41 protein-coding genes, 1 rRNA gene and 1 other RNA gene (1 of these 43 running past the window's edge) are annotated in these 49,157 nt (G+C 41.2%); 38 read left to right on the top strand and 5 right to left on the bottom strand.

Translation table 11 applies throughout. The annotated features are described in order from the left end of the window. From G608_RS0103540 to G608_RS0103500, 9 genes are all read left to right on the top strand, one after another. Positions 1 to 221: ribosomal RNA gene (locus G608_RS0103540) — 23S ribosomal RNA — on the top strand; the annotation flags it as partial. Between the two features lie 229 nt (positions 222 to 450). Next, entirely contained in the window at positions 451 to 1,500 is a 1,050-nt protein-coding gene (locus tag G608_RS0103535) for an SGNH/GDSL hydrolase family protein (RefSeq protein ID WP_026494869.1), read from the top strand. Positions 1,501 to 1,727: 227 nt separating this feature from the next. Beyond that, positions 1,728 to 2,636 carry a chemotaxis protein gene (locus G608_RS0103530; RefSeq protein WP_026494868.1) on the top strand — a complete coding sequence of 303 codons (909 nt, stop codon included), beginning with the start codon at positions 1,728 to 1,730 and terminating at the stop codon, positions 2,634 to 2,636. Between the two features lie 97 nt (positions 2,637 to 2,733). Beyond that, a complete protein-coding gene (locus G608_RS19730) occupies positions 2,734 to 6,075 on the top strand; it encodes a hypothetical protein (protein ID WP_035794361.1) in 3,342 nt (1,113 codons plus the stop codon). 32 nt (positions 6,076 to 6,107) lie between these two features. Further along, complete coding sequence (gene hisH, locus G608_RS0103520; protein ID WP_026494867.1) at positions 6,108 to 6,713, top strand: imidazole glycerol phosphate synthase subunit HisH; 606 nt, start codon at positions 6,108 to 6,110, stop codon at positions 6,711 to 6,713. Positions 6,714 to 6,730: 17 nt separating this feature from the next. Beyond that, positions 6,731 to 7,489, top strand: a complete 759-nt coding sequence (hisF, locus tag G608_RS0103515) for an imidazole glycerol phosphate synthase subunit HisF (protein WP_026494866.1) — start codon at positions 6,731 to 6,733, stop codon at positions 7,487 to 7,489. 25 nt (positions 7,490 to 7,514) lie between these two features. Continuing rightward, positions 7,515 to 8,189: a uracil-DNA glycosylase gene (locus G608_RS0103510; protein ID WP_026494865.1), complete on the top strand. Its 675-nt coding sequence runs from the start codon at positions 7,515 to 7,517 to the stop codon at positions 8,187 to 8,189. Between the two features lie 78 nt (positions 8,190 to 8,267). Continuing rightward, complete coding sequence (locus G608_RS0103505; protein WP_026494864.1) at positions 8,268 to 9,560, top strand: diaminopimelate decarboxylase; 1,293 nt, start codon at positions 8,268 to 8,270, stop codon at positions 9,558 to 9,560. A 3-nt stretch (positions 9,561 to 9,563) separates the two neighbouring features. Then, the gene (locus G608_RS0103500; RefSeq protein ID WP_026494863.1) at positions 9,564 to 10,439 is read left to right on the top strand and encodes a tyrosine-type recombinase/integrase; all 876 of its coding nucleotides are present in this window, start codon (positions 9,564 to 9,566) and stop codon (positions 10,437 to 10,439) included. A 112-nt stretch (positions 10,440 to 10,551) separates the two neighbouring features. Here the strand turns inward: G608_RS0103500 and G608_RS0103495 are convergent, their stop codons facing one another. Further along, positions 10,552 to 11,604: a 3-deoxy-7-phosphoheptulonate synthase gene (locus tag G608_RS0103495; protein WP_255345312.1), complete on the bottom strand. Its 1,053-nt coding sequence runs from the start codon at positions 11,602 to 11,604 to the stop codon at positions 10,552 to 10,554. 241 nt (positions 11,605 to 11,845) lie between these two features. Between G608_RS0103495 and G608_RS0103490 the strand changes: the two genes are divergently transcribed. From G608_RS0103490 to G608_RS0103475, 4 genes are all read left to right on the top strand, one after another. Continuing rightward, a complete protein-coding gene (locus G608_RS0103490) occupies positions 11,846 to 13,912 on the top strand; it encodes a methyl-accepting chemotaxis protein (RefSeq protein ID WP_035794359.1) in 2,067 nt (688 codons plus the stop codon). A 156-nt stretch (positions 13,913 to 14,068) separates the two neighbouring features. Then, on the top strand, positions 14,069 to 15,910 hold the full coding sequence (locus G608_RS0103485) for a C1 family peptidase (protein ID WP_026494860.1): 1,842 nt from the start codon (positions 14,069 to 14,071) through the stop codon (positions 15,908 to 15,910). 333 nt (positions 15,911 to 16,243) lie between these two features. Beyond that, positions 16,244 to 17,353, top strand: coding sequence for a serpin family protein (locus G608_RS0103480; RefSeq protein WP_026494859.1), 1,110 nt, complete (start codon positions 16,244 to 16,246; stop codon positions 17,351 to 17,353). Positions 17,354 to 17,448: 95 nt separating this feature from the next. Next, complete coding sequence (locus G608_RS0103475; RefSeq protein WP_026494858.1) at positions 17,449 to 17,748, top strand: hypothetical protein; 300 nt, start codon at positions 17,449 to 17,451, stop codon at positions 17,746 to 17,748. 68 nt (positions 17,749 to 17,816) lie between these two features. Here G608_RS0103475 and G608_RS0103470 read toward each other — a convergent pair whose 3' ends face one another. Further along, entirely contained in the window at positions 17,817 to 18,491 is a 675-nt protein-coding gene (locus G608_RS0103470) for a PilZ domain-containing protein (protein WP_026494857.1), read from the bottom strand. A 100-nt stretch (positions 18,492 to 18,591) separates the two neighbouring features. Here G608_RS0103470 and G608_RS0103465 point away from each other — a divergent pair, with 100 nt between their 5' ends. The 6 genes from G608_RS0103465 to G608_RS0103440 all read left to right on the top strand — a co-directional run bounded on the left by G608_RS0103465 (position 18,592) and on the right by G608_RS0103440 (position 25,759). Next, the gene (locus tag G608_RS0103465) at positions 18,592 to 19,305 is read left to right on the top strand and encodes a hypothetical protein (protein ID WP_026494856.1); all 714 of its coding nucleotides are present in this window, start codon (positions 18,592 to 18,594) and stop codon (positions 19,303 to 19,305) included. A 1-nt stretch (position 19,306) separates the two neighbouring features. After that, positions 19,307 to 21,163 carry a heparinase II/III domain-containing protein gene (locus tag G608_RS19725; RefSeq protein WP_035794357.1) on the top strand — a complete coding sequence of 619 codons (1,857 nt, stop codon included), beginning with the start codon at positions 19,307 to 19,309 and terminating at the stop codon, positions 21,161 to 21,163. 61 nt (positions 21,164 to 21,224) lie between these two features. After that, the gene (locus tag G608_RS0103455; RefSeq protein ID WP_026494855.1) at positions 21,225 to 23,045 is read left to right on the top strand and encodes an ABC transporter ATP-binding protein; all 1,821 of its coding nucleotides are present in this window, start codon (positions 21,225 to 21,227) and stop codon (positions 23,043 to 23,045) included. After that, positions 23,038 to 24,864 carry an ABC transporter ATP-binding protein gene (locus G608_RS0103450; protein WP_330366863.1) on the top strand — a complete coding sequence of 609 codons (1,827 nt, stop codon included), beginning with the start codon at positions 23,038 to 23,040 and terminating at the stop codon, positions 24,862 to 24,864. The genes G608_RS0103455 and G608_RS0103450 overlap by 8 nt, the downstream gene beginning before the upstream one ends. Positions 24,865 to 24,977: 113 nt before the next feature. Continuing rightward, a complete protein-coding gene (locus tag G608_RS24100) occupies positions 24,978 to 25,100 on the top strand; it encodes a hypothetical protein (protein WP_255345310.1) in 123 nt (40 codons plus the stop codon). Then, complete coding sequence (locus G608_RS0103440) at positions 25,097 to 25,759, top strand: flagellin (protein ID WP_026494853.1); 663 nt, start codon at positions 25,097 to 25,099, stop codon at positions 25,757 to 25,759. Before G608_RS24100 ends, G608_RS0103440 begins: the two co-directional genes overlap by 4 nt. Positions 25,760 to 25,925: 166 nt before the next feature. On the opposite strand, the gene G608_RS0103435 is transcribed toward G608_RS0103440, so the two are convergent. Further along, positions 25,926 to 26,723, bottom strand: a complete 798-nt coding sequence (locus G608_RS0103435; RefSeq protein ID WP_026494852.1) for an AP2 domain-containing protein — start codon at positions 26,721 to 26,723, stop codon at positions 25,926 to 25,928. 197 nt (positions 26,724 to 26,920) lie between these two features. Between G608_RS0103435 and thrC the strand changes: the two genes are divergently transcribed. The 12 genes from thrC to mnmA all read left to right on the top strand — a co-directional run bounded on the left by thrC (position 26,921) and on the right by mnmA (position 41,287). Next, positions 26,921 to 28,405, top strand: coding sequence for a threonine synthase (gene thrC / locus G608_RS0103430; RefSeq protein WP_026494851.1), 1,485 nt, complete (start codon positions 26,921 to 26,923; stop codon positions 28,403 to 28,405). A 41-nt stretch (positions 28,406 to 28,446) separates the two neighbouring features. Continuing rightward, on the top strand, positions 28,447 to 29,823 hold the full coding sequence (locus tag G608_RS0103425; protein ID WP_035794353.1) for a citrate/2-methylcitrate synthase: 1,377 nt from the start codon (positions 28,447 to 28,449) through the stop codon (positions 29,821 to 29,823). Positions 29,824 to 29,865: 42 nt separating this feature from the next. Then, positions 29,866 to 31,683, top strand: coding sequence for an aminopeptidase P family protein (locus tag G608_RS0103420; RefSeq protein ID WP_035794352.1), 1,818 nt, complete (start codon positions 29,866 to 29,868; stop codon positions 31,681 to 31,683). A gap of 156 nt (positions 31,684 to 31,839) precedes the next feature. Then, positions 31,840 to 32,047: non-coding RNA, 6S RNA (gene ssrS, locus G608_RS22775), on the top strand. Between the two features lie 84 nt (positions 32,048 to 32,131). Then, positions 32,132 to 33,361 carry an EAL and HDOD domain-containing protein gene (locus G608_RS0103415; RefSeq protein ID WP_026494848.1) on the top strand — a complete coding sequence of 410 codons (1,230 nt, stop codon included), beginning with the start codon at positions 32,132 to 32,134 and terminating at the stop codon, positions 33,359 to 33,361. Positions 33,362 to 33,535: 174 nt separating this feature from the next. Continuing rightward, entirely contained in the window at positions 33,536 to 34,867 is a 1,332-nt protein-coding gene (locus G608_RS0103410) for an aminotransferase (RefSeq protein ID WP_051208767.1), read from the top strand. Between the two features lie 3 nt (positions 34,868 to 34,870). Continuing rightward, complete coding sequence (locus G608_RS0103405; protein WP_026494846.1) at positions 34,871 to 36,838, top strand: YgiQ family radical SAM protein; 1,968 nt, start codon at positions 34,871 to 34,873, stop codon at positions 36,836 to 36,838. A 401-nt stretch (positions 36,839 to 37,239) separates the two neighbouring features. Then, positions 37,240 to 38,244 (top strand): energy-coupling factor ABC transporter permease, encoded by a 1,005-nt coding sequence (locus tag G608_RS0103395; protein ID WP_026494845.1) that lies wholly within the window; start codon positions 37,240 to 37,242, stop codon positions 38,242 to 38,244. A 35-nt stretch (positions 38,245 to 38,279) separates the two neighbouring features. Then, entirely contained in the window at positions 38,280 to 39,056 is a 777-nt protein-coding gene (cbiQ, locus tag G608_RS0103390; RefSeq protein ID WP_026494844.1) for a cobalt ECF transporter T component CbiQ, read from the top strand. A gap of 16 nt (positions 39,057 to 39,072) precedes the next feature. Continuing rightward, positions 39,073 to 39,819 carry an energy-coupling factor ABC transporter ATP-binding protein gene (locus tag G608_RS0103385; RefSeq protein WP_035794349.1) on the top strand — a complete coding sequence of 249 codons (747 nt, stop codon included), beginning with the start codon at positions 39,073 to 39,075 and terminating at the stop codon, positions 39,817 to 39,819. Between the two features lie 25 nt (positions 39,820 to 39,844). Next, positions 39,845 to 40,180, top strand: a complete 336-nt coding sequence (locus G608_RS0103380) for a metal-sensing transcriptional repressor (protein WP_026494842.1) — start codon at positions 39,845 to 39,847, stop codon at positions 40,178 to 40,180. Between the two features lie 15 nt (positions 40,181 to 40,195). Further along, positions 40,196 to 41,287 carry a tRNA 2-thiouridine(34) synthase MnmA gene (gene mnmA, locus G608_RS0103375; protein ID WP_026494841.1) on the top strand — a complete coding sequence of 364 codons (1,092 nt, stop codon included), beginning with the start codon at positions 40,196 to 40,198 and terminating at the stop codon, positions 41,285 to 41,287. 85 nt (positions 41,288 to 41,372) lie between these two features. Here the strand turns inward: mnmA and G608_RS22155 are convergent, their stop codons facing one another. Then, positions 41,373 to 42,050 (bottom strand): NUDIX hydrolase, encoded by a 678-nt coding sequence (locus tag G608_RS22155; RefSeq protein WP_026494840.1) that lies wholly within the window; start codon positions 42,048 to 42,050, stop codon positions 41,373 to 41,375. A 302-nt stretch (positions 42,051 to 42,352) separates the two neighbouring features. On the opposite strand from G608_RS22155, the gene G608_RS0103365 reads away from it, so the two are divergent. The 7 genes from G608_RS0103365 (at position 42,353) to G608_RS0103340 (ending at position 49,042) form a co-directional block, all read left to right on the top strand. After that, positions 42,353 to 43,459 (top strand): cation diffusion facilitator family transporter, encoded by a 1,107-nt coding sequence (locus G608_RS0103365; RefSeq protein ID WP_026494839.1) that lies wholly within the window; start codon positions 42,353 to 42,355, stop codon positions 43,457 to 43,459. Positions 43,460 to 43,541: 82 nt separating this feature from the next. Next, on the top strand, positions 43,542 to 44,903 hold the full coding sequence (locus G608_RS0103360; RefSeq protein WP_026494838.1) for a sodium-dependent transporter: 1,362 nt from the start codon (positions 43,542 to 43,544) through the stop codon (positions 44,901 to 44,903). A gap of 193 nt (positions 44,904 to 45,096) precedes the next feature. After that, the gene (locus G608_RS0103355) at positions 45,097 to 47,010 is read left to right on the top strand and encodes an EAL domain-containing protein (protein WP_026494837.1); all 1,914 of its coding nucleotides are present in this window, start codon (positions 45,097 to 45,099) and stop codon (positions 47,008 to 47,010) included. A 134-nt stretch (positions 47,011 to 47,144) separates the two neighbouring features. Further along, the gene (locus G608_RS24400) at positions 47,145 to 47,315 is read left to right on the top strand and encodes a manganese efflux pump (RefSeq protein WP_081677283.1); all 171 of its coding nucleotides are present in this window, start codon (positions 47,145 to 47,147) and stop codon (positions 47,313 to 47,315) included. Positions 47,316 to 47,352: 37 nt separating this feature from the next. Further along, positions 47,353 to 47,961, top strand: coding sequence for an NUDIX hydrolase (locus G608_RS0103350; RefSeq protein ID WP_026494836.1), 609 nt, complete (start codon positions 47,353 to 47,355; stop codon positions 47,959 to 47,961). 12 nt (positions 47,962 to 47,973) lie between these two features. Then, positions 47,974 to 48,669, top strand: a complete 696-nt coding sequence (locus G608_RS0103345; protein ID WP_026494835.1) for a YggS family pyridoxal phosphate-dependent enzyme — start codon at positions 47,974 to 47,976, stop codon at positions 48,667 to 48,669. Between the two features lie 100 nt (positions 48,670 to 48,769). Beyond that, positions 48,770 to 49,042, top strand: coding sequence for a hypothetical protein (locus G608_RS0103340; RefSeq protein WP_026494834.1), 273 nt, complete (start codon positions 48,770 to 48,772; stop codon positions 49,040 to 49,042). A gap of 82 nt (positions 49,043 to 49,124) precedes the next feature. Here the strand turns inward: G608_RS0103340 and G608_RS22150 are convergent, their stop codons facing one another. Next, positions 49,125 to 49,157 carry the final stretch of a GGDEF domain-containing protein gene (locus tag G608_RS22150; RefSeq protein ID WP_051208765.1) on the bottom strand. It continues 1,116 nt past the right edge of the window, so the window shows 33 of its 1,149 coding nt (coding positions 1,117-1,149); the start codon falls outside the window, past its right edge; its stop codon occupies positions 49,125 to 49,127.

Here is a 49,157-nt window from a genome sequence, read left to right as displayed (position 1 = left end):
ACCGCTGGTGTATCAGCTGCATCGCCAGATGCATAAGGCTGGGTAGCCAAGTCCGGAAGGGATAAACGCTGAAGGCATCTAAGCGTGAAGCCCCCCTCAAGATGAGATATCCCTCCTTTGTGGAGTAAGACCCCTTAGAGACTATGAGGTAGATAGGCACAAGGTGTAAGCATGGTAACATGTTCAGCTGATGTGTACTAATAGGTCGAGGGCTTGTCCAAACTAGGAAAACTTGCTGAGGTATTTCCGAAGCTAGTTTGAGTGTTGTTCTGGCGAGGTCTGAAAGACCGAGAGCAGAACTTCCAAATATAGAACATGATATGGAATAAGATGAAATAATTCAGTGTTCGGTTTTGAAGGTACAAACCGTTTTAAACACTTAGGCTTATTGCTTAGGTGTTTTTTTGTTATAATAATTCAAGCTAATTGAATTACATGCGGAGGTTAAATATGAAATATAGTTTAAAGGAAATTGATAATAAAAAGCTTTGGGGAAGATGTTCATTTGAAGATAATGATCTGGTATTGTTCTGGACAGAGAGCGGTGTAGAGTTTAATGTAAAAGCCGGTTATATGGTTGCTGAGATAGAAGCTTCTTATAATATGCTTGAGCTTTGGCTGGATGTTTTTGTTGATGATGAGAGAATAATGAGATTTCCTCTTCAGCAAGGAAGACATAAATATCAGATTTTGAGAGGCTTTGATCCTAATCATCCAACCAGAGTAAGAATTGCGAGAAACACTCAGTCTATGCCGGATGATACCGTATCATTAATCAAGATTTGTTCTATTGATACGGATGCAGAATTCTTACCGGTGCCTGAGAGAAAGTTCAAGATTGAGTTTATAGGTGACAGTATTACATCAGGAGAAGGAAGTGCTGCTCTTACGAGAGAGGAATGGATACCAACAGTTTTCGATCCTGCGATAGGATATGCTGTTGAAACTGCGAAATTACTTGATGCTGAATATAATATGATAAGCCAGAGCGGATGGGGACTATATGCATCATGGGATGGAAATCTTGAATTTGCATTACCTGTTGTATATAAATATGTTTGCGGATCTCAGAAAACTGAAGCTGCAGTACATGCGGGATCAAGAGAAGAATGGGATTTTTCTTCTAATATAAAAGATGCAATCATTATTAATCTTGGAACTAATGATAGTGGTGCAATAAAACTTGATAAGTTTGATGATGATCAATTCATTAAAGACTTTACAGAGTGTGGTATAAAATTTCTTAAAGAAGTAAGAGATTACAACCCTGATTCTGTTATAGTATGGGTCTATGGTATGCTTGGGCATGAAATGAAAAACAATATAGAAGATATCGTAAAAACGTACAATAATAAATTTTCAGATAATGTCAGATTTGTACTCTTACCTGATTGCAATAATGGATATGTTGGAGCAAGAATGCATCCTAACCCTGAGGGACATAAACTCGCAGCAGCAGAAATATACAGGTGTTTAAAGGAGGAGTTAATAAACGAATAATCAACGATTATAATCATAAAATAATAAATGGTAGACAACTTCTTAAATTTATAAAATACTTATAAACAGTTTCTTAAAAGACAGTCAATTCGGCTGTCTTTTTCATTTTTTCTATTTATTTTCAAAATGTATATGCTATACTAAATTAGAATATTAAATAGATATTCAATCGGTTTTTAGTTTGTTTTGAAGCAAAAAGAATTTTTAATAAAGCGCGAGGTAAAAATATGGAATCTAAGATCTTGCTTGAAAACGGTACTAACGAGCTCGAGGTCCTTGAGTTCAAAATTGATGATCATTGCTATGGTATCAATGTAGCAAAGATCAAAGAAATCATCGTCTATGAGCCGGTGACGCCTGTTCCTAATGCACATCCTAGTATAGAAGGTATATTTATGCCACGTGATACTATGATTACTGCTATTGATCTTAGGAACTGCTTGCAGAGAGGCGCTTCTAAAGCAGGCGGACTCTTTATTATTACCAATTTCAATAAGTTGGATATTGCTTTCCATGTTGATGCGGTTGTAGGTATTCACAGAGTATCATGGGCCGACATTATTAAACCGAACGCGACTATTTCCAAGGCTGAAGAGAGTATCTCTACAGGTATTATCAAATTAGATTCCAGACTTATTATAATACTTGATTTTGAGAAGATCGTATCAGATATTAATCCTAATACAGGTCTTAATGTTTCACAGCTTACTGATATCGGACCCAGAACGAGGAACGAGATTCCGATTGTTCTTGCAGAGGACTCACAGCTGCTTAATAAGCTTATCGTTGATTCGCTTAAGAAGGCCGGCTACGATAATGTAAGACACTTTGAAAATGGTAAGCTTGCTTACGATTACATCAAGGGCTGCAAGGACAGAGGTCAGCTTGATAAGGTTAAATGTATCATTACCGATATTGAGATGCCTATCATGGATGGTCATCGTCTTACAAAGCTTGTTAAAGAGGATGACGAGACTAAGCAGATCCCGCTCATCATTTTCTCATCACTTGTTAATGAGGAGATGAGAAGAAAAGGAGAGTCGCTGGGAGCTGACAGACAGTTATCTAAGCCCGAGATTGGAAATTTGGTTTCTGTAATTGATGAACTTGTTCATGCTGATGGCGATGCCAAATAAAGAAAAGATTTAAAGAGAACTCCCTTTATTGCTTCAGTTATGAAGAATGACTGCTACAATGAAGGGAGTTTTATAATTTTTATGGGGAGCAGACTAAATGAAGTCTAAGAACGAAGAGTATTTGGATAGTCTTTTGAATTCATTGAAAAAAGATGCCAATTCCGGTATTGCCCAAATAACTAATGACTCAAAGAATACTTCTGACTTAAATGATGTTATTGGCAATTCATCAGGTAGTAATGACCTGAATGAAATCGGAGAAATGCTTGGAAAAGTCGATAGCGGACAATTATTGGATGAAGGAATGGTTGATGTCCTTGATTCTATTAGTGCGCCTATAGATAGTGATGCTCCTACATATAAAGTTGGCGATGAAGTATCTGATTCATACGAAAAGGATGATGATGAGATTACTCTTGATGAAGAAATAGCTCTTGCTGAAGCTGCGTTAGAGAATGCAGGGAATGCAGATGTATCAGAAAATGAAAATCCGGATGTAGCTATGAATAATCCCGGCGATGAGATTAATGTTGAAATTCCGGATATGCCAACGATTGAAGAGATTACTGCTGAGACAACGAATAGTTCTGCGCAAATTGGAGAAGCAGAGGAGGCAAATTCTTTTGATGATAGTCCTTCTTTGGATGCAACTACGGGGATGTCAGATGATGATCTAATGAATGAGGTTGCAATTGAGCTCCCTGCAGATGTACCGGATTCTTTGCTTGAAGTTGCGCCTGAAATACCAATAGATGATTTTTCTGATCAGAGCGAAGCTGGACAAATGAGCAGCGCAGATTCTGCGCTGGATGAAATGATGAGAGCAACTCCGGAAGAGGTTCTTGGAGCTGATTTTGGTGCGCAGACAACTTCTGATGAAAATTTACTTAACATCGATGAAATGCTTGATGCGGGTACAGGTAGCGAGGAAGCTATTATTAATGAGTCGCTAAGCCTTGATGGACTTGAAAATATTGGCGGTGCAACTGAGGATGGTTTGTCAGAATTATCGGTTAATGAAGGCCAAGGGGTAGATATACCGGATGATAATTTTTCTTTGGAAGGTTTACTTGATGGAGAACCTACTGTAGAAGATGCGGCCGGTGAGCAGGTTGGCGAGCCTTCTTCAGACGAGATAAATATTGATGACATTAGTATTGATGGAATATCAGCGGACGAACCATCTTTGGATGAAATTAACATAGATGGAATGATGGCGGATGCGCCTGAAGTACAGGAAGCTTCAGAAGCACCTGTAGCTGATATGCCCGAAGCTACAGCAGAGCCATCGTTAGATGAAATTAATATAGACCAAATGATGGCAGGTGAACCTGAAGTACAGGAAGCTTCAGAAGCACCTGTGGCTGATATGCCCGAAGTTGCGGAAGAGCCGTCATTGGATGAAATTAATATAGACCAAATGATGGCAGAAGCATCTGTAGCTGATATGCCTGAAGCTGCGGCAGAGCCATCAATGGATGAAATCAATATAGATGGAATGATGGCAGATGCTACGGCAGAGCCGTCGATTGATGAAATCAATATAGACGAGATGATGGCTGATGCACCAGAAGCACAAGACGCGTCAGACGCACCTGTAGCCGACATGGCCGAAGCTGTGGCAGAACCATCATTAGACGAAATCAACATAGATGAAATGCTGGCGGAAGAACCATCAGCAGATGAGGTGCCTATGGATGATGAGACATTGAAGGAAGAACCTTTGGCAGATGAAATATCACTTGTAAATATGCCTCTTGAGGAGAATGGAGTAGATGATTCTTCAATAGAAGAGGTAATGGGAGAAGAGGCTGCGTCCGGTGATGGAGCGCCAGCAGAGGAGGCGCCTGCTGAAGCTGCTCCTTCAGATGAAGTGGTTCCGGATGAGCTGTTGGAACTTGATCAGTTGCAGATTGATAAGATGTTATCCGGGGATGATCTTGATGAGAATTCGGCAGGAGCTGAGGGTGGATCAGATGAATTGGGATTGGATGATTTGTCCTTGGATGATCTTGATCTTTCTCTTGATAGCCCGGATGTGCCCGAGGAAGCCGGAGAAGGTGCTGATGGAGCGGGGGATGAAGTAAGCCTTGAATCCATGAGTGCTGAACTGGATAATCTTTTGGATGATGTAGGAGAAGATGCCGGCGGAGCTGAGGATTCTCTTGAGGGAGAAGCCATGAGCTCTGAATCAGAGCTTGACAGTATGCTTGCAGATCTTGGCGGAGAGGAAGGCGCAGATGGTGGCGAACCGGGCGATGTAGATATGCCTGATCTTGATGCCATAATGAACAGTCTTGCCAGCGATGATGTTGAGGACCTTGAAAATACTGCACATATAGATGAGCAGGAAGGTGCAAACGCAGGTGAGATAAGCCTGGATGATATCGGTATTGGTCCTGATGATAGCGGCGAAGAAGTAAATCCTGAGGATATCATGGAGGCTCTCGAAGGTGATGGCCTTGATGAAATAGGGCTTTCGGATGATATTCCTGATCCTGATGAGGTCAATGATAACGGCGGAGATTATGATGAGATTTCGCTGTTTGATGGACCTGATGAAGCTTCTGAGGATGAAGATGGTGGTAAAAAGAAAAAGAAGAAAAAACGCCCGAATCTTTTAATACTTATTATCGCTGCACTTTTCAAGGTGCTTACTCAGACTGATGAGGATCTTAATCCGAAATCGGAAGAGGATGGTCTTGCAAGTCTTACTGATGAAAACCAGCAGGTAATCGATGAGCTTGCTGCGGAGGATGGTAAGAAGGCCAAGAAGGAAAAGAAGAAAAAGGAAAAGAAGGAAAAGCCCAAGAAGGAGCCTAAGCCTAAGAAGGAGAAGAAACCGAAGCCTCCGAAGGAGCCAAAGCCTAAGAAGGAAAAGAAAAAGAAGGTTGATGATGGTGCTCCGGAGAAGGCTTTAGCACCTAAGAAGGTTGCTATTTCAATGATTTTTGCAACAAGCCTTGGACTACTATGCTGTTTGCCTTCATTTGTATTGCCGGGCAGGATTATTTTCACCCGTGCCCAGACTGCATTTGAAAATGGTGATTACAGCGAGGCTTATAAGCTTCTGTATGGTAAGGAATTAAATGAGGAGCAGGCACTTTTATATCACAAAGCAAGAGTAATGGCCTGTGCTAATCACTACATGGATTCATATAACAATTATCTTGCTATGAATATGAAGGATGAGGCAGTGGACAGCCTGCTTGTAGGAATGCGGACAAAGGATGCAATAATTAAGGAGGCAGAGGAGTTTCAGGTTGCAGGTGAGGTCGAAAGCGTGTATTCTAATATCGAATCGATACTTACCGGTGAATATGGGTTATCTGCTGCTGATATCGAGGAAGTCAATAAACTTACTGACAAAGCAGCTTATACCAAACGTATTATGGAAATTGCAGGAACTCTTGAGGACTTTATTCATCCAACCGGCTGAGCATCGATAATCTTTTTACAGGGATGGGGAATATGCTAGCGATTATTGATTATGATGCCGGAAATATTAAAAGTGTTGAGAATGCTTTTGATTATCTTGGACAGGATGTCTGTCTGACAAGAAACCCTGAAGAGATTTACAGGGCTGACCGCGTGGTTTTGCCGGGAGTAGGTGCTTTTGGCGATGCCATGAGAAAACTAAATGAATATGGTTTAACGGATGTCATAAAAACTGTGTGTAGCAGTGGGACTCCGTTTATAGGTATATGCCTGGGCCAACAGCTTCTTTTTGATTCAAGTGATGAGTCGGAAGGAGTAGCAGGTCTGGGCATTTTGCATGGAAAAATTAAGAAGATTCCGGAAAAGGAAGGTCTTAAGATTCCGCAGATTGGCTGGAATAATTTAAAATTCCCAAATAAAGGAAGACTTTTTGAAGGAATAACGGAAGATTCATACGTATATTTTGTTCATTCTTATTATCTGGATGCTGACGATAAGAGCATTGTCACAGCTACTACTGAGTATGGTGTTACTGTGGAAGCTTCCGTTGAGCAGGGCAATGTTTTTGCATGCCAGTTCCATCCTGAAAAGAGTGCGGATGTGGGAATGGAGATCCTGAAGAATTTCCTTAGAGTATAAAGAGAAGGACATAGATTATGCTGACTAAAAGAATTATTCCATGCCTTGATGTGCATGGCGGAAGAGTTGTTAAAGGTATAAATTTTGTACAGCTTCGTGATGCCGGTGATCCGGTGGAAGTAGGAAAAGCCTACTCGGAGGCTGGTGCTGATGAGCTGGTTTTTCTTGATATTACTGCGACTTCTGATGCGAGAGAAACCGTGGTTGATCTTGTGAGAAAGGTTGCTGAGCAGATTTTTATTCCGTTTACTGTTGGAGGCGGTATAAGAAGTGTTGAGGATATGAGGGCTGTTTTGCGAGAAGGCGCTGATAAGGTGGCTATAAATTCCGCCGCGATAAACAGGCCTGAGCTTATATCTGAATCCGCTGACAAATTCGGATCACAGTGCGTGGTTGTTGCAATTGATGCAAAGAGAAGACCTGATGGAGGCTTCAATGTGTTTAAAAATGGCGGAAGGATCGATACCGGTCTTGATGCCATAGAGTGGGCGAAGGAAGCGGAGAGGAGAGGTGCCGGAGAGATACTTCTTACAAGTATGGATGGCGATGGCACCAAGAACGGATACGATATTGAGCTTACAAGGGCAGTAGCTGATCTTGTTAAAATTCCTGTTATTGCTTCAGGCGGCGCAGGAAACTGCGAGCATTTCTATGAAGCTGTTACCAAGGGCGGCGCCGATGCTGCGCTTGCTGCTTCGCTTTTCCACTACAAAGAGCTGGAGATAAGAGAAGTAAAGGAATATCTTAGGGATAAAAATGTCCCTGTAAGGCTCTGATTAATACTAATAAGGAGGCGCCTCCATGGCGGCAATAGATAATGACTGGCTTGAATACTTAGGAGAGGAGTTTTCCAAGCCTTATTACAGAAAATTATATGAATTCATAGTTAATGAGTATAAGACTACGACGGTTTATCCTAAAAAGGATGATCTTCTTAATGCGTTTAATTACACACCTCTTTCTAATGTTAAGGTGGTAATTCTCGGACAGGATCCATATCATGAACCTGGGCAGGCACATGGCCTTTCCTTTTCGGTTTTGCCGGGAGAGCCGGCTCCGCCGTCACTTGTGAATATTTATGGTGAGCTTAAGGATGATCTTGGATGCTATGTTCCAAACAACGGTTATCTGAAAAAATGGGCAGATCAGGGAGTGCTGCTTCTGAATACTGTTCTTACTGTTCGGGCACATAATGCCAATTCCCACAAGGGGAGAGGTTGGGAGCAGTTTACTGACGCTGCGATCAGGGCAGTGAACAAACAGGATAGACCAATAGTTTACATGCTTTGGGGAAGACCGGCGCAGATGAAGGCAGATATGATCGATAATCCAAAGCATCTTGTTCTTAAGGCGCCTCATCCAAGCCCACTTTCAGCCTACAGAGGATTTTTTGGATGTAAGCATTTTTCAAAGTGCAATGAATTCCTTAAAGAAAACGGATTAAGTCCAATCGATTGGCAGATAGAGAATTTGTAAGTTTTAAGAAAAAACTGTACAGATGCTCTTTTTCATGATAACGTAGTAAAGTGTAAAATTTTGGACTATAGAGGAGATATTATGAAGAAGGCTTTCGTGACAAAACAGCAGGTAGAAGAGATTGTAAAGAAGTATCCTACACCTTTTCATATTTATGATGAGAAGGGAATTATTGAGAATGCCAGAGCGGTAAAGAAGGCATTTGAGTGGAATAAAGGTTTTCGCGAGTATTTTGCCGTAAAAGCCACTCCTAATCCGGTCATTCTTGATATTCTTAAAAAGGAAGGCTGCGGCTTTGACTGTTCTTCACTTACAGAGCTTATGCTTAGTAAGGCAATTGGTGCATCAGGTGATCTTATTATGTTTTCATCAAATGATACACCTGCAGAGGAATTCGTTTATACAGATAAGCTCGGCGGAATAATTAATTTTGACGATATTACGCTCATTGAATATGCAAAGGAGGCTCTTGGCGGAAGGATGCCGGAGACTGTAAGCTGCAGATACAATCCGGGCGGAGTTTTCACAATGAGTAATGGAATCATGGATAATCCCGGGGATTCCAAATACGGCATGACAAAGGAGCAGCTCTTTGAAAGCTTCAGAATGCTGAAGGATATGGGAGTTAAGAACTTTGGTATTCATGCTTTTCTTGCAAGTAACACAGTGACAAATGAGTATTATCCCACTCTGGCAGGACAGCTTTTCGAACTGGCTGTTGAGCTTGAGAAGGAAACCGGAGCTGATATTAAGTTTATTAACCTTTCAGGCGGTGTCGGAATTCCGTACACTCCTGATCAGACCGGAAATGATATAGCTGAGATTGGTGCAGGTGTTAAGGAGCAGTATGAGAAGATACTGACACCTAATGGCATGGGTGATGTTGCAATCTATACCGAGATGGGAAGATTTATGCTGGGACCCTATGGTGCTCTTGTTACTCAGGCTATTCACGAGAAGCACATTTATAAGGAATATATTGGTGTTGATGCCTGCGCAGTAAATCTTATGAGACCTGCTATGTATGGCTCTTACCACCACATCACCGTGCTTGGAAAAGAGGATGCACCTCTTGATCATGTATATGATGTTACCGGCTCACTTTGCGAGAACAATGATAAGTTTGCCATTGACAGAGAGCTTCCGAAGATTGACATGGGTGATTATCTTTTCATACATGATACCGGTGCTCACGGTTTTTCAATGGGTTATAACTATAATGGTAAGCTGTGGAGCTCAGAGCTTCTTCTTAAGGAAGACGGAAGCGTTGAAATGATAAGACGTGCTGAGACTCCAAGAGATTATTTCGCCACATTTGATAATTTACCTGTTTATGCAGAGCTTGACTCTATCATGAAGGAATTTGAATAACAGATGGATGAAATCAGTCATTTCATAACTGAATTAAAGCTGGAGGGGCGAATGAGTGAAAACACCGTTCGCTCTTATCAGACAGACCTTAAAAAGTTTGAGTGGTATCTGCAGGACAACGGGCTTGTGGATGTTCTTTTGATAAACGAAAAACAGCTTAAGGAATATGTTGAGTCAATCACAAATCAGGGATATTCTGCAGCTACTCTTGCAAGAAACATTGTTTCCTTAAAGGCTTTTTTCAAGACATTGGCAAAGCAGGGGAGAATGGCCTACGATATTTCCGAAAATCTGACAGCACCTAAGGTGGAACTTCCAAAAACTGTAGTGCTTACGAGAAAGCAGATTGATCTTTTGCTGTCTATTCCTGATACAAAGAGTCCCAAAGGGCAGAGAGATTCCGCAATGCTGGAGCTTATGTATGCCACCGGCATTAAGGTATCAGAGCTGATAAAGGCAAAGGTATCTGATCTTGATATGCAGGTTGGGGCGATTGAGTGTAAATCAGATAAAAAGGACAGGGTTATTCCTTTTGATAAGAGAACAAGGAAGGCATTGGTGAGATATCTTCAGGATGGAAGACGACATCTGATAAAGAGTAATCTTGAGGAGCTTTTGTTTGTAAATTATCAGGGCGAGCCCATGAGCAGGCAGGGTGTGTGGAAGATAGTAAGAAAATATGCTGATTATGCTGAAATAGATGCCCAGATTACACCTGAGTCCTTGAGGCACAGCTTCGCAGCGCACCTGGTTGAGAGAGGCGCCGATGTGGATGCGGTGCAGGAGATGCTTGGACATGTTACGGCAGCTTCGACCAATAGGTATGTAAAAGAAAATAAGAATTATATAAGAGATGTCTATAATCAGACACATATATAAAATAAGAGCGCTATAAATCCGGCATTTGCCGAATATATAGCGCGTTTATTTTTTTCGACTTCACCTGAAATTAAGGAATCAAGTGAAGGATGTTAGTTTTTTATTAGTCTTATCAGACAAGATCAGCGATATCAAGAAGGAGTCTTTCTGTATCAGCCCATCCAAGGCAGGGATCCGTGATGGATTTACCGTATATTCCATCGCCGATTTTCTGGCAGCCCTCTTCGATATAGCTTTCAATCATTACTCCCTTAACGAGCTCACCGATGTTCGTGTTATGGCTTCTTGAGTGAAGAACTTCTTTTACAATTCTTACCTGTTCTTTGTATTTTTTACCTGAGTTATTGTGGTTAGCATCGATAATAGCAGCGGGATTCTGAATATCTCTCTGAGCATAAAGGTCTGAGAGAAGGCTTAAATCCTCGTAGTGGTAGTTGGGCTGTGACTGACCGTGCTTGTTGCTGGAACCACGAAGAACGCAGTGAGCAAGCGGATTACCATTTGTTTTTACTTCATAGCCTCTGTATACAAAGGAGTGAGGAAGCTGTGATGCATAAACGGAGTTAAGCATTACGCTTAAGGTTCCGCTGGTGGGATTCTTCATGCCTGCAGGTACATCAAAGCCGCTGGCAACCATCCTGTGCTCCTGATCTTCAACTGAGCGGGCTCCGATCGCTACATAAGAGAGGATGTCTTCGATATATCCCCAGTTTTCAGGGTAGAGCATCTCATCTGCAGCAGTGAGGCCTGACTCTTCAATTGCGCGAATCTGCATGTGTCTCATGGCTATAAGGCCTGCACGGAAATCTGTTTTTCCTTCGGGATCAGGCTGGGAGGTGATTCCCTTATAGCCTTCACCTGTGGTGCGGGGCTTATTGGTATATATTCTGGGAACAAGAATAAGCTTGTCCTTTACTTTTTCATTAACTTTAGCAAGTCTTGAAACGTAATCACAGACAGCATCTTCATTATCAGCTGAGCAGGGACCTACGATTACAAGGAATTTATCGCTTTTTCCGGTTAAAACATCAGCAATTTCCTTATCGCGAGCTTTTTTGAGTTCTGCGAGCTTCTTGGATAAAGGGAATTCTTCGCGAATCTCCTGAGGAGAAGGAAGCTGCTGTATATATTGAAAAGACATTTTGTATAACCTCCGGGTGCTTATTTTGTGGGACTTTTTTATTCCACAACGTCCACTGTATCACATTAAAGCTCGAAAGTAAATCATAATGAATATAAATATTAAAAAACTATAAAAAATACGGGCTTTTTTTGTATTATGGTTTTCAAAAATTTAATAATATATAATCGAATTTTTGATAATTCGAATGGGATTTTATGCTAAGATTAAATATAGAAATTACATTAAATATTCTCTTTTGAGACCAAAAAAAGGGGGACTGAACATGTGGAAAAAAATGTCTATTATGGCTAAGATGCTGGTAGGAATCATTCCTATCGTTGCTATTGCAATGATTCTGATGACCTATATCAGTGTATCCCAGAGTAGGACGCTTATTCAGGAGCAGACCACCGAAAGAAACGAGGCTATTACTGAAAGTAATATCAACAAAATCAATGGTTATCTTGCTGAGATAAGGGCTACTGCTATAGGTTTATCTGAAACCGTAGGCGGAACCTATCAGAGTGCATCCATGGAAAACTATAAGGATGTTTTCTCAAATGTACAGAAGGATAGCGATATGATATCCGGATGTGGCATATGGTTCGAACCCTATGCTTATAGTGCTGAAGAACAGTATCAGGGACCATATTGGTATAAGGATGGATCAAGTATTGTCGAGACCTGGGATTACAGCAATGCTGAGTATGATTACTTTAATCAGGAGTATTATAAAAATGCTAAGGCTCTTTCAAAGGGTACAGCCCAGATTACAGATCCTTACTACGATCCTACATCAGGAACAATTATGTCTACCTGTTCTTCACCCATTTACAATGCTTCAGGTGAGTACATCGGATGCGTAACAGTAGATATCGTACTTGATACTATTTCTAATATCGCAGAGAGTATTAAAGTAGGAAAAACAGGAAGTGCAATTCTCTTAACATCTTCAGGTGTATATCTTTATACAGATGATGCTTCAAAGGTATCAGATAGTGCCAATATTTTAGATGATGAGAATGCATCTCTTGTTGCTATAGCTCCCGATATACTTGCAAATGAGACAGGCGGAGCAAGATTTGAGGATGATGGAAAATATGTCATCACTTCATACGGAACAGTTCCGGAAGTAAACTGGAAACTGATAATCAGAATGGATCAGGATGAGCTGGAAGAGAAGGTTAATTCTCTTACCTATACAATGATCGGCATTCTCATTGCCGCTCTTTTGATAAGCTCACTTGTAGTAATACTTCTTGTTAGATCAATTGCTGTTAACCTTGCAAATGTTAAGAAGTTTGCAGGATCTCTTGCAAGCGGCGACTTTACAGTATCCAAGCTGTTCTCTAAGTCCGGTGATGAGCTTGGCCAGATGAGTGCTTCACTTAATAACATGTATGAGTCCAACAGAAGTGTTATCAGTCAGATTTCTGATGAATCAGAGAATATCAGTTCTGCAAGTACATCACTTTCTTCAATGGCTAATGAGCTTACAAGCCAGTTTGAGAAGATTCAGTCCAATATGTCCGGCGTTAACGATGCTATGATGTCCTCAGGAGCAGCAACAGAGGAAGTAAGCGCATCTGTTGAGGAAGTAAATACTTCCGTTCAGAGCCTTGCAGATGTCAGTGAAGAGAGCCTTGCAGCTACAAAAGAAATTATGCAGAGAGCAACTGAGATCGAGCAGAACAGCCAGAAGGCTTATGATAAGGCTATCAGTATTGCTCAGGAGAGAAGCAGAGAGCTTAGCGAAGCTTCTGAAAAAGCAAAGATTGTTGAGGAAATCAGTAATATGGCACAGTCCATTGCTGAAATTGCAGATCAGATCAACCTTCTTTCACTTAATGCATCAATTGAGGCAGCAAGAGCCGGAGAGCATGGTAAAGGATTTGCGGTTGTTGCTTCTGAGATCAATAAGCTGGCAAGCGATACAGCTGAAGCTGTTCAGCAGATTCAGATCACAATTGACGGCGTACAGGATGCGTTTAAGACCCTTACAGACAGTTCACAGGAGCTGCTTGATTTCGTAAATAATACCGCAGCGCCTGATTATGAGAACTTCGTACATGTAGCTCGTCAGTATGGTGATGATGCTCAGCAGTTCGGTTCACAGTCCGATCAGATTTCTCAGATGGTTGAGAATATCAGGAACTCCATGGAAGAGGTTAACAATGCAATCCAGAACATTGCAGAGTCCACTCAGGAGACTGCATCACACAGCTCAGATATCACTGATTCCATCAATACAGCAGCTGATGTTGTTGAGAATGTAAGTGATATGTCCAGCAAGCAGGAGGATATTGCAGTAACCCTTGATGGAATTGTTAAGAACTTCAAGCTCAAATAAGCATTGATTCTTATGTGATCCCCTCAGGCAGATTATTAGATTTGTCTGAGGGGATTTTTTGGTATATTATGGTGTTACGCTTTCGAAATTAGGAAACGCTTTAATTATTTGTGATATAAATTATTTAGATCACAGTAATAACGGGGAGAAACTATTATGAAAATCAAAGAGGCGGCAATAATGATTTTATTGTCTGTCATTCTATGTTCGTGCTCGGATGATAAGAGTGTCGAAACTGATTCTTCCGCCGAGCAGGAAAAACAAGAGAATAATGATTACAGCAGCCTCTTTGAGCCTATAGAGGATACTTCAGGTAAAGCAGGGGACACGGATGGGAAAGCAGGTAAAAATGCTCTTGAAAGTGCTTCTGATGACTTGGGGATGCAGGATGGCGATGTCATAGATGAGGAAGAATCTGAACTGATAGAGGTGATTCCTGCAAGGCTGAAGGAGCTTATTGTAAAAGAAGCGATTGTTATTGATGATACGGAAGAAGATCTGCTTGCTAAAATCGACGGGACACAGGTGGACAGTGATCTGTCCGCGGAAAATGTGGAAATTCCGGTGTTTTACAGCTCAGATGCAGCCGGTAACAATGATTATGTAACGCCTGTTCGTAATCAGGGACATACGGCTCTTTGCTGGGATTATGCGGCACTTGGCGCTGCTGAGAGTGATCTTTTGACAAAGCATAGAGATCTGAGCGCTGACAGCCTGAATCTGTCCGAGAAGCACAGTGCATTTTATAATATGCACAGGGCTATTGGTTCCTTTGATTCAGGTATTGATGATGATTACAGAGAGTTCATTTTTGATGAAAATGATAATTTTCTGAGTAAATATGACACCAGTTATCTATCTGTCGGCGGGGTTACTGATTACTGTCTATCCGTTCTGACAGCCTGGAAGGGACCTGTTGTGGATGAAGACATTGATTCGCTTCATGCAATTAAGGGACAGTCTGATATTTATACTCAGAATGCCGATGAACCCTCGGATGCATACGCAAAGCCTTTTTGTCATGTACAGGATGTGCTCGAAGTGCCTGCCACAGCGAAAAACAAGGATATCATAAAGCGTATGATCATGGAGCATGGAAGCGTTACGGCAAGTATCTGTGCAGATGATGATTATTGGACAGGGAAAAAGGTAGCACTTTATGACTATAAAAACTACGGAGATGGGAATTACGCAGACCATGAGGTTTTGATAGTTGGTTGGAATGATGAGTACCCTGCTAAAAATTTTATAACGAAGCCATCCTCTGACGGTGCTTTTATATGTAAGAACAGCTGGGGAACAAAATCCGGTGCATCGGGCTATTTTTATCTCTCCTACGAGGATACAATTCTTTGTAATAATGTCGTTGCTGCATACGGCTGCGCCATGGAGGGAGATGATAACTGGTACGATAAAAACTATCAGTACGCTGCATTCATAACACACATAATGGATCCTATAGTTGATCAGAGTAATGTCGTATACATGTATGACAATAATGACATTAGTTATGGGATTTGTTTTTCTCCTGAAAATGATGAAAAACTATCGGCTGTTGGATATTTTTCCATGGCAACGGATATAAATGATAAATTAAATATATACAAACTAAATAACGACGATAAAAATGTGCTGCAAAGTAGTGAAGATGGGCTTGAATACTATGAAACCTCCAGATTAGACGAACCTATAATAACGATGGATTGCAAAAGCTTGACAGGGGGATATCATACGTTTTCGCTGGAGCAACCAATTGATATTGAAGCTGATTCTGTTTATCTTGTGGTAATCACGCCGGGAAAAGAAACAAAGCTGATCTATGAAAAGGCGATGGATTTTACAACTGATATGCATAAGGATGAATGGCAGCACGATCTTGGCATGGTACATACTCTAAATACCGCCAGCGGCCACAGTTTTATGATGGACAGTACGGGCAATGCATTTATAAAACAGACAGATAAAGACTTTTTCGTAAAGGTTTATACAAAGGAATAACAGGATAATTCTCTTAGTACAGCTTGTGTCTGAGAGAATTATTTTTTTAACATAAAGAAAGACCTCTATTTCAGAGGTCTGGATTTTTGGGAGGTGGTCATGCGATGGGGAGTCGCATGACCATGTTGTATGAAAAAAGTTTTTTGGGGTTCAAGAGATGTTCTTCATCTCTGATAGGTTTATGTTAAGATAAATTTGTTTCTAAAATATGGCGGTTTTATAAAAGAATGATTCAATATTTATTAATAAAAAGTGGGCACTTTGTGAACAATAAATAAATATTAACGAATTAACGGATAGCTATTTTCTAAAAGTCAGAGGATAAGCGTGGGTATGAAAAAATCAAAAAATGAACTTGTTATAAAATCCATGGATTTTGCTCTTAATATTTTAAAAAAAGATGATTCTTTTAATGCTCTAGTGTCACCTGTTTCTGTTTTTATGGCACTTGGAATGTTGACGAACGGAGCTGCGGGGGATACCAGAGAAGAACTGTTGAAGGCTGTTTCAATGGATATGGATGAGTTTAATAATGCAATGACAGAGCTTATAAGAAGCACCTCTAAGGATGATGAGCAATTAAAATTGGCTAACGGAATTTGGGTAAATGGTGCTGATAAGCTGATCAAGGAATATAAGAAGAAAATGAAGGAGGAGTATAGGGCTAAGCTGTGCGCTGAGAATTTTTCAGTTGAGACGGCGAATGAAATAAATAAATTTGTAAGTAAGAATACTAAGGGGATGATAAATCGGCTGGTTGACATGCTGCCGCCTGCTTCATCAATGATTCTTGTGAATGCCCTTTCTTTTTGCGGTAAATGGGATAAGCCCTTTAAAGAGTTTCAGGTGAATACGGAGGGAGTATTTACCAATGTTTTTGGAAAAAAGAAAAGAGTGACGATGCTTAACGGTACTGCAGGAAGATATTTTGAGGTTAAGGGTGGAAAGGGGTTCTTATATCCTTACGAAAATGAGAAATATATTTTTGCGGCACTTCTTCCTGACAGAGGAATGAGTGTTGATGACGTTCTTAAAGCTTCAGAAGCGACAGAAATAACCGATGCTCTAAGGAATGCGATTCATACTCATGTTGATATCGGAATACCGGAATATACGCTTGATTTCGAGACTGAGCTGTCCGGTATTATGAAAGGATTCGGCGTAAATAATGCATTTCTTTCGGGGAAAGCAGATTTTTCCGAAATGCTTAAGGGAAATGGAGAGGATTTTATTAGTCAGATCATTCATAAGACACACATTGAGCTGGATAGAGAGGGCACAAGGGCCGCAGCAATAACAGGAGTTATGGTACTTGGGGCAGCGCCTCCTATTCCGGGAAGAAATAAAGAGGTAATTCTTGACAGACCCTTTATCTATTTTATCCTTGATAATGCCGATAAAATCCCTGTTTTTGCAGGAAGAGTGGATGATATCGGGAATTGAGGTGGCTTGCAAATTTGATCTGTCTGTGCTATATTTTGTGGTAGGTAAACATGTAAACACAAATACTGCTAATTTAGTTGTATAGGAGGTTTGTAGTGGGGAGAGAAGAAAAAACACCTGCAGAGATTCGTACCACAGATAAGCTTAAGATTCAGAAAATCTTAGGAGAAGCCGGCTATATCGTAGAGATGGGTAATGGAAGTGTCCCTACAGTTGTCTGCAAAAAGCGTGAGGATATGAGCAAGGATCTTGCCGCTATACGTAAGATTCTTAAGGAACAGCGCTATGAAGGTAGCTTTGGTGTTCGCGCACCTCGCAAGACAGACGAGATTCAGGTTTCTGAAAGTGAAGAGACATCCGAGATGATGGATGATATGGTAGCTGCAGCAGGTTGATGAGATATTAAAAGAGACAAAGTTTTTTCGCTTTGTCTCTTTTTTATATCATCAAAAAACGGATTTAGTTATTCGTCGGCAAGCTTGTCACTGATAAGAACTTTTGATTTGGAAGCGCTTTTTCTTGCTTCTTCCTTTTTTCTTTTGACGCTTATTATGTACCCCATAAGTTTGCTGTCGATTCCGCGCATCTTACAGCCTACAGCGTCGTAGGTTCCCACCTTGAAATTGCGAACAACATTTAAGTTGATTTCAAAGTCCTGGTTTGAACCCGGCTGTCTGAAGGTCAGTCTTATGAAATCTCCGGGTTTTGCTGTAGCTTTCTTACCTAAAAGAAGTGATAAGCCTTTTATGGAAATGTCGTAAATGATAGCGCTTACGGTGGTGTTATAGTTTATGACAGCCTTGCCAAGAAGGTTGATTACGTATCTTTCTGCTTTTCTCTGTTCTTCAAGTTCTGTAATAATCTCATAGCCCTTAAGAAGATAATATGTGTCACTCCAGTTTTCATAAGGTATGACGCTCTCAAGGCTGAAGCTATGATGTTCACCGGAGGGCATTATAATTACATCCGCTGTGGCTTGTGTCAGAGCGGGAATGGGAGCATGGTGATATTTAAGCGGTTCAACCAGAAGTGAACCATCTATCACCGATATGGCTTTTGTTTTGAGTTCCACAGGCATGTCATCTATTAAAACATGAACTGTCAGTTCTGTGCCTGGAATAACTTCGGTAATATTCATAAAAAACTCTTTCTTCTTCGCGATATTCTCTACTAATTTACCTAAGAATAATGTTAAACTGTTATTAGTTTTTTTACAATACTTTAGGACTGATGAAGCTATGAAAAAAGTGGGTTTTATTGAAAAATTAATACCTGTATATATTCCAAACAGAGTGGTGCTTTCTATTTTTGTCATTCTTTCCTTTTTTACGGGAAAAGTAAGGAAAAAGATAGTGGCGTTCCATCTTGAAGAGAACGAAAGAATCCTCAGGGAAGGGAATAACAGTATTTTTGACGGACAGGGATTTATCGAAAATCAGAGTAAGTGGGAGAAGGTATGCTTTGGATCTCACAAAAAATCCAACATGTCTTACTCCGGATGTGAAATAATCGCAACCTGGAATGCACTCATGTCCATGCACGCGGCAATGCCCAGAATGCCCGAGCTTATAGGCTATTTTGAGAGACATGGAGTTACACTTAAGGGCGGCTTTGGAATTGCGCCGTCAGCACCTGCCCGATATATGAAAAAAAGAGGCTATAGGGTAAAGCGTCTTACAACCAGAAATAGTGAGGCTATAAGGCGTTTTGGGGATAGCTATGACAGCTTTCTTGTGACCTTTTACTGGGACAGAGAAAATATCCGTAAGCAGCTCCATACAGTCAATATTTCCAAAAAAGGCGATGAATTCTATGTTCACAACATATATAAACGTGAAAAGGGCGGAAGATTTGTTCAGAGCGGCCCCTTTAGGGACCTTGCGGAAGCGATTTATAAAATAGATGAAAAGGCAGCTCCGCTTGTAATTTACGGAATAGCGAAGGAAGGGTAACATGCTTAAGGAATATTTAGAAATAGTCAAAGGGCTTAATTTAGATAAAAGAATTACTATCCCTCAAATAACCAATAGAGATTTCTGGGATGGACTATCTGAGGATCTGAAAAAGATGATAGTTAAGGAAGGCGAGTGTAAGCAGAGCGAGGCCTGGTCTGTGATTTTGCTTTCCGATTATCGTGTTTTTTATGAAACAGGGAACAGAGTTTTCTTCGAGGACAAATGCTTTTCAAGAAGAATTAAGCTTTCTGCTCTTGTTATGGCAGAGTGCGTTCAAAATAAGGGTGAATTTATTAAGGATATTCTTGATGGAATGTATCTTATGATGGAAGAGAGCAGCTGGTGTCATCCTGCCCACAATTCTCATATACGTGATGCGAAACAGGAAAACATGCCGGACACAGAAAAGCCTGTGATTGATCTTTTTGCTGCTGAAACAGGGGCGGTGTTGGGCGTAGCTGAGTACATGCTGAGACCTGTTTTTGATGAAATAAATCCAATGATCACGCAGCATGTTGACAGTATGATAAGGGAAAGACTGATTATTCCTTATCTAACGGAGCATTTCTGGTGGATGGGTGATGAGGAAAATAAAGCTATTAACTGGACAGTCTGGATTACACAGAATATTTTGCTTTCTGCTTTTACAAGGCCATGCCATGCGCTTAATAAAGACAGTGCCGCAAAGATTATCGAGCAGGCCCTGATTTCAACGGATTATTTCATTGATGCATATGGAGAAGACGGCTGTTGTGACGAAGGTGCCCAGTACTATTCTCATGCAGGATTATGTCTTTATGGAATTCTTAAAATCCTTAACGACATATCAGATGGTCTGCTTGGTGACGTATTTAAAATAAATAAAATACGTAATATTGCTAACTACATCAGAAAAATATACGCAGATAACGGTTATTACATTAACTTTGCGGATTGTGCGGCAAAGGCTGGTAATCGAAGTGCCAGGGAATTCCTTTTTGGCAAAGCCTGCGCGGATGAGCCTCTATGTGCTATGGCTTCCGATGACTACAGGACTGAGGAATGGGACGAGAGACTGCTTACGGAAGAACATAATCTCTGGTACAGAGTTTTGCAGGCAGGAACTCACAAGGATTTGATGCGCTATAGACCCGAAAAATATCATACCCCTGAGGATGTATTTTTTGAGAGCGTCGAAATGATGATTGTCAGGAATGATAAATATGTTCTTGCCGCGAAGGCCGGAAATAACGGTGATTCCCACAATCACAACGACGTTGGAAGCATTACTCTCTATAAGGATGGTGATCCCTTCCTGATTGACCTCGGCGCGCCTACCTATACTGCCAAGACCTTTTCTGACAGGCGTTATGAGATATGGACTATGCAGTCTGTATATCATAATTTGCCGACCTTTTATGATGGTCATGAGACAGTAATGGAGCTTCCCGGTGAGAAATATGCAGCCGGGGATGTGGCTTTCAGTGAAGAAAGGCACAGTCTTACCATGGATATTGCGCCTGCATATGGAAACAGTAAGATTCACAGCTATAAAAGAGAGGTTTCTCTGTTGGATGATGGCATACTTCTGGTAGATGAATATGACGGCGAGCTGAATGGAATTCTCAGCTTTATAACCTATGATGAGCCGACCATTGTAAAGGATGAAAAAGCCGCTGATGGAGGCACCAGCAGTGCAGTGATCAGGGTTGGAAAAACAGGTGATATTTGTATTTTGGCTTATGAAAAGGCAGGTGACATCACCATAGAAAGATGTGAGATCAGCGATGAGCGACTTAAGCAAAGCTGGAAGCATGACTGTTTTCGTATCAGAATACCCTTTTTGAAGGGGAAAATTGTAGTGGAAATACATTGATTTTTTGTAGTATGATTACTATTACGTACCTAAAAATATTACTGAAAATGGGGAGTTGATTATGGATAACAAAAATAAGTTTCCGACACGGTCGGGGCTTGTATTTTTCTTTCTTAAGGGAAGTATAGGTCTTTTTGTCTCAGGCATTATATTTTCAATGCTTGTGGCTTTTCTTGATATGGTAAATCCCAAAATAATCCAGTACACAGTGGATTACCTTATAGGTGATTCAGAGTCTGCAATGCCCTTTTATATGCAGCTTCTTGTGGGCATTTCAGGTGGAAAGGAATATCTTAAGACTCATTTGCTGGTTGTAGCTCTGATAGTAATAACGATTGCTATTATTTGCGGAATCTGCAGATATCTTAATAAGCTTCTTAATTCCATGGCTGCAGAGAAGCTGATAAAGAGGATGAGAGATATTCTATTTGATCATATTGCTCATCTTCCTTTTTCCTGGCATGGAGAAAATCATACGGGAGATATTATTCAGCGCTGTACGTCTGACGTTGAGACTATTAAAGTCTTTTTGGCAGAGCAGCTCACATCACTTTTCAGAATTGTGATCATGATAACCTTTGGACTTATTTTCATGTTTCAGATTCATGTGAAGCTGGCGCTTATTTCTCTGGCATTTATTCCGATAATTGTTCTCTACTCACTGTTTTTCCATAACCGCATAGGAAACGCGTTCAGAAAAGCTGATGAGGAAGAGGGAAGATTGTCAGCTATTGCACAGGAGAATCTTACCGGCGTCAGAGTAGTAAGAGCCTTTGGACGTGAGACCTACGAGCGCGAGCGCTTTGAGAAAAAGAATAAAGAGTACACAAAGATGTGGATTGATCTTATGATGCTGCTTTCCGCATTCTGGACATCAAATGACCTTATAGCAGGCCTGCAGTGCATGGTTGTGCTTGTTATGGGCTGTGTTTTTGCTGTAAGAGGTGAGATTACAGTAGGTGAGATGATTGCCTTCTATTCCTACAATGCCATGGTTTCATGGCCTGTTCGTATGCTGGGACGTGTTATTTCCGAGATGAGTAAGGCAGGCGTATCTGTTGATCGACTGAGAGAAATCATGAATGCTGAGATAGAGAGTGACAGGGAGGGTGCGATTGAGCCTCCTCTTGACAAGGATATCGAATTCAATAACGTAAGCTTTTCTTACGATAACGGTTCCTCTGAAATCCTTAAAAATGTCAGCTTCAAGGTAAAAGCCGGTGAGACTATCGGTGTGCTTGGAGGTACGGGCTCCGGTAAGTCTACACTCATGTATCTGCTGGACAGGCTTTACGAGCTTCCGCAGGAGCAGGGCACAATTTCTATAGGCGGTGTGGATATCCGTGATATCAGGATGCACTATCTTAGAAGGAATATTGGTCTTGTGCTTCAGGAGCCATTCCTGTTTTCAAGAACCCTTAAGGAAAATATTGGAATAGCAAGAAAATCACCTGAGCTTAAGGATGTCACAAGAGCAGCAAAGCTGGCATCCCTTGATGAAACTATCAGAAATTTTGATGCGGGTTATGACACCTTTGTTGGAGAGAGAGGTGTTACGTTATCCGGTGGACAGAAGCAGAGGACAGCTATTGCCCAGATGCTTATTACCGAGCCGCCGATTATGATTTTTGATGATTCACTTTCAGCTGTTGATACGGAGACAGATGCTAAGATCAGGGCTTCCCTTGATAAGCATGCAAGCGGTGCCACAACAATTCTGATATCACACAGAATAACTACGCTTATGCATGCAGATCATATTATTGTTTTAAGTCATGGAGAGCTTATTGAAGAGGGCACCCACGATGAACTGGTAGCTAAGGGCGGTCTTTATCGTAAAATCTATGACATTCAGATGCAGGGAGGTGAAGAAAGTGCCTGAGACAAATAATAACAAAGAAATAGTTAAACTTCCCTGGATGGGAATTCCAAGACTTTTACCATATTTAAAGCCTTACAAATACAAGATGATGTTAATGATCTTTTTAGGCGCAATGGTAAGTCTGGTGGACAGTATCGTTCCTCTTTTTAACAGATATGCAATAAATAATTACATAGTAAAGGGAACACTGGAGGGAATTGGAAGGTTTGCCCTTTTATATGCCATCGTACTTGTTGTAAAGCTTTGTATGGATTTCACAAGTGCTTATATGTGCGGAAAAATAGAGATGTCTGTGGATAGGGATCTTAGAAATGCAGCATTTAACCATTTGCAGGAGCTTTCCTTCTCATATTTCAATCAAAATAACGTTGGTTATATTCATGCAAGAGTTATGAGCGATACCGGTAAAATCGGAATGCTTGTGGCATGGAGAATGATGGATATCATCTGGAATGGAAGCTACATCCTGTTTGTTTTGATAGTAATGCTGTCCATAAATATTCGACTTGCACTTTATATACTTGCACTTGTGCCGATTGCAGTTGTGCTGGTTATTTATTTTCAGAAACATCTGATTGTTCTTAACAGGCATATCAGAGAGCTTAATTCAACTATCACCAGTAACTTCAATGAAGGTATAACCGGTGCAAAGGCAATAAAAACACTTGTTGTCGAAAAGAAAATTCAGGATGACTTTACAAAGGACACAGAGAGCTATCGTAAAAATGCAGTTCACGCAACGCATTATTCAGCGTTTTTCACAGCCTCTGTAACTATGCTTTCATCCTGTGCGTTGGCACTGGCCCTCTGGAGAGGCGGAAAGATAACAATGGAGGGCGTTATGGAAATTGGAACCCTTTCGGTTTTCTTATCCTATGCTCTTGGTATCCTTGAGCCTATACAGAATATCATCGTTACAATATCCGAGCTTATTGCAGTGCAGGTAAACGTTGAGAGACTTACAAGACTACTTAACACAGAGTCGGATGTGGCTGATTCCAAAGAGGTTGTGGAGAAATACGGTGATACCTTCAATCCCAAGAAGGAAAACTGGGAAGAGCTTTACGGTGATGTTGAATTTAAGGATGTATCCTTCCACTATCCTGATGGAACAGAGTACGTGCTTGAGAACTTTGACCTCAAGGTGCCTCAGGGTACTAACGTGGCAATCGTAGGTGAGACAGGTGCCGGAAAATCCACACTTGTCAACCTTGTTTGCAGGTTTTTCGAGCCTACAAAGGGACAGGTTCTGATCGATGGCAGAGACGCCAGAGAGAGGTCACAGCTTTGGCTTCACAGTAATATCGGATATGTTCTTCAGACACCGCATCTTTTCTCCGGAAGTGTAAGAGAAAATCTGAAATACGGCAATCCGAATGCAACAGATGAAGAGATATGGGATGCACTCAAACTGGTATCTGCTGATGGAATTGTTAAGCGCATGGATGGTGGCCTTGACAGTGATGTAGGTGAGGGCGGAGATATGCTCTCTACAGGTGAAAAGCAGTTGTTATCATTTGCAAGGGCTATCCTGGCCGATCCTAAGATACTTGTACTTGATGAGGCGACCTCATCCATTGATACTGTGACAGAAAAAGCAATTCAGGATGCTATTTCAGTTGTTATCAAGGGAAGAACATCATTTATGATTGCTCACAGATTATCCACCGTTGTTGATGCCGATGTAATCCTTGTTGTAAAGGACGGAAAGATCATAGAACGCGGTAAACACAAGGAGCTTATGAAGAATAAGGATGGATATTACTATAGTCTTTTCTCAAGACAGTATGAGGAAATGTCAATAAAAGCTATTGGATAATTTTGGTAATAATCACAAATTTGAAATTCTTTACAAATTGACAGAAAAATGTTATTGTATTAATTAACTATAGGTTTATTCTGCCATGATGGCAGAGTTTTAGGAAGGATCCTATGATAGATTTTCAGGGACAGAGAATCTATCCCAGTGGCTACATCAAGTGGGGACTTATAGGAGTCACAGGCGCAGAACGGATTTATCCTTATTCATGGAGGAAGAAAGGAGGCGCTATATGATAGGAGGCATTAGTAACAACAGCTACAGTAACTATTCATCCTATGGCAAGATCGCAAGTGGTAACAAGTTACCCACTGCTGCAGATGGTGCCGCCGAGCTTGCCATCTCTCAGAAGATGGAGGCAACTCAGAGAACTCAGGGTGTGAATGTTAAGAATGCAAGAGATAACATATCTCAGCGCAACATTCGTGACGGAGTTCTTGATGGTGTTACGGATTATCTGCAGGATATTCGCGCTAACGCCGTTTATTCACAGAATGATACCCTTTCAGCTAGCGACAAAAACGACATTGCAAATGTAAACTCTCAGCTTATGAAGGGTATTAGTCAGCAGCTTGATTCTTCGCAGATGAAAGCACTTGGGCTCGATAATATCGATCTTAACGATGTCGACTCCATTGACGCTGCCATTAAAAATGTGAATGATGCCAGAAGCACGGTTGGAGCAGAAACAAATGGTTACGAGCACAATATGAGCTACAATTCTATCGCAAGAGAGAATGTGCTCAGTGCAGAGAGCAGGATTACTGATACTGATATTGCTCAGGAGATCACAGAGCTCCGCAAGAATCAGACTCTCGAAGCTTATCGCAATCAGATGCAGAAGAAGCAGCTTGATGACGAAGAGCAGAAAAGTAACATGAATCTTATGCTTTAAAAATCAATCGGCCGCCATCATATATATTTGAACACATGTTCGTTAAGCTTCGCTTATAATCGCCTGTGTTTAAATATATATGGTGGCGGCCTTATTTTATTTAAAACAGGATGCCAGGATGCCACTGGGGACGATGCCACTGGGGCACCAGTGGCATCCTGTGGCATCACGCCATATTCAGCTTCATTATCTTTGGTGATATCTTAACTGTGGTATAAATATCTGCGTATTGTGACGCGGACAGATCCTCGATGTAGTTTTGCATATAGTTTTTTTCTATGCCATTCCTTCTAAGCGTATCTACAGCTTTATTGTAAGCAATGGCGGCTTCGTTTTCTGTGTTGTATTTCCCAATCACAAAATCTCCACGAACATGGATCACAGCCTTGTATTTTAAATAACCCCTGTGATTATATTGGCGGACGCCGTGATATCTGTTCAGTATTTGTATGTTCTCATAGCGAAGGTCGCTGGAATTTCCATTGGCAAATTTATAATCTCTGCCTTCAACTGCGTAGCTTCTTATGCCATAGCGGCTTAGAATGCTTATCTGAGAGCCGTAATCGGCCACGAAAAGGTGAGAGCCTCGTTGCATGATCTTGTGGGACGAATAATAGAAGAGGTCATCGATATCAAAAATAAGTGTTTGCTGCGGTGAAAGGTAATATAAAAAGAACTTCTTTTCAAGATATATGGGATTTGGAATATAAAGTCCCTTGTCCCTGTAATTTATCAGGACGACGCACTTTTCAAAGGGCAGTGGCTGCCCGGATTTATAGGAATCAAGTGTCCATGAATTGTCCTCGAGAATGCTTTGAGCCTGAGTGTATGCCCGACCTGCCAGCTGGGCATCAGTAAAAGAACCAAGAGCTATGTGCTTGCCCTTGTAAGTGATGGATGCACGATAAGATTTAGTCCCATCCTTGAGACATGTTTCATATACCCCCGTTACTTTGTTTGCCATTTTGGTTTACCCCCATAAACTAAAATTGACTAGTAATTGGTTATGTAAAAATATGCATTTTTGTGTTATACTTTTTACTCAAAGTATATATTCATAAGAAAATCGTAAACGACTCATGAATGTATAGTCATTTATCTATCTTATTGTATCACAGTGTTTTATAAGCTAACAACATGAAAACGGAGGAGTGTCATATTATGGAAGTTATGTACAAGAGTACCAGAGGAGATAAAAATCAGGTTACAGCTTCACAGGCAATACTCAGAGGACTTGCCACAGACGGAGGACTGTTTGTACCGGATCATATCCCTCATCTTGATAAATCATTATCAGAACTTAAGGAAATGGATTACCGCGAAACAGCTTACCAGGTTATGAAGCTAATGCTTACAGATTATACAGAGGAAGAGCTTCGCTACTGTATTGATCACGCTTATGATTCCAAGTTTGACACGGAAGAGATGGCGCCTCTGACAGAGGCAGATGGTGCATTCTACCTTGAGCTTTATCATGGAAAAACAATTGCCTTTAAGGATATGGCTCTTTCAATACTTCCTTATCTGATGACAACAGCTGCTAAGAAAAACAATTTAAAGAATGAGATAGTTATTCTTACAGCTACAAGCGGTGACACAGGAAAAGCTGCTCTTGCAGGCTTTGCTAATGTTCCCGGTACCAGAATTGTTGTATTTTATCCCAAGGACGGTGTTTCTCCCATTCAGGAGAAACAGATGGTTACACAGGAAGGCGCAAATACATGCGTTGTAGCAATTGAAGGCAACTTCGATGATGCTCAGACTGGCGTAAAGAAGATTTTCACTGATCCTGATTTTGCAAAGGAACTCGATGAGAAGGGCTTCCAGTTCTCAAGTGCAAACTCCATCAATATCGGAAGACTTATGCCTCAGATTGTTTATTATGTTTATGCATACACAAGACTTCTTAAGGAAGGAAGAATTGCTGAGGGAGACCAGATAAATGTTGTAGTTCCCACGGGTAACTTCGGAAATATTCTCGCTGCATATTATGCAGGAAAAATGGGACTGCCTATAAAGACTTTTATCTGCGCATCCAATTCAAACAAGGTGCTTTATGACTTCTTCAAGACAGGAGAGTATGACAGAAATAGAGAGTTTGTACTTACAAGCTCACCTTCAATGGATATTCTGATCTCATCCAACCTTGAGAGACTCATTTATCATATTGCCGGAGACGATGCCGTAGCTGATGCAAATTATATGAAGCAGCTCACATCAGATGGCAAGTATGAAATAACAGACGCTATGAAAGAGAAGCTTGGCTGCTTCTATGGCGGATATGCTACAGAGGAAGAGACAGCAAAGACCATCAGCTCACTGTTTAACAATACAGGCTATCTCATTGATACACACACAGCAGTTGCTGCCTGTGTATATGACAAATATGTTCGCGATACAGATGATAAGACAGTTACAGTTATTGCATCTACAGCAAGTCCTTATAAGTTCACAAGAAGCGTTATGACTGCACTTGGTAAAAACGATGACAGTCTCGATGACTTCCAGCTTGCTGATAAGCTCTCTGAGGTTTCCGGAGTTGAGATACCTGAAGCCGTTACATCAATCAGAGATGCAAAGGTACTGCATAATAAGGTGGTTTCCAAGGACGGCCTTGCTGATGCAGTAAGAAGCTTTTTACAGTAATCGGATTTAATAAAAATATAAATAGAAAACGGGGGATATCAATGGGGAACAATAATGAGATAAACATTTATTCTGACAACACACCTGAGATAGTGGATCTTGCCAGATTGGTGGAGACAGCAGATGTCATTGATACCGATCTCTATACTAAGTACGACGTAAAAAGAGGCCTTCGTGATTTAAATGGTAAGGGTGTCCTAACCGGCCTTACCAATATCTCGACCATCAATGCTACCCAGCATATTAATGGTGAGACAATACCCGCAGATGGTGAGCTTTTCTATAGGGGAATCAATGTTAAGGATATCGTTCACGGAACGGCATCAAAGAGTAAATTTGGCTTTGAAGAGACAGCATATCTGCTTCTTTTCGGAAAGCTTCCCACAAAGAGCGAACTGCAGGGCTTTTGCCAGCTTCTTGGTTTTTACAGATCACTTCCTACGGGCTTTGTGAGAGATATCATTATGAAGGCTCCAAGCCGTGACATGATGAATACTCTTTCAAGAAGTGTTCTTACGCTGTATTCCTATGATGACAGTGCAGATGATGTTTCAATGCCCAATGTACTTAGGCAGAGCCTGCAGATGATAAGTCTTTTCCCGCTCCTTGCTATTTACGGATATCAGGCATATAACCATTATCACGAGGGTAAGAGTCTTTTCATTCACCCTCCGAAGGCAGAGTTGTCCACGGCAGAGCATATTCTTTACCTGCTTCGTCCGGACAGTAAGTATACAGAGCTTGAAGCAAGACTGCTTGATATATGCCTTATCCTGCATATGGAGCATGGTGGTGGTAATAACTCGTCCTTTACAACTCACGTTGTGAGCTCATCTATGACAGATACTTATTCAGTTATAGCTGCGGCTATCGGCTCTCTTAAGGGACCAAGACATGGTGGTGCCAACATCAAGGTTATTCACATGTTTGACCAGATGGAAAAAGAGCTTAAGGACTGGTCCGACGAGGAAGAGGTTAAGGAGTACTTAAAGAAGCTTCTTCATAAGGAGGCCTTTGACAAGGCAGGTCTTATCTATGGTGTAGGACATGCTATTTACTCAAAGTCAGATCCGAGAGCGGTGCTTCTTAAGGAATATACAATTAAACTTGCCAAAGAAAAGGGCATGGATAAAGAGCTTGCTCTTTATGAGATGGTAGAGAGGCTTGCGCCTGAAGTAATCAGCGCTGAGCGTAAGATGTACAAGGGTGTAAGTATTAACGTGGACTTCTATTCCGGATTTGTATATAAAATGCTGGAGCTTCCGGAGGAGCTTTTCACACCAATGTTTGCGATTGCCCGTATAGTTGGCTGGAGCGCTCACAGAATGGAAGAGCTTGCCAACAACAGTAAGATCATTCGTCCTGCATATAAGGCAGTAAGTGATGAATATCCTTATGTGCCCATGGAGGAAAGATAATATAAAAGGCCCGTAACATGGGACTTTTGGAGGATTAAGGAATTGGAAAATAAAGTTATTAAGGAAAGACTTTCTGCTCTCAGAGCAAAGATGGAGGAGAATGGCATTGACTATTATCTTATGCCCACATCCGATTACCACAACTCTGAGTACGCAGCAGATTTTTTCAAAGTGAGGGAGTATTTCTGCGGCTTCACAGGATCAAACGGTACACTTGTTGTATCTAAGAAGTGGGCCGGAATGTGGACAGACGGAAGATATTTCATCCAGGCAGAAAGAGAGATGAAGGGTACAGGAGTTACTCTTTATCGCATGGGTGAAGAGGGTGTGCCCACAATAAAAGAGTATCTCAAGGAAAATATGAAGGCAGGAGAGGTCCTTGGTTTTGACGGCAAGGTAGTTCCTGCAGCAGAAGGACTTTCCTATGAAAAGGCACTAAAAACAGTTCAGGCAAAGGTAAAATACGACAGAGATCTTGCAATGGAGGTTTGGACAGACAGACCAAAGCTCCCCTGCAATCCTATTTATATTCTTCCTGATGAACTCTGCGGTAAGAGCTTTAAGGAAAAGCTTAAAGAAGTACGTGCCACAATGACTGAGAACAAGTCTAAGGCATATCTTCTTTGCAAGCTTGATGATATCTGCTGGCTTACAAACCTTAGAGGTAACGATGTAGAATGTAATCCTGTTATTCTCAGTTACCTTTTCATCACAGAGAAAAAGACCGTTCTTTTCGTGCAGTTTGAAGAGCTTAGTGATGAGGTGCGTGCATATTGCGAGAGCAACGATATTGAGCTTGCTCCCTATAACAAGATTATCGGATGGCTTGATGAATATGAGTATGAAGGCATCACTCTTTATGACGAGAGAAATGTAAGCTATCAGGTTTACAGAACTATCAGCGATAATTCCGATAGCAGAAATGCCAAGATTAAGAACATCTTTGATCCCACAGAGATGATGAAAGCCTGCAAGAATGATACGGAGCTTAAGAATATTCGCGAGGTTTATATCCGCGACAGCGCTGCTCTTACAAAGTTCATTTACTGGGTTAAAAAGGAAGCACCTAAGGGTGAACTCAATGAGTATACTGCAGCTATGCATCTTGACGAGATGAGAGCTCAGCTTCCCGGCTTTATAGAGCTGTCATTCCCTACTATCAGTGCTTACAAGGATAATGCTGCCATGATGCATTATGAAGCAACTGAGACTTCTAACGCCGCACTTAAGGGAGAGGGCTTCCTTCTTGTTGATTCAGGCGGAACCTACATGGGTGGTACCACAGATGTAACAAGAACCATTGTTCTTGGAAAAATCTCGGCAGAGGAGAAGAAGCACTACACTCTTACAGCTGTAGGTATGCTTCAGCTTGCAAATGCAAAATTCCTTGAGGGCTGCAACGGACGAAATCTTGATATCCTTGCAAGAGGTCCGCTCTGGAATATCGGAATTGATTATAAGTGCGGAACAGGCCATGGTATCGGATATATCCTTAACGTACATGAGGGACCTCACAGCATCCGTTGGAAGTCACGCTCTGTTGAGGATGAAGCACCTCTTAAGCCCGGAATGATCATGTCTGATGAGCCCGGCGTATATATCGAAGGTAAGCATGGTATCCGTATTGAGAACATCTTAGAGGTTGTTAAGGACGTAAAGAACAGTGATGGTCAGTTCCTTAGCTTCAAGCATCTTACTTATGTGCCTCTTGACCGCGATGCAATCGATAAAAAATATCTTCAGCCAAGAGAGATAGATGCTATCAACGAGTATCAGAAGATGGTTTATGACACCATTGAGCCTCTCATTGAAGAGAAGGAAATCAAAGATTGGCTTAAGAATGCGACAAAGCCCCTTTGATGTAACGTTTTTTCATGATAAAACGCTCGAAATGAAGATTTTATGCGGTTTTTTCATTATTTCTTAAGAATTTTTAAGGATTATTCTATTGATTTGGGGCGCGTGTGATTTATAATATAATTAAAGAACTGCAGAAGCAGTTTATACGAGCCTCGAGCTCGCCTGGGATGCTCGACACTTCCGGTGTAATTTGAACCTACAGTTACTTTAAACGGGACACCTAGATTGCTGGATTGATGTCACGCCTCCGGCCCTGCACATGTGCAGACAAGCTATGGGAGAGGAAGACAGATATCGCTGCTGCGGTAACCCACCTGGCGTTTGCTAGGAGTCAAATAACCGGAACCGGCATTTCGGGTTTAAAAGAACAGTAAATCTGTTCTTTTTTTTTGCAAAATGGTATAATAAGTTATCAGAATTCAGAAAACATTCGAAAGGAGAAAGTTCCATGCTTGCTTCGCTTATTCCGCTGTTTGATGATGAGATGAAAGTCTGCGCATACTCTGTATTTGCACAGAGAGAAAACTACCTTATGAACCCGCAGCTTATGGGTACGGGTTATCTTGATAATGTAGTTAATATCGTCGGACTTGATATCGTAGATAGCATCGGCACCAATGTTCTTGCCGGTAATAAAGAGGTTTTTGTTGAGATCAATAACATCTCTTTATTTGCCAATATCGAGGACCAGTGCAAGGCACCAAAGCAGAGGATCGTTCTTCTTCTGGATAATACAGTTCTTCCTCAGGAGCCTTATCTTGCAAGGCTTTGGGATCTTAGAGGTCAGGGCTATAAAATAGCCATAAGGAAGCTGGCAGGCAACATGTTCGAGACCTTCAGACCTTTGCTTGAGATGTGTGACTATGTACTTCTTGATCATCGCAAGGTCAATATCAGAAGTGCCAAAATTTATTTCCAAAAAGCTTTTCCCAAGATTAAGCTCTGTGCTGTAAATGTAGATAGTAAGGATGATTATGAGAGACTTTCCTCAGATGGCACCTATGATCTCTATGAAGGAAGCTTTTTCCGCGTACCTGTAGAGGATTCTGAGATTTCCGTTGCACCCTTAAAGGTTACATATATCGAGCTTTTGAATGTGGTCAACGATCCTGATTTTGATCTTCAGAAGGCTGCCGATGTAATTGGTAAGGATGCGGCTCTTGTCATCTCAATGCTGGAGATGGTTAATCACATGTCTATCAACTCTGAGATAACCTCTGTCAGACACGCAGCTGCTATGCTGGGACAGAAGGAACTTAAGAGATGGATCAATACAGCAGTAACAAAAGAGCTTTGTGCCGATAAGCCAAGTGAGATCACCAGAATCTCAATGATACGTGCAAAATTTGCCGAAAATCTTGCAAGCGTATTCGATATGGCAGGCCTTGCTTCAGAGCTTTTCCTAACAGGATTGTTCTCACTTCTTGATATCATGCTAGATCAGACCATGGAGGAGTGCCTTAAGCTTGTTCACGTTTCCAAGAAAATTGAGGATGCTCTTCTTGGAAATACCGGAGAGCTTTGGCCGGTAATCAATCTGGTTTATCAATATGAGGATGCTTCCTGGCAGGAGGTTTCAAGACTTATGATTCTTGAAAATCTGGAGATGAGCAGAATCTATGAAGCATATACAGATGCACTTAAGTGGTACAGAGATCTCATTGATCCTATAAATTAACAAAAGTATGAGACTTGGCGGAGTGGCAATAAGTTGCTCCGCTTTTTATTTTATAGGAAATTCTTACGAATTTACGTTGTATTTATGCAAATTCTTTATCACATTAAAGTATCGCATTATTAATAAGTTGTGATATAATACATTCTAGTCAATTTTGGGATAAGGAGTTTTATTATGAATAACAAAAAGCCGGATCTGAAAAACGTTGACCTTAAGGTCAAGACCTACAAAGAAATGAACAAGGAAGAGCTTCAGCGTGAGGTGGCTAACCTTAAGGCGGAGTACAAGAGATACCAGGATATGGATCTTACTCTCAATATGGCAAGAGGTAAGCCCTGCCATGAGCAGCTTGATCTTTCCATGGGACTTATGGATGCTCTTAATTCTGAAGCTGATCTGTCCTGTGAAGATGGTACAGATTGCCGTAACTATGGTGTCCTTGATGGTATCCAGGAGGCAAAAGAACTGATCGGTGCCATGATGGAGAACAGTCCGGACAATATTATTATATATGGTAATTCATCACTTAACGTTATGTATGACACTGTTTCACGTGCCTATACACATGGAATCATGGGAAATACACCCTGGTGCAAGCTTGATAAGGTTAAATTCCTTTGTCCGGTTCCCGGTTATGACAGACACTTTGCAATCACTCAGTACTTTGGAATCGAGATGATTCCCGTACCCATGACTCCTACAGGCCCTGATATGGATATTGTTGAGAAGCTGGTTTCTGAGGATGAGACCATAAAGGGAATCTGGTGTGTGCCTAAGTATTCCAACCCTCAGGGTTACTCATATTCAGATGACACAGTAAGACGCTTTGCAAGACTTCGTCCTGCTGCAAGAGATTTCCGTATTTTCTGGGATAACGCTTACGGTATTCACCATCTTTACGATGACGATCAGGATTATCTCATTGAGATCCTTGCTGAGTGTAAAAAGGCCGGCAGTCCCGATATGGTTTATAAGTTCTCATCCACTTCCAAGATTACATTCCCCGGAAGTGGTATAGCAGCTATTGCCACATCTCTTAATAACCTTGAAGAGATCAAGGCACAGCTCACAAACCAGACCATCGGACATGATAAGGTTAACCAGCTCCGTCATGTGCGTTTCTTTGGCGATATAAACGGAATGAAGGAACACATGAAAAAGCACGCAGCAATAATAAGACCTAAGTTCGAAGCAGTTCTTGAGATCCTTGACAGAGACCTTGCTCCTTACGGAATCGGTGACTGGACAAGACCCAAGGGAGGTTACTTCATAAGCTTTGACGCTCCTGAGGGATGCGCTAAGGCTATAGTAGACAGAGCAAAGAAAGCCGGTGTTACAATGACAGGCGCAGGTGCTACATATCCTTATAAGAAGGATCCTCATGATAGTAATATCAGAATTGCACCTACATACCCGTCACTTGGAGATCTTCGTACAGCAATGGAGATTTTCACAGTTTGTGTAAGACTTGTTTATGCAAATAAACTTCTTGGTGAAATGGAATAAGATATGGCATTAGGATTTCCACCTATCAGTAAAAAAGATATGGAAGAGATGGGACTTTCACAGGTTGATTTTGTCTATGTGTGCGGCGATGCGTACGTAGATCATTCAAGCTTTGGAAGTGCCATCATCACAAGAACATTGGAGGCTCACGGTTATAGCGTGGGCCTTATTTGTCAGCCTGATTTTAGGGATGAAAAAAGCATCACCGTCCTTGGCGAGCCCCGCCTTGGTTTTTTGGTATCGGCCGGCAATATGGATTCAATGGTCAACCATTATACTGTTGCGAAAAAAAGAAGGCAGACAGACGCCTACAGTCCCGGCGGAGAGATGGGTAAGAGACCGGACTATGCATCGATTGTCTATTGCAATCTGATTCGCAAGGTTTATAAGAAAAATCCGATAATTTTAGGCGGAATAGAGGCCAGCCTTCGAAGGCTCGGGCACTATGATTACTGGTCAAATAAGGTGCGTCGCTCAATCCTTCTTGATTCCGGAGCAGATATCATATCCTACGGGATGGGAGAGATAAGTATAGTTGAGATAGCTGATGCTCTTGCATCCGGTATGGATGTGGCGGACATCACATTTATAAACGGCACAGTCTACAAGACAAGAAATGAAGAAAATATTTACGATGCGGTTAAGCTTCCCGAGTTTGAAGAAATAAAGGAAGATAAGAGAAAGTACGCTGAGAGCTTTGGCATACAGTATAAGAATACTGATCCCTTTAACGGAAAACGCCTCTATGAGACCTATGATAAGAGCCTTTTTGTAGTGCAGAATCCGCCTTCAAGACCCTTAACTCAGCAGGAGTTTGATGATGTTTATGAAAGACCCTATATGAGGGCCTGGCATCCGGTTTATGACAAAATGGGCGGTATCCCTGCTTTTAGCGAGATTAAATATTCAATATCCTCAAACAGAGGATGCTTTGGTGAGTGTAATTTCTGTGCCCTTACCTTCCACCAGGGCAGAATTGTTCAGGCAAGAAGCCATGAGTCAATAATAAAGGAAGCAAAGCTTTTCTTATCTGAGAAGGAATTTAAGGGTTATATCCATGATGTAGGAGGCCCTACGGCCCAGTTCAGAAAGCCTGCCTGCAAAAAGCAGCTTGTAAACGGTGCCTGCATGAATAAGAAATGCCTGTATCCGAAACCTTGCCCTAATATGAAAGTGGATCATAAGGATTACCTGAAGCTTCTTAAGGAGCTTAGAGAGCTCAAAGGGGTTAAAAAGGTATTTGTAAGGAGCGGTATCAGATTCGACTATCTTCTGGCTGATAAGGATGACTCCTTCCTCAGACAGCTTTGCAAATATCATATAAGCGGACAGCTGAGGGTTGCCCCGGAGCATATTTCAGATAATGTTCTTTCCAAGATGGGTAAGCCGTCTGTTAGTGTGTATGATAAGTTTATCGAGAAATTTGATAAGGTGAACAAGGACCTTGGAATGCAGCAGTATGCCGTGCCTTATCTTATGTCATCTCATCCCGGCAGCACTATTAAGGATGCGATAGCTCTTGCGGAGTATCTTTGCAAGCACAGACTTAATCCCGATCAGGTACAGGATTTTTATCCCACGCCGGGAACAGTTTCTACCTGCATGTATTACACCGGGATTGATCCGCTTACCATGGAAAATGTCTATGTGGCGAAGGATCCCCATGAAAAGGCAATGCAGAGGGCACTTATCCAGTACAGAAGACCTGAGAATTATGAGCTTGTTAAGGAAGCACTTATCCGTGAGCACAGAGAGGACCTGATAGGCTTTGGAAAAGACTGCCTTATTCCACCAAGGAAGGTTATTATAGATAAAGGTGGGAAGTATGGTAAGACCTCTAAGTCCGGCAACGGAAAGCAAGGTAATAGTAAGCTAGGTAACGGCAGAAGTGGCGTAAATAAAACTTCCGGCAACAGAAATAACAACTTCGCCAATAAGAATAAAGCTTCAGGAAAAAAGAAAAGAAAATAAAAAAATCCCCATTAATGGAGGAGGAGCTGTAAGGTGGGGAACCTTACAGCTCTGGTATGAAAAAAGTTTTGTTGGGGGAGTCAGAAGTCTTCGCTTCTGATATGTTTATAATACAGTTTAAATTTGACAAAAGTATGTACGAACCCTAAAAGAACCATAAGAAGTATTAGTAAAGGCTAAAGAAAATATTATAAAATCATAAACAATATCATTAAAGCAAAATAACGTAAATATATGATTGATATAGGGCGTAATTTTACAAAAACATTGTAAATATCAATGATTTACATCCCCCAGGGGGGCTTGTAATCATATTGTGTGCAACATATACTCTTCTAGAAACGTCTAAATATCTGTTTCGTTTCTAAAATATTATTCAAATATATGGAGGAGAATTTGTTATGCATATGGCTGACGCCCTGGTTACTCCCGCTGTTGCCGGAACAATGTATGTTCTGTCCACAGGAGCTGCCGCTTATTCAATCAAAAAAGTAAGGTTGGAGGATGATCCGAAGAAGATACCTGTCATGGGTGTTATGGGAGCTTTTGTATTTGCTACTCAGATGCTCAACTTTACAATTCCCGGAACCGGTTCATCAGGACATCTTTGCGGAGGTATGATGCTTTCAGCACTTCTTGGACCTTACGCAGGATTCCTTACTATGATAGGAGTTCTTCTAATACAATGTCTTATGTTTGCGGACGGTGGCCTTTTGGCGCTGGGATGCAATGTCTGGAATATGGCCTTTTACGGGTGCTTTATAGGAGCGCTTCTTATTTGGAAGCCTATCATGAAAAAAGGAGTTACAAGAGGAAAGATCGTCCTTGCATCAATACTTGGATGCGTGCTGACACTTCAGCTGGGCGCCTTCTCAGTTACACTTGAGACACTTGCTTCAGGCGTTACAGAGCTTCCCTTCTCAGTATTCCTTGCAACAATGCAGCCTATACACCTGGCTATTGGCGCAGTTGAGGGTCTTATCACAGCAGCTGTACTTACTTTTGTCAACGAAGCAAGACCTGAGCTCTTATGGGGCGTAGGCGAGAACAAGAGCGAGAGCAAGCTTACATTTAAGAAGACTATCATCGTTCTTGCAGTAGCTGCAGCACTTTGCGGCGGCGTTGTTTCACTTTTTGCATCTGCTTTCCCGGATGGTCTTGAGTGGTCCATGGAAAAGGTTGCAGGCACATCAGAGCTTGAAGCTGATGGAAGCGTATATGAAACTGCTGAAAACATCCAGACTACGACTTCACTTTTACCGGATTACGCATTTAAGGACAGCGAAGCAGCTGTAGGAACAAGCTTCTCCGGAATCGTGGGTTCTCTCATGGTTGTTATCATACTTACACTGGTATGTTATGCATTTAAATTCTTCAAAAATGGTAAGAGTGTTCAGGAGAACTAATAACTCATAGCCATTTTTAAGAAATGGTTATTTTAATGGATTCTATTGAAAAGAAGTTAAACGAATTTAAAAGCATTGAAGAATTATGGCAGCGTTCTCATTGGATGAATGACCTTCATCCTCTGGGAAAGCTGCTTATTAGCGTTATATACATTTTTACGGTGGTGTCCATAAACAAATACGCAGTGACACCGCTGATTCTTATGTCTGTCTACATCATTTTCGGTTTTGTCATCGGAGAACTTTCATTTAAAACAGGAATTTACAGGATGAGGCTGATACTTCCTCTCGTGATATTTGTGGGAGTGCTGAATCCTTTCTTTGATAAAGAGGTACTGCTGCAGGTAGGAAATATTGGTATTTCAGGGGGCGTGCTTTCCATGTTTACCCTTATGCTGAAGGGCTTCTACGCAGTACTTGCAACCTATATTCTTATTGCTACCACATCCATAGAAAAAATCTGCTATGCGCTAAGAACAGTCCATGTGCCAAAGATAATCGTAATAGTTGTTCTTCTGATCGGGCGGTATTTCTATATAATGGGCGAGGAAGCGGACAGAATAGCGACAGCCTATAAACTTAGGGCACCTAATCAAAACGGCGTGCATTACAGCGCTTGGGGCACATTGGTTGGAATGTGGCTTATCCGCAGCATGGACAGGGCAACAATAGTCTATGAGAGCATGCTTCTTAGGGGCTTTAAGGGAGATTTTTCTTCTGAAAAAATAAAAGTAAGAGTGATAGATGTCGCCTATCCTCTTATCTGGATAACGATTTTTATACTTATAAGACACAGCTATTTGTTTTTATAAATAAAGGATGTAAAGTATGCATACCGGAATACATGGTGAACTTTTAACAATTGAACATTTGAATTTTGCCTATGAAAAAAATCAGCAGGTGCTGTTTGACTTATCGCTCCACGCCAGTGACGGAGAGAGCATAGGACTCCTTGGCGCTAACGGAATCGGAAAGTCCACTTTATTAAAACTGCTTGTGGGACTTTATCTTGATTACGACGGACGCCTTGAAATAGCCGGACATGCTGTGAATAAGAAGAACCTTAACCATGTAAGAGAGCATATCGGGTATGTTTTCCAGGATTCCGACAGCCAGCTCTTTATGTCTACAGTGGAACAGGACGTGGCTTTTGGCCCAAGAAATTACGGCCTTTCTGAGAAAGAGGTAAAAGAGAGAACGGATGAAGCGCTTGCAAAGGTGCATATAGAAAATCTTAGAAATAAGCAAAACTACAAGCTTTCCGGCGGTGAGAAAAAGCTTGCGGCCATTGCAACGATTTTATCCATGGAGCCTGATATAATCCTGATGGACGAGCCATCGATTGCTCTTGATCCAAGGAACAGGAGGAACCTCATAAATATATTAAATGAGCTAAAATGCCTTAAAATAGTTGCATCCCACGATCTTGATTTTATAATGGATACATGCGAAAGGGTTGTTCTTTTGCATGATGGTACTATAATAGCTGATGATAAAGCAGAGATCATCCTGAGGGATAAGGAACTTTTGGAAAGTCACGGACTTGAGCTTCCACTTAGATTTCAGAATTATTGATAGTAGAGTTTTAAAGGAAACAGATATGAAGAAAAAACAGACACACACCCACGAGCATACACATGAAGGTCACGAGCATGTGCATGACCACGGACATTTTCATTCTCCGGAGGAGAAGAAAAAGCAGATAAACAGACTGAGCAGGGCAATCGGTCATCTCAATCATGTAAAGCTTATGATTGAAAATGATGATGACTGCGCAGATGTTCTTATGCAGCTTTCCGCAGTGAATTCGGCACTTAAGAATCTGGGTAAGGAAATTATAAATGAGCATATGACTCACTGCATAACCCATGCTATCGAGGATGGGGACACAAGAGCGGTTGAGGAATTCCAGAAGGCAGTTCAGAAGTTTATCTAAATTAAATGAGGTTTTATGGATAATAAGAAAAAAACAGCACTCATAGCCATGAGCGGAGGCGTAGACAGCAGTGTTGCTGCGCAGCTTATGGCACAGAGAGGCTTTTCCTGCATCGGTTGTACCATGCGATTATATGAAAACGACATGATAGGCGAGGATCTTTTCGGAACCTGCTGCAGCCTTAAGGATACTGAGGATGCCAGAGCGGTTACAGAGAAAATCGGAATTCCCTATTACATCTATCATTATGAAAACGAGTTCAGGGAAATGGTAATAGAGCCATTTGTGTGCAGCTATGAAAGGTGCGAAACTCCCAATCCCTGCATAAGATGCAACAAATATCTTAAATTCGATATCCTTTATAAGAAGGCCATGGAGTTGGACTGTGATTATATCGTTACCGGTCACTATGCGAAAATAGAGGAGAAGGACGGACATTTTTATCTGAAAAAGGCTGCGGACCTTTCAAAGGATCAGAGCTATGTTTTATATGATTTAACTGAGGAGCAGCTTTCACACACAGTATTTCCTCTTGGTGATTTTCATAAGACTGAGGCGAGACAGATTGCAGAGGAAAAGGAATTTGTCACATCCCACAAGAGCGATTCGCAGGACATCTGCTTCGTACCGGATGGTGACTATGCATCAATGATAAAGCGGTATAGGAATAAGGAATATCCCGGCGGTGATATCGTCGATAAGGATGGAAATGTTATCGGTCATCACAACGGACTGATCAACTATACAATCGGTCAGAGACGCGGCCTTGGTGTGGCGTCAGAGAAAAGACTCTATGTGACAAAGCTTGATATAGAGAAAAATCAGGTGGTGCTGTCAGATAATGAGGATCTGTTCAAGACGGATCTCACGGTTAGAGATTTTCACTGGATCACAGGAGAGCTTCCAAAGGGAGATATCAGATGCAGCGTGAAGATCAGGTATAAGCATAAAGAACAGCCTGCCACAGTTACACTTCCGGAAAAAGAAGGCGGAGTGGCACATATTTCATTTGATGAGCCACAAAGAGCCATAACCGCAGGACAGTCCGCGGTATTATACGACGGGGATATAGTTCTTGGCGGAGGAATAATCGATCACGCAGATTAATTTTTTTCATAAAACAGTTAGTAAATGGCCTGAATGTGTATCGACCACAAAAGTTAGAATATGTCTGATTTTTGGAGAGGGCACATCAGGCCTTAATTATTTCAATAAAAGCGTGGAGGAGTCTGCCTGTGAATCCCCAGATTACGGGAGACGTATCTTCATAAATCCACATATCATATTTCTGGGCATGCCAGTTGTAGGTACTTTTGCCGCCTGTTACTTTCTCTATGGGGAAATCCGCAGGCGGTATTACTTTGCGCTCCATGGGATAGTGGGATGGAGTATGCTCGATAAAATACGAGATTGGATAAGTGATGATTCTTTCCACCTCATCGGATGAAAAGCTGCCATTAAACTGCTTAACCATGCAGACAAAGGGATAGACATATGCTCCTGTCGGGCCCGGAAGAGGCGGCAACTGGCATAGGATATCAAGGAACTCATCGAAGACTTCCGAACTTTCTGATGATAAAGCATTTGAACAGTTGCTTTTATCGACATTTCCTAAAGACATTGCTGCAAGCTTCTCCGGATATAATTCCTCCATAAACTCTCTGATTGCAGCATCTCTAGGCGTCTCGCCCTCCTCAATCTTACCTCCCGGAAAACAAATCTCTCCCGGCTGGAATTTTAGTTTATGGGAACGTTCCTCGAAAATCACATGCAGCGCACCGTCTATTTCCACAAGTGGTATCATCACGGCATACTTGCCATCAAATGATTGAGAATAATTCTTTAGTTTATCAAGGATTTCATTTTTCATTGAAGTGCTCCTGATATGTCATTTTTAAATATGCTTTTGTCCGTTTATCACTTTACCTTGTCACATTAAAATGATAGCATATTAACATAATTTAATAAAAGAATAGCTATGTGGAAATTGAAGGGGTGTGCCACTGGGGACGGTTCTTTTTGGCACGCTTCAGCGTGCCAAAGAGAACCGTCCCCAGTGGCACACCGAGAACCGTCCCCAGTGGCACACCGAGCGAGAACAACAGCTGAAGGGACTGGTGTGCCAAAGAGAACCGTCCCTGGTGGCACACCCACATAGTAATAGAGGAAGAAATGGACAGAAAAAGTATAATCATCAGAACCAGTATTATTGGAATCATCACCAATTGTCTTTTAGCAGGCTTTAAGGCAGCAGTCGGAATATTATCGGGGTCAATTGCAATCGTACTTGATGCAGTCAATAACTTAAGTGATGCGCTGTCATCAATCATCACAATTGTTGGAACAAAGCTTGCAGGCAAAGCTCCGGACAGGAAGCATCCCCTTGGATATGGAAGAATTGAGTATATAAGTGCAGCCATAATATCCGTAATCGTACTTTATGCCGGAATAACTTCTTTTGTTGAATCAGTAAAAAAAATCATACATCCGGAGCTTCCAAGCTATGGCGTACCTTCACTTATCATCGTGGCAGATGCTATAGTGGTAAAGATAGTTCTTGGAACCTATGTTAAAAAGACAGGTGAGAAGGTTAATTCCGACTCCCTTATAGCATCAGGAGAGGATGCAAAGCTTGATTCGGTTATCTCAGCATCAACTCTGGTTGCGGCAATCATTTTTATTTTTAGCGGAATATCTCTTGAAACATGGCTTGGCGCGATCATCTCCATCATAATTATAAAAGCAGGCTCAGAAATGCTGAGGGATACTCTTTCTCAGATATTGGGTGAAAGAATGAGTCCTGAATTTACACAGAACATAAAGAAAACAATCGCGACCTTTAAAGAAGTAAATGGTGCCTATGACCTCCTTCTTCACAATTATGGTCCCGATAAGATTGTCGGCTCAGTGCACATAGAGGTTCCGGAGGACATTACAATCAAGAGACTTGATTCACTTCAGCGCGAGATTGTAATGAAGGTTTACGAGGAGCATGGCGTAGCCTTAGAGGCCGTTGGAATTTATTCTCAGAATAGTGATAATTCCGTTGCCGGTAAGCTTCATAATGATATTGTAAGAGTTATCAAAAAACATGAACATATAAAACAGATCCACGGATTCTATCTTGATGAAGTCCGTGATAGAGTATCCTTTGATATGGTCGTGACCTTCGATGAGAAGGATGTGGAGAAGCTTCGCAGGGATGTCTACGATGAGCTTAGAGCAGAATTTCCTGAGTATGATTATATTATCAATATTGACAGGGATATTAGTGATTGAAACACTTGCAAAGCACAGGGGATATAGTTTACAGTTTTATCTGTTAAAACAAAATTATTTAAACAAAGGAATGGTATGAAAAATGAGCAATGAGAGGGGAAGCTTTGGTTCAAGGCTTGGTTTTATATTGGTAAGTGCGGGATGTGCCATCGGCATTGGTAACGTATGGAAATTTCCGTATATCACAGGCGCAAACGGCGGCGCTATATTTGTTCTTTTTTATCTGTTATTTCTTGTAATAATGGGTGTGCCGATTCTCACAATGGAGCTGGCTGTAGGAAGAGCCAGCGGTAAAACTATAGTAAGAGGCTACGAAGCCCTGGAAAAACCGGGATCAAAGTGGCATATTCACGGATGGTTCTGCGCTCTTGGCTGCTACCTTCTTATGATGTATTACACCAACGTATCAGGCTGGATGCTGAATTATTTTTATAAATTTGCTACAGGAAAATTCGATGGTGTTGCTACAGAGGCCGTAGGAGATGTTTTTGGTAACATGCTTGCAAATCCCAACGAGATGGGGATTTTCATGACCCTTACCGTTATCTTCGGATTTGGAGTTCTGCTTCTTGGCGTAGAGAACGGACTTGAGAAGGTTACCAAGGTAATGATGATCGGCCTTCTTGTTCTTATTATGGTTCTTGCCATTCATTCTGTGTCTCTTGAAGGGGCAGGCGAGGGTATAAGATTTTATCTGCTTCCAAGCCTTGAAAGAGCAAAGGAGGTTGGCTTTGGCAAGGTGATAACAGCTGCCATGAACCAGGCTTTCTTTACACTCAGCCTTGGTATCGGTGCTATTGAAATTTTCGGAAGCTATATGTCAAAGGATCATGCCCTTACAGGTGAGTCCATCAGAATATGTGCCCTTGACACCTTTGTGGCTATTATTTCAGGACTTATTATTTTCCCTGCATGCTTCAGCTATGATGTTCAGCCTGATCAGGGTCCGGCACTTATTTTCATAACTCTGCCTAAGGTATTTATCAACATGCCTATGGGAAGAGTGTGGGGAACAATGTTCTTCATGTTCATGACATTTGCAAGCTTTTCAACCGTTACAGCGGTATTTGAGAATCTTATAGCGATAATTACCGATACCTTTGGAATCAGCAGAAAAAAATCAATTTTCATCAACTGTATCGTAGTATTTATAACTAGTATTCCTTGCGTGCTCGGATACAACCTCTGGAGCAACCTTCACATCATCGGTGGAAGAGATGTGCTTGATTCCGAGGATTTCCTTGTAAGCAATATCCTTCTTCCTGTTGGTGCCCTGATTTTCCTTCTGTTCTGTGTGAGCAAGCATGGATGGGGCTTTGATAACTATTTGGAAGAGACCAATACCGGTGTCGGAATGAAGATGTCAAAGGCCTTTAAGACCTACTACAAATATGTACTTCCTGTACTTATCATGGTGATCATTATACAGGGATTGATGCAGTAATCTGATAGACAAAAAAGCGATAAATATTCAATAAAATCAAGCAGTGAAGCCATACATGAATTAATGGTTTCACTGCCTTTTTTTACTTTGTTTTTTTCTTGTTTTTTAATAATTTATTACTACTTATTTAATTTAAGTGTTGGCAGGGTTCATATAGAATAAAGATAGTTATTGAAAATGTGGGGTACCATGTATGGTTAATTGGAATTTCGATTATGTTATTCCAAGCCTGTTGATGTTAATTGTAATAATGGGCTTCTATTTTGCGCTTCCCAGATTGCCAATACGAATGAATAAGCTGTTTTTGGCGATCCTGGTCAATGAAGCTATAGTAATCTTGTTTGATATCATATCAAGCTGGGCAGACAATAATTATCAGGTTATTTCAACGCCTATATTGATATTATTAAACGCGGTCTTCTTTATTTCCTTTGCTGCAAGAATGTACCTTTACTACTGCTTTACAGCAGCTCTTTTAAGGGTTGATACCTATGCTAAAAGAATCCACACAATAATTGTAGCTTTACCCATTGTTTTCCTTCAGCTACTGGTGCTGATAGGCTTTGTTCATGGAACAATTTTCTATATAGATGATACAGGATATCACAGGGGACCTTTCCATGGTCTTATCTATGTTGTCTCTTTTTTCTATGTGATCTATTCGTTTATTATCATGTTCAGATTAAGGGACAGGATCAGAAGAAAAAGAGAGCGATATGGAATTTTCTTCTTTAACTTCATCATTTTCGTAGGACTGATTTTTAGATATTCATTGCCAAAAGTACTGTTATTCGATACCTTCTGTATGATGTCGGATATGGTTATTTATCTGGTGTTTGCAAACCCTGAGGGCTTTCTTGAAAGACGAAGCTATGCCTTTAATTCCAAGGCACTTAGGAGTTATGTTGAAGAAAATCTTGGTAAGCGCGGCTTTAAAATGCTTGCCTTTGTCTTGAATGATTATCATGATATGCGAGAGATATACGGCGGAGTTCAGATGGATCAGGGTATTGCTCTTATTTCTTCGCATCTCATTAAGTGCTATCCTAAATGCCTGAATTTCTATTACAACAATGGAAGATTTATCATTCTTGGTGATAACAAAACGGAGTTTGAGGTTATCCATGAAGAACTAAGAAACAGGTTCAAGATGCCATGGCGTGCTTTTAATGCAGAGCTGTATTTGGATGCCTGCTATGCGATTGTGGACTGCAATAAAGCATATAGAAGTGTGGATGAAGTATTTAATACCCTAAATCTCCTTTTAGATAAGACTGAAAGCATGGGTGATGATTACAACATCCTCTCTGATGAGGGAACGCTACAGGATTACGAGGACAGACTTGATGTTAAGAAAGCACTGGAATATGCCGTTGATAACGATAAGGTAGAGGTATTTTTACAGCCGCTGTTGAATTCTGTTACAAGAAAAGTTATCGGTGCTGAAGCACTTTCCAGAATCAGAGATGCTGATGGGAAAATTATTTCTCCCGGCGCATTTATTCCGATAGCGGAAATGAATGGACGAATAAATCAGCTTGGAGAGCAGGTATTTGAAAAGGTATGTAAATTCATAGCATCAAATGATCTGGAAAGTCTGGGACTCGAATTTATCAACGTAAATCTGTCACCTATCCAGTTCATGAGATCGGATCTTGTAGATCGCTTTTCATCAATAATTCGCAAATATGAGGTTAATCCTAATCTGATTCATCTGGAGATTACGGAAGTTTTCATAATGGATGAGTTCCTTATGGAGAGACAGATCCAGATCATGCAGAAGTCCGGTTTTAAATTCGTTCTTGATGATTATGGAAAGGGCTATTCCAATATTTCAAGAATGAAGAGAAGTCCTTTTATAAACATCAAGCTGGATATGGAGGTTGTCTGGGATTATTGTAAAGAGCCCGATACTATTCTTCCCATGATGGTAAAGGCCTTCAAGGGAATGAATTTCGGTATTACAGCTGAAGGAATCGAGACAGAACAGATGGCCCGGGAAATGACTTCTCTGGGAGTTGATTATCTTCAGGGAATGCTGTTTTCACCTCCGATACCATCCGATGAATTTGTTCAAAAATACAGGAACCAAAATAAAATAGAATAAATCGGCAGCTCGCAAGGCTGTCGATTTTTAATTTGTAAAGGTGTATTATAGATAAGTCGGGCAAGCGACATAATATTTTGGATTAAAGGTAGAGATATGACTAAGTTAATATTATTTATTTTTAATTCTGTTTTATTGGGCGTAGGTCTTGCTACGCGGTTGTTACATTCGTTATCTGCATCGTCGGTCTTAAGATCGGAAGAAAATTTGGACTTAAGCTTGCAGGAAGAGCTACTATTTTGGGTGGAATTATCCTGATCGGAATCGGAATCGAGATTTTTGTTAAAGGATTTTTGGGACTATAATTTTTCATAAAAATAAAACAGAACGGGAGTAGTGAAAATGGCTAAAATCACCAGCTTGGAGCAGCTTACAACGAACAAATTCCTTAATCTTTTTCATGCAAAGGGAGTTAATGATAAGGGACATGAGAGCAACTATTTTGTGGCATCAAGGAACAAGGACAAGTCCGGACTGATGATCACTACTCATGAAAACGTGGCAGACGGAGTTGGAATATATGCTCTTTACGGCGAGAAGCATGATAAAGTGGTTATGGTTAAGCAGTACAGATATCCAATTGACGGTTATATCTATGAGTTTCCTGCAGGCCTTTGTGAAAAAGGAGAGGACTACAGAGAAGCTGCTGTAAGAGAGCTTCACGAGGAAACAGGCCTTAACTTCCATCCCATAAATGTTGATAAAATGTATGAAGCACCGCGTTTTTCATCTGTAGGAATGACGGATGAATCAGTAGCTATGGTGTTTGGTTATGCTGATGGTGAAATAACTGATAAATATCAGGAGCCCACAGAGGAAATTCAGGTGGTTTTGGCAGATAAAGACGAAGTCAGAAGGATTCTCAAGGAAGAGCATGTAGCCATGCCTGCAGCAATGCAGCTTTATCATTTCCTTGCAGATGATGACCCCTTTGCTTTCTTAAATATTTGAGAGGATGAAGCTATGTCTATTAGAGAAAATCTTGAGATTGTAGAGAAAAACATACAGGCAGCCTGTGAGAGAGCCGGCAGAGACAGGAGCGAGGTTACACTTATCGCAGTAAGTAAGACCAAGCCGGTTTCGGATATCAGGGAAGCCATGAGCTGCGGCATTACTGTTTACGGAGAAAATAAGGTTCAGGAGATAAGGGATAAGACAGAGGAGATTAAGGAATCCCTTAACTGGCACATGATAGGACATCTTCAGACCAACAAGGTTAAGTATCTTCCGGGAAAAGTATGCATGATTCATTCCGTGGATAAGATGAGTCTTGCAGAAGAAATTGAGAAGCAGGCTGCAAAGCATGACCTTGTAATGGATGTACTTTGTGAGGTGAACATGGCAGGAGAGGATTCCAAGTTTGGGCTTTCTCCCGAGGAAGCTCCGGACTTTGTTAAGAGCATAGCTTCTTTTCCTCATATAAGGGTAAGAGGACTTATGACAATCGCTCCCTATACCGATGATCCCGAGACCAACAGACCTTACTTCAAGGCTCTTAAGAAGATGCTTGATGACATCAACGCTGAAAACATCGAAGGTCTCCACCTTGATACCCTTTCAATGGGAATGACAGGCGATTATGAGGTTGCTATAGAAGAGGGTGCAACCTTTGTCCGAGTTGGCACAGGAATCTTTGGTGAGCGTAATTATAATATTTAATCAATACACGATTTTATGTAAAATTCATATTTATTTTATTGATGATACGATGTCAGACCTTTAGAATAAATTTATAAATAGTTATACTAAGGGGACGAATATGCTTAGAACTATGCCATTAACGAAAAATCTCACATTGGATCAGATCAATAATCTGATAGACACAGGTCATGCGTTTATTTCTCCCTTTGGCCTTAACAGGACTGCATATATTGTTATTAATCACAGACCCTTCATGGTAGTAGTTACTGATGTTTCGATAAATGCAATACAGCTGTCCGGGTCCTGGTACAATTGGGATGAGCTGGAAAAAATGGGCGGTGTTTTCGAGTCTGAGTTTGAAGCCCTAAAGGCAGTAGCAGGCGGGGCATAAATAGAAAAAGACAAAATTAAAGTGCAGGTAGATGTAATTTCTACCTGCACTATTTTTGGGGGATTATGTTATTTTTAATAAGTCATGCTCTTGCGTGCTTTTTGTGATAAAGATC

Source organism: Butyrivibrio sp. WCD3002 (genome assembly GCF_000424265.1).
Taxonomy (GTDB): domain Bacteria; phylum Bacillota; class Clostridia; order Lachnospirales; family Lachnospiraceae; genus Butyrivibrio.
Note: the sequence above shows the minus strand (reverse complement) of the source record. Positions and strands in the feature narration are given on the sequence as shown.

Bases quoted from the DNA above. Each gene is read 5' to 3' on its own strand.
- G608_RS0103405 (WP_026494846.1), top strand. From the start codon at position 34,871: ATGGCATTAGGATTTCCACCTATCAGTAAAAAAGATATGGAAGAGATG.
- cbiQ (WP_026494844.1), top strand. From the start codon at position 38,280: ATGGATTCTATTGAAAAGAAGTTAAACGAATTTAAAAGCATTGAAGAA.
- G608_RS0103480 (WP_026494859.1), top strand. From the start codon at position 16,244: ATGAAAAAATCAAAAAATGAACTTGTTATAAAATCCATGGATTTTGCT.
- G608_RS0103385 (WP_035794349.1), top strand. From the start codon at position 39,073: ATGCATACCGGAATACATGGTGAACTTTTAACAATTGAACATTTGAAT.
- G608_RS0103340 (WP_026494834.1), top strand. From the start codon at position 48,770: ATGCTTAGAACTATGCCATTAACGAAAAATCTCACATTGGATCAGATC.
- G608_RS19730 (WP_035794361.1), top strand. From the start codon at position 2,734: ATGAAGTCTAAGAACGAAGAGTATTTGGATAGTCTTTTGAATTCATTG.
- G608_RS0103535 (WP_026494869.1), top strand. From the start codon at position 451: ATGAAATATAGTTTAAAGGAAATTGATAATAAAAAGCTTTGGGGAAGA.
- G608_RS0103465 (WP_026494856.1), top strand. From the start codon at position 18,592: ATGAAAAAAGTGGGTTTTATTGAAAAATTAATACCTGTATATATTCCA.
- G608_RS22155 (WP_026494840.1), bottom strand. From the start codon at position 42,050: ATGAAAAATGAAATCCTTGATAAACTAAAGAATTATTCTCAATCATTT.
- G608_RS0103510 (WP_026494865.1), top strand. From the start codon at position 7,515: ATGGCGGCAATAGATAATGACTGGCTTGAATACTTAGGAGAGGAGTTT.
- G608_RS0103500 (WP_026494863.1), top strand. From the start codon at position 9,564: ATGGATGAAATCAGTCATTTCATAACTGAATTAAAGCTGGAGGGGCGA.
- G608_RS19725 (WP_035794357.1), top strand. From the start codon at position 19,307: ATGCTTAAGGAATATTTAGAAATAGTCAAAGGGCTTAATTTAGATAAA.
- G608_RS0103395 (WP_026494845.1), top strand. From the start codon at position 37,240: ATGCATATGGCTGACGCCCTGGTTACTCCCGCTGTTGCCGGAACAATG.
- G608_RS0103415 (WP_026494848.1), top strand. From the start codon at position 32,132: ATGCTTGCTTCGCTTATTCCGCTGTTTGATGATGAGATGAAAGTCTGC.
- G608_RS0103490 (WP_035794359.1), top strand. From the start codon at position 11,846: ATGTGGAAAAAAATGTCTATTATGGCTAAGATGCTGGTAGGAATCATT.
- G608_RS24100 (WP_255345310.1), top strand. From the start codon at position 24,978: ATGATAGATTTTCAGGGACAGAGAATCTATCCCAGTGGCTACATCAAG.
- G608_RS0103355 (WP_026494837.1), top strand. From the start codon at position 45,097: ATGGTTAATTGGAATTTCGATTATGTTATTCCAAGCCTGTTGATGTTA.
- thrC (WP_026494851.1), top strand. From the start codon at position 26,921: ATGGAAGTTATGTACAAGAGTACCAGAGGAGATAAAAATCAGGTTACA.
- hisH (WP_026494867.1), top strand. From the start codon at position 6,108: ATGCTAGCGATTATTGATTATGATGCCGGAAATATTAAAAGTGTTGAG.
- G608_RS0103350 (WP_026494836.1), top strand. From the start codon at position 47,353: ATGGCTAAAATCACCAGCTTGGAGCAGCTTACAACGAACAAATTCCTT.
- G608_RS0103410 (WP_051208767.1), top strand. From the start codon at position 33,536: ATGAATAACAAAAAGCCGGATCTGAAAAACGTTGACCTTAAGGTCAAG.
- G608_RS0103425 (WP_035794353.1), top strand. From the start codon at position 28,447: ATGGGGAACAATAATGAGATAAACATTTATTCTGACAACACACCTGAG.
- G608_RS0103440 (WP_026494853.1), top strand. From the start codon at position 25,097: ATGATAGGAGGCATTAGTAACAACAGCTACAGTAACTATTCATCCTAT.
- G608_RS0103455 (WP_026494855.1), top strand. From the start codon at position 21,225: ATGGATAACAAAAATAAGTTTCCGACACGGTCGGGGCTTGTATTTTTC.
- G608_RS0103485 (WP_026494860.1), top strand. From the start codon at position 14,069: ATGAAAATCAAAGAGGCGGCAATAATGATTTTATTGTCTGTCATTCTA.
- G608_RS0103365 (WP_026494839.1), top strand. From the start codon at position 42,353: ATGGACAGAAAAAGTATAATCATCAGAACCAGTATTATTGGAATCATC.
- G608_RS0103345 (WP_026494835.1), top strand. From the start codon at position 47,974: ATGTCTATTAGAGAAAATCTTGAGATTGTAGAGAAAAACATACAGGCA.
- G608_RS0103530 (WP_026494868.1), top strand. From the start codon at position 1,728: ATGGAATCTAAGATCTTGCTTGAAAACGGTACTAACGAGCTCGAGGTC.
- hisF (WP_026494866.1), top strand. From the start codon at position 6,731: ATGCTGACTAAAAGAATTATTCCATGCCTTGATGTGCATGGCGGAAGA.
- G608_RS0103360 (WP_026494838.1), top strand. From the start codon at position 43,542: ATGAGCAATGAGAGGGGAAGCTTTGGTTCAAGGCTTGGTTTTATATTG.
- G608_RS0103470 (WP_026494857.1), bottom strand. From the start codon at position 18,491: ATGAATATTACCGAAGTTATTCCAGGCACAGAACTGACAGTTCATGTT.
- G608_RS0103380 (WP_026494842.1), top strand. From the start codon at position 39,845: ATGAAGAAAAAACAGACACACACCCACGAGCATACACATGAAGGTCAC.
- G608_RS0103435 (WP_026494852.1), bottom strand. From the start codon at position 26,723: ATGGCAAACAAAGTAACGGGGGTATATGAAACATGTCTCAAGGATGGG.
- mnmA (WP_026494841.1), top strand. From the start codon at position 40,196: ATGGATAATAAGAAAAAAACAGCACTCATAGCCATGAGCGGAGGCGTA.